Origin of the sequence: Pseudomonas segetis, assembly GCF_900188155.1 — a bacterium.
GTDB lineage: Bacteria > Pseudomonadota > Gammaproteobacteria > Pseudomonadales > Pseudomonadaceae > Aquipseudomonas > Aquipseudomonas segetis.
Genome location: NZ_FZOG01000001.1, coordinates 594,935 through 652,605, shown reverse-complemented (window position 1 = coordinate 652,605; position 57,671 = coordinate 594,935). Strand labels below are relative to the sequence as shown.

At 57.1% G+C, this 57,671-nt stretch carries 44 protein-coding genes and 1 tRNA gene (1 of these 45 cut by a window edge); 21 read left to right on the top strand and 24 right to left on the bottom strand.

What is annotated here, in order from left to right:
- Together CHB79_RS03105 and CHB79_RS03100 are read right to left on the bottom strand one after the other, a co-directional pair.
- Positions 1–473: the 5' portion of a chemotaxis protein CheV gene (locus tag CHB79_RS03105; protein WP_176443119.1), read on the bottom strand. It extends 433 nt beyond the left edge of the window; only the first 473 of its 906 coding nucleotides appear in the window; the start codon lies at positions 471–473; its stop codon lies beyond the left edge, outside the window.
- A gap of 22 nt (positions 474–495) precedes the next feature.
- Positions 496–732 carry a glutaredoxin family protein gene (locus CHB79_RS03100; RefSeq protein ID WP_089358849.1) on the bottom strand — a complete coding sequence of 79 codons (237 nt, stop codon included), beginning with the start codon at positions 730–732 and terminating at the stop codon, positions 496–498.
- Between the two features lie 378 nt (positions 733–1,110).
- Here CHB79_RS03100 and CHB79_RS03095 point away from each other — a divergent pair, with 378 nt between their 5' ends.
- Positions 1,111–2,379 carry an OprD family porin gene (locus CHB79_RS03095; protein ID WP_089358848.1) on the top strand — a complete coding sequence of 423 codons (1,269 nt, stop codon included), beginning with the start codon at positions 1,111–1,113 and terminating at the stop codon, positions 2,377–2,379.
- 58 nt (positions 2,380–2,437) lie between these two features.
- Here CHB79_RS03095 and CHB79_RS03090 read toward each other — a convergent pair whose 3' ends face one another.
- Positions 2,438–3,646 (bottom strand): ammonium transporter, encoded by a 1,209-nt coding sequence (locus CHB79_RS03090; protein ID WP_010483094.1) that lies wholly within the window; start codon positions 3,644–3,646, stop codon positions 2,438–2,440.
- A gap of 371 nt (positions 3,647–4,017) precedes the next feature.
- Here CHB79_RS03090 and CHB79_RS03085 point away from each other — a divergent pair, with 371 nt between their 5' ends.
- From CHB79_RS03085 to CHB79_RS03055, 7 genes are all read left to right on the top strand, one after another.
- The gene (locus CHB79_RS03085) at positions 4,018–4,332 is read left to right on the top strand and encodes an ElaB/YgaM/YqjD family protein (protein ID WP_010483093.1); all 315 of its coding nucleotides are present in this window, start codon (positions 4,018–4,020) and stop codon (positions 4,330–4,332) included.
- Positions 4,333–4,348: 16 nt separating this feature from the next.
- Entirely contained in the window at positions 4,349–4,732 is a 384-nt protein-coding gene (locus tag CHB79_RS03080) for a phage holin family protein (RefSeq protein WP_089358847.1), read from the top strand.
- A complete protein-coding gene (locus tag CHB79_RS03075) occupies positions 4,729–5,055 on the top strand; it encodes a hypothetical protein (RefSeq protein ID WP_089358846.1) in 327 nt (108 codons plus the stop codon). The genes CHB79_RS03080 and CHB79_RS03075 overlap by 4 nt, the downstream gene beginning before the upstream one ends.
- A 95-nt stretch (positions 5,056–5,150) precedes the next feature.
- Positions 5,151–6,311, top strand: a complete 1,161-nt coding sequence (locus tag CHB79_RS03070) for an EAL domain-containing protein (RefSeq protein WP_089358845.1) — start codon at positions 5,151–5,153, stop codon at positions 6,309–6,311.
- 98 nt (positions 6,312–6,409) lie between these two features.
- Entirely contained in the window at positions 6,410–7,741 is a 1,332-nt protein-coding gene (locus tag CHB79_RS03065) for a deoxyguanosinetriphosphate triphosphohydrolase (RefSeq protein WP_089358844.1), read from the top strand.
- Positions 7,742–7,795: 54 nt separating this feature from the next.
- Positions 7,796–8,800 (top strand): FUSC family protein, encoded by a 1,005-nt coding sequence (locus CHB79_RS03060; protein ID WP_010483088.1) that lies wholly within the window; start codon positions 7,796–7,798, stop codon positions 8,798–8,800.
- A gap of 96 nt (positions 8,801–8,896) precedes the next feature.
- The gene (locus tag CHB79_RS03055; protein ID WP_089358843.1) at positions 8,897–11,854 is read left to right on the top strand and encodes an HD domain-containing phosphohydrolase; all 2,958 of its coding nucleotides are present in this window, start codon (positions 8,897–8,899) and stop codon (positions 11,852–11,854) included.
- 79 nt (positions 11,855–11,933) lie between these two features.
- Here CHB79_RS03055 and CHB79_RS03050 read toward each other — a convergent pair whose 3' ends face one another.
- Positions 11,934–12,275 (bottom strand): YggL family protein, encoded by a 342-nt coding sequence (locus CHB79_RS03050; RefSeq protein WP_010483086.1) that lies wholly within the window; start codon positions 12,273–12,275, stop codon positions 11,934–11,936.
- A 241-nt stretch (positions 12,276–12,516) separates the two neighbouring features.
- Between CHB79_RS03050 and dacB the strand changes: the two genes are divergently transcribed.
- Entirely contained in the window at positions 12,517–13,959 is a 1,443-nt protein-coding gene (dacB, locus tag CHB79_RS03045) for a D-alanyl-D-alanine carboxypeptidase/D-alanyl-D-alanine endopeptidase (protein WP_089358842.1), read from the top strand.
- 100 nt (positions 13,960–14,059) lie between these two features.
- Here dacB and rlmKL read toward each other — a convergent pair whose 3' ends face one another.
- Positions 14,060–16,306 (bottom strand): bifunctional 23S rRNA (guanine(2069)-N(7))-methyltransferase RlmK/23S rRNA (guanine(2445)-N(2))-methyltransferase RlmL, encoded by a 2,247-nt coding sequence (gene rlmKL / locus CHB79_RS03040; RefSeq protein ID WP_089358841.1) that lies wholly within the window; start codon positions 16,304–16,306, stop codon positions 14,060–14,062.
- Between the two features lie 426 nt (positions 16,307–16,732).
- Here rlmKL and rmf point away from each other — a divergent pair, with 426 nt between their 5' ends.
- Complete coding sequence (gene rmf / locus CHB79_RS03035; RefSeq protein WP_010483083.1) at positions 16,733–16,948, top strand: ribosome modulation factor; 216 nt, start codon at positions 16,733–16,735, stop codon at positions 16,946–16,948.
- Between the two features lie 84 nt (positions 16,949–17,032).
- Here the strand turns inward: rmf and CHB79_RS03030 are convergent, their stop codons facing one another.
- Complete coding sequence (locus CHB79_RS03030) at positions 17,033–18,058, bottom strand: quinone-dependent dihydroorotate dehydrogenase (RefSeq protein WP_010483081.1); 1,026 nt, start codon at positions 18,056–18,058, stop codon at positions 17,033–17,035.
- A gap of 158 nt (positions 18,059–18,216) precedes the next feature.
- Positions 18,217–18,438, bottom strand: coding sequence for a DUF2835 domain-containing protein (locus CHB79_RS03025; RefSeq protein WP_010483080.1), 222 nt, complete (start codon positions 18,436–18,438; stop codon positions 18,217–18,219).
- A gap of 129 nt (positions 18,439–18,567) precedes the next feature.
- Between CHB79_RS03025 and CHB79_RS03020 the strand changes: the two genes are divergently transcribed.
- Entirely contained in the window at positions 18,568–19,443 is an 876-nt protein-coding gene (locus tag CHB79_RS03020) for a DUF6685 family protein (protein ID WP_089358840.1), read from the top strand.
- Positions 19,444–19,584: 141 nt separating this feature from the next.
- Here CHB79_RS03020 and CHB79_RS03015 read toward each other — a convergent pair whose 3' ends face one another.
- Positions 19,585–24,435, bottom strand: a complete 4,851-nt coding sequence (locus CHB79_RS03015; protein ID WP_089358839.1) for an NAD-glutamate dehydrogenase — start codon at positions 24,433–24,435, stop codon at positions 19,585–19,587.
- Between the two features lie 709 nt (positions 24,436–25,144).
- Here CHB79_RS03015 and CHB79_RS03010 point away from each other — a divergent pair.
- The 7 genes from CHB79_RS03010 to CHB79_RS02980 all read left to right on the top strand — a co-directional run bounded on the left by CHB79_RS03010 (position 25,145) and on the right by CHB79_RS02980 (position 32,720).
- On the top strand, positions 25,145–26,131 hold the full coding sequence (locus CHB79_RS03010; protein ID WP_010483074.1) for an AAA family ATPase: 987 nt from the start codon (positions 25,145–25,147) through the stop codon (positions 26,129–26,131).
- Between the two features lie 4 nt (positions 26,132–26,135).
- Entirely contained in the window at positions 26,136–27,077 is a 942-nt protein-coding gene (locus tag CHB79_RS03005) for a DUF58 domain-containing protein (RefSeq protein WP_089359188.1), read from the top strand.
- Positions 27,074–27,568 (top strand): DUF4381 domain-containing protein, encoded by a 495-nt coding sequence (locus CHB79_RS03000; RefSeq protein ID WP_089358838.1) that lies wholly within the window; start codon positions 27,074–27,076, stop codon positions 27,566–27,568. Before CHB79_RS03005 ends, CHB79_RS03000 begins: the two co-directional genes overlap by 4 nt.
- Complete coding sequence (locus CHB79_RS02995) at positions 27,561–28,586, top strand: vWA domain-containing protein (protein WP_010483069.1); 1,026 nt, start codon at positions 27,561–27,563, stop codon at positions 28,584–28,586. The genes CHB79_RS03000 and CHB79_RS02995 overlap by 8 nt, the downstream gene beginning before the upstream one ends.
- Positions 28,579–30,402, top strand: a complete 1,824-nt coding sequence (locus tag CHB79_RS02990) for a VWA domain-containing protein (RefSeq protein WP_089358837.1) — start codon at positions 28,579–28,581, stop codon at positions 30,400–30,402. The genes CHB79_RS02995 and CHB79_RS02990 overlap by 8 nt, the downstream gene beginning before the upstream one ends.
- Positions 30,399–32,045 (top strand): BatD family protein, encoded by a 1,647-nt coding sequence (locus CHB79_RS02985; RefSeq protein WP_089358836.1) that lies wholly within the window; start codon positions 30,399–30,401, stop codon positions 32,043–32,045. The genes CHB79_RS02990 and CHB79_RS02985 overlap by 4 nt, the downstream gene beginning before the upstream one ends.
- Positions 32,046–32,186: 141 nt before the next feature.
- A complete protein-coding gene (locus CHB79_RS02980; RefSeq protein WP_342744787.1) occupies positions 32,187–32,720 on the top strand; it encodes a DUF2780 domain-containing protein in 534 nt (177 codons plus the stop codon).
- Between the two features lie 126 nt (positions 32,721–32,846).
- Here CHB79_RS02980 and CHB79_RS02975 read toward each other — a convergent pair whose 3' ends face one another.
- The 10 genes from CHB79_RS02975 to CHB79_RS02930 all read right to left on the bottom strand — a co-directional run bounded on the left by CHB79_RS02975 (position 32,847) and on the right by CHB79_RS02930 (position 47,168).
- Entirely contained in the window at positions 32,847–35,207 is a 2,361-nt protein-coding gene (locus CHB79_RS02975) for an efflux RND transporter permease subunit (RefSeq protein WP_089358835.1), read from the bottom strand.
- A gap of 18 nt (positions 35,208–35,225) precedes the next feature.
- Positions 35,226–36,317, bottom strand: a complete 1,092-nt coding sequence (locus CHB79_RS02970) for a WD40/YVTN/BNR-like repeat-containing protein (RefSeq protein WP_425439559.1) — start codon at positions 36,315–36,317, stop codon at positions 35,226–35,228.
- A gap of 195 nt (positions 36,318–36,512) precedes the next feature.
- Positions 36,513–37,883, bottom strand: coding sequence for a DUF1329 domain-containing protein (locus CHB79_RS02965; protein ID WP_089358833.1), 1,371 nt, complete (start codon positions 37,881–37,883; stop codon positions 36,513–36,515).
- 93 nt (positions 37,884–37,976) lie between these two features.
- Positions 37,977–39,938, bottom strand: coding sequence for a DUF1302 domain-containing protein (locus tag CHB79_RS02960; protein WP_010483056.1), 1,962 nt, complete (start codon positions 39,936–39,938; stop codon positions 37,977–37,979).
- A 555-nt stretch (positions 39,939–40,493) separates the two neighbouring features.
- Complete coding sequence (pepN, locus tag CHB79_RS02955) at positions 40,494–43,154, bottom strand: aminopeptidase N (RefSeq protein WP_089358832.1); 2,661 nt, start codon at positions 43,152–43,154, stop codon at positions 40,494–40,496.
- A gap of 131 nt (positions 43,155–43,285) precedes the next feature.
- On the bottom strand, positions 43,286–44,116 hold the full coding sequence (locus tag CHB79_RS02950; protein ID WP_089358831.1) for a DUF2797 domain-containing protein: 831 nt from the start codon (positions 44,114–44,116) through the stop codon (positions 43,286–43,288).
- Positions 44,117–44,137: 21 nt separating this feature from the next.
- Positions 44,138–44,401 carry a YeaC family protein gene (locus tag CHB79_RS02945; protein ID WP_010483048.1) on the bottom strand — a complete coding sequence of 88 codons (264 nt, stop codon included), beginning with the start codon at positions 44,399–44,401 and terminating at the stop codon, positions 44,138–44,140.
- Positions 44,402–44,439: 38 nt separating this feature from the next.
- Complete coding sequence (locus CHB79_RS02940; protein WP_089358830.1) at positions 44,440–45,306, bottom strand: rhomboid family intramembrane serine protease; 867 nt, start codon at positions 45,304–45,306, stop codon at positions 44,440–44,442.
- Complete coding sequence (locus CHB79_RS02935) at positions 45,303–46,277, bottom strand: metallophosphoesterase (RefSeq protein ID WP_089358829.1); 975 nt, start codon at positions 46,275–46,277, stop codon at positions 45,303–45,305. Before CHB79_RS02935 ends, CHB79_RS02940 begins: the two co-directional genes overlap by 4 nt.
- Complete coding sequence (locus tag CHB79_RS02930) at positions 46,278–47,168, bottom strand: NAD(+) kinase (RefSeq protein WP_010483042.1); 891 nt, start codon at positions 47,166–47,168, stop codon at positions 46,278–46,280.
- A 218-nt stretch (positions 47,169–47,386) separates the two neighbouring features.
- Between CHB79_RS02930 and CHB79_RS02925 the strand changes: the two genes are divergently transcribed.
- Positions 47,387–48,346 (top strand): DUF1853 family protein, encoded by a 960-nt coding sequence (locus CHB79_RS02925; protein WP_089358828.1) that lies wholly within the window; start codon positions 47,387–47,389, stop codon positions 48,344–48,346.
- A 98-nt stretch (positions 48,347–48,444) separates the two neighbouring features.
- On the opposite strand, the gene CHB79_RS02920 is transcribed toward CHB79_RS02925, so the two are convergent.
- From CHB79_RS02920 to CHB79_RS02900, 5 genes are all read right to left on the bottom strand, one after another.
- Positions 48,445–49,641 carry a lytic murein transglycosylase gene (locus CHB79_RS02920; RefSeq protein WP_089358827.1) on the bottom strand — a complete coding sequence of 399 codons (1,197 nt, stop codon included), beginning with the start codon at positions 49,639–49,641 and terminating at the stop codon, positions 48,445–48,447.
- A 79-nt stretch (positions 49,642–49,720) separates the two neighbouring features.
- The gene (locus CHB79_RS02915; protein ID WP_089358826.1) at positions 49,721–50,644 is read right to left on the bottom strand and encodes a 1-aminocyclopropane-1-carboxylate deaminase/D-cysteine desulfhydrase; all 924 of its coding nucleotides are present in this window, start codon (positions 50,642–50,644) and stop codon (positions 49,721–49,723) included.
- 6 nt (positions 50,645–50,650) lie between these two features.
- On the bottom strand, positions 50,651–52,021 hold the full coding sequence (locus tag CHB79_RS02910) for a chromosome segregation ATPase (RefSeq protein ID WP_010483033.1): 1,371 nt from the start codon (positions 52,019–52,021) through the stop codon (positions 50,651–50,653).
- Positions 52,022–52,376: 355 nt separating this feature from the next.
- A complete protein-coding gene (locus CHB79_RS02905; RefSeq protein WP_010483031.1) occupies positions 52,377–52,790 on the bottom strand; it encodes a nuclear transport factor 2 family protein in 414 nt (137 codons plus the stop codon).
- A 26-nt stretch (positions 52,791–52,816) separates the two neighbouring features.
- A complete protein-coding gene (locus tag CHB79_RS02900) occupies positions 52,817–54,850 on the bottom strand; it encodes an NADPH-dependent 2,4-dienoyl-CoA reductase (RefSeq protein ID WP_089358825.1) in 2,034 nt (677 codons plus the stop codon).
- A gap of 266 nt (positions 54,851–55,116) precedes the next feature.
- Here CHB79_RS02900 and CHB79_RS02895 point away from each other — a divergent pair, with 266 nt between their 5' ends.
- Positions 55,117–56,250, top strand: coding sequence for a nitrilase-related carbon-nitrogen hydrolase (locus CHB79_RS02895; protein ID WP_089358824.1), 1,134 nt, complete (start codon positions 55,117–55,119; stop codon positions 56,248–56,250).
- On the top strand, positions 56,241–57,284 hold the full coding sequence (locus CHB79_RS02890) for an AraC family transcriptional regulator (protein ID WP_010483027.1): 1,044 nt from the start codon (positions 56,241–56,243) through the stop codon (positions 57,282–57,284). Before CHB79_RS02895 ends, CHB79_RS02890 begins: the two co-directional genes overlap by 10 nt.
- A 238-nt stretch (positions 57,285–57,522) precedes the next feature.
- Here the strand turns inward: CHB79_RS02890 and CHB79_RS02885 are convergent.
- Positions 57,523–57,599: transfer RNA gene (locus tag CHB79_RS02885), tRNA-Asp, on the bottom strand.
- Positions 57,600–57,671: the final 72 nt, after the last annotated feature.

Here is a 57,671-nt window from a genome sequence, read left to right as displayed (position 1 = left end):
TCGGGTTCAGCCGGGGCGATGTCATGCAGGACCTTTTCGATATCGAGTACCTGCACTATTGCACCGTCGATCTGGGTAACCCCGGTGATAAAGGCGCGACTGCCAGACCCGGCCGGTGGCGGCTTAACATCCCGGGTCGAACACTGCACGATACGCTCTACATTCTGTACATGCAGGCCCTGGCGCGAGCGGCTGAGTTCGGTAACGATCAGGCAGCCTTCCTGACTCGCGTTATTGCCACGCTCACCTATCGCTCGGGCCAGATCGATTACAGTCAAAGAAGCGCCACGCAAACTGGCGATGCCCCGTACATGCGGATGCCGGTTAGGCAACTTGGTCAAGGCCGGGCAGGCAATAATTTCATTAACCTTGAGCAGGTTAATCCCCAATAAACGACCACTGTGCAGACGAAACAACAGCAGCGACAAGGAATCTCCCAAAACTGCATTCACCGCGCCACTCCCCTTCGTCATTAAATAATGCTGAGCAAATTAATCAGCTCAGAAATGCGACCACCTGTTCAGCTTCGAATGGCCAATCCAGTTCGGCCCCGGTATCACACCGGCGCAGTACCGGAATACGCAAGCCATAACGCTCGACCCATGCCTCGTCTTCAGCAATATCCACCAATTCGACGAGCAGACCGTGCTCGACAAAGGGCATCAACAATGCTTCGGCCACTTCACACAGGTGACATCCTAGGGTGCCAAAGAGTTGGCATTCGGGCAGCATTTGAGGATCTCCTGTTTCAGTTCAGGCTTTGAAGCCAGCAGTTTAAACACAGCTGCCGCCCAAAACATCCAGGAACCTGCTATCGCTCGCCCAATCAATGCGTCCGGCCAGCCACTGCCAAACCAGGACCTTGAAGGTTCCCCTAGCGATCTAATTAACGTTGACGGCTGCTTCAGGGAAAACTTTAACGGCAAAAGTACAGTACTCGGCGACCAACCCGACGAACTGCCAAATGCCTGCAAATGGCCTGCTGGCAAGCACCGCAAATACCGGCCAGGAACACGCCGACTAAAGTCTAAAAGCAGACCGCCAAATCTCATGCTTTATTCAACAGCGCCGTACCAGATGGTCCCGCACCCACTCGAGGAGAAAACAATAATGATTCGAACTCCCCTTGCCCGTGCCGTGGCTGCAGCCACGCTAGGCGCTTGCTGCGTATTGCCTGCGATTGCCCATGCTGAGTTTTTCAAAGACAGCAAAGCTACCATCGAGGCTCGTAACTTCTACTTCAACCGTGACCTGCGTGACACCACATCCGCCCAGCAGTCAAAACGCGAAGAATGGGCACAGGGATTTATCGTTAAAGCCGAATCGGGCTTTACCGAAGGGACTGTTGGCTTTGGCCTGGATGCCTATGCAGGGCTTGGCCTGAAGCTTGATTCATCGGCCGATCGGACAGGTAGCGGCCTGCTACCCGGAAGTTTCGGCAATGAAGCCCCAGACGACTATTCGGAAGCCACCGCCACCGCCAAAGTGAGGATTTCCAAGACAGTCGGCAAGTTTGGTGGCCTGACGCCAAAACTGCCCACCATCTCGGCAAATGATTCGCGCCTGCTGCCGCAAACTTTCCTCGGCGGGCACATCAATTCACAAGAAATTGCCGGCCTGAACATTGATGGTGGTGTAATCAAGGAACAAAACCAACGCGACTCATCCAACTTTGAAGACCTGAGCATCAACGGCGGCGGCAAGCGCAATATTGTCTTGGGCGGCAGCCAAGCCGACGATTTCAATTTTGCCGGGGTGTCCTACAAATGGACCGACAACCTCACCACTGGCTACAACTACGGTGAGCTGGAAGAAATCTACAAGCAACATATCGTCAACCTGGTCCACGTATTGTCGATTGGCGACAAGCAAAGCCTCAAGACCGACCTGCGCTATGCCCGCTCCACGGACGATGGCAATACCAACGTCGACAACAACGCATTTGGTGCCATGTTCACCTACTCCCTGGGTTCCAGCAGCTTTGGCCTGGGTTATCAGTCAATGAGCGGCGATACCGGTTATGCCTACATCAACAGCACGGACCCGTTCCTGGTCAACTACGTGCAAATCGGCGATTTCGCCAACAAGGACGAGAAATCCTGGCAGGCACGCTTTGACTATAACTTTGCCGGCATGGGCATTCCCGGCCTGACCTTTATGACGCGCTACCTCAGCGGCGACAATATCGACCAGCTGAGCGCGACCACCAATGAAGACGGCAAGGAGTGGGAACGCAACACCGACATTGCCTATGTATTCCAGGACGGCCCATTGAAGGACCTGGGAATCAAATGGCGCAACGCCACGGTACGCAACAACTTTGCCAATGACCTGGATGAAAACCGCCTGATTATCAGCTACACACTGGCCCTGCAGTAAGCTGCAAACAGGCAATAAAAAACCCGGGATAACCGGGTTTTTTATTGCCTGCAAATCATCAATCCTGGCTGACGGCACCAATCTTGTGAACCGACAGATCGGCACCGTTGTATTCCTGCTCCTGGCTCAAGCGAATCCCCATGGTCAGCTTCAGTAGACCATAGACAGCAAAACCACCTATCAACGCCACAACCACGCCAAGGCCGGTACCGAGCAACTGGCTGATCATGCTTACCCCGCCGAGACCGCCCAGGGCCTGCTGACCAAACAGGCCACAGGCAATACCGCCCCAGACGCCGCACAAGCCATGCAGGGGCCACACGCCGAGCACGTCATCGATTTTCCAGTTTGCCTGCGCTGCAGTGAACGCCCAGACAAACAAAGCACCGGCTATGGCGCCCGTAGCCAAAGCCCCAACCGGGTGCATCAGGTCTGAGCCCGCGCACACCGCAACCAAGCCGGCCAGCGGACCGTTGTGCAAAAAACCGGGGTCATTGCGACCAACAAACAACGCAGCAATGGTACCGCCCACCATCGCCATCAAGGTGTTGACCGCGACCAGGCCACTGACACTGCCAAGGGTTTGTGCGCTCATCACGTTGAAACCAAACCAGCCGATAATCAATATCCAGGAGCCCAGCGCCAGGAAAGGAATATTCGACGGCGCGAATGCCACCAGGCGACCGTCACGATAACGCCCGTCTCGACGCCCCAACAAGATCACCGCGCCAAATGCTAGCCAGCCGCCCATTGCATGAACCACCACGGAGCCGGCGAAGTCGTGAAATCCTGCACCGAACTGCGCCTCAAGCCAGGCTTGAAAGCCAAAGTTAGCATTCCAGATCAACCCCTCGAAGAAGGGATAGATGAAAGCAACAATCAACACAGTCGCGCAGAGTTGCGGACCGAATTTTGCGCGCTCGGCAATACCACCGGAGATGATCGCCGGGATTGCCGCTGCGAAGGTCAATAGGAAAAAGAATTTGACCAAGGCATAGCCATTGCCTTCGGTCAGCACCGTGGCGGGCTGAAAAAATGTCACGCCATAGGCAATCCAATAGCCTATAAAGAAATAGGCCAATGCAGAGATTGCAAAGTCGGAAAGAATCTTCGACAAGGCGTTGACCTGATTTTTCTGGCGCACCGTCCCCACCTCAAGGAAGGCAAACCCAGCATGCATCGCTAAAACCATTACAGCACCCAGCAGAATAAACAGGGTGTTGGAACCATGAATCAGCGTCTCTACAGCACTGTTGATGTTTTCCATCGGCAGGTAAAACTCCGTCTACAGACCAAGAGCACCAATTCGGATCTTTTTATCAATGCACGCACCAAAAACAGGCGTACTGAATTGAAAGCGCATCGTGTCGACCGCTCCAGATGCGCCAATTGCGTGCTGTCCGAATTTAGCTAAATTCAACTTAGTCTTTATTTATCAATAGGTTATTTTCGCACCAAGGCCCTAGACCGAGAACTCTGAAAGCCCCAATTAGGCGCGCATGCGCGCCGGCCCGCACCAGGACAATGCAAGCGCTGTACCAAGCAAATAACAGGGGCTCAGGCTGATATCAGATTGAACCCTTCTAATGAATGCCACTCGAAGTACACAGGCGTTCTAAAACATCAAGGAGAGTAGAAATGGCACGTAAAAAAACCGCTTCGAACCAAGATGAACTGCTAAACGAATTCCAAGCACTGGTACGTGACACAGAGTCACTGCTCCAGCAATCCGCCAACCTCGCAGGCGATCAGGGCGAAGCACTGCGCGATCAGATACGCAACAGCCTGGATCGTGCACGCTCAACCCTGCACTCAGCCGAAGAAGCCGTGATGGAGCGAGGCAAAGCTGCCGTCGACGCCACCGAAGGCTATGTGCAAACCCATCCTTGGCAATCTATTAGTATCGCTGCCGGTGTTGGTATGCTACTGGGTATGTTGATAACCAAACGCTAAACGGACATCTCTTTACATGGAAGCCAGATCACAGCCCAGTGCCGGGAACAATCCTTCACCCCGCAGATTTGCAGGAGCCCTGCTGGGGCTCCTGCAGGGCCATGTTGCGCTGTTCGGAGAAGAGCTCAAGGAGCAGCAGGCCCACGCAGTTCACCTTCTGCTGCTCACCAGCTTGAGCCTGGTTTTTGGCTTGCTGCTGGTAATAGGATTGTCGGCAACCCTGTTGATCTGCTTCTGGGATGATTACCGTATCCCTGTGATTATTGGCTTGTGTGTATTTTATTCAGTGGCGCTGATTGCCAGCCTGGTGACACTGATCAATTATCTGCGCAACGCCCCGAGTCCTTTTAGTGCAAGCCTTGAAGAGCTTGCACGCGACCGCGAGCAATTGTTGCCATGAACCAGACGCCTTTGCCGCCACTGCCCGTAAATGCATCACGCCGTGAACTGCGCAAAGCCATGCTACGTATGCGCCTGGAGATGCATCGCCAGGAACTGCGCCACGAAACCCTGGTCATGCTCGAACCACTGCGCAAGGCCAAGAGCTTCGGCGGCCAGTTGGCTGGTGGCGATTCATCATTGTGGATTACCGGCGGCGCAGTGCTGCTTGCAGGCTTGGGCCTGAAGAAAAGCAATTGGCGGCGCTGGATCAAAATCGCCCTGATTGCCCTGCCGCTGCTGCGCCGCTCCCCTCCCCGTCAGCAGCCTCCCGCTAACCACTAGCGGCACGCCATCCAGTCTTTGCACCTCGGCCCTGCAGATTGGCCACGTTCTTGCTTTAGCTCTTGCATGCTGCCCCAACTGCTAAGGACGCCTAAGTGCTCGACGGCCAACCCACTGTTGTGTTTCAACCCTTTATCGACACTGCCACCGGGCAGATTGCAGGTGTTGAAGCGCTTGCACGGTTACGTGACAGCAAGGGGCAACTGCACTCGGCCGGACCGTTGTTCAGCGACCCGAAAACACCTCTGCCCGGCTTGCGCAGGCTTGACCGAACCATTCGCCAGCAAGCCCTGCAGCGCTTTCACCAGGCGCCTGGCGAGTGGTTCCTTAGCCTGAATATCTCCCCACGCTGGGTGAGTCGTTTGCGCATTGGCCAACCCCTGCCCAGCCTCAAACAATTGCAAAGAAGTGGTGTTGCCCCAGAACGGGTGGTATTCGAAATCACCGAACTGGGCGGCGCCAGCCAGCGCTTGCCAGCCGTGGTAGCGGCCTATCGGGCAGCTGGTGCGAGGGTCGCGATTGATGACTTTGGCGCCGGCTATTCGCAACTTGATCGAGTGCTGGCCTTGCAGCCCGATATCCTCAAGCTTGATATGCGCCTGTTCAAGGCCGCAGCGCTTGGCGGTCCCAGTGAGCAAATTGTCAAGGCACTGGCACAGATGGCCGAGCGCACCGGATGCTGGATCATCGCCGAAGGCGTTGAAACCGAAGCAGAGCTCAGCTTTGCCCTGGAGTGCGGCGCTCGCTACGTCCAGGGATACCTGTTTGCCAAACCAGAACTGGAGTTCTTTGCCACCGACGCCTTTGTCCAGCGTTTTGCCCAACTGCGTAACCAGTACGTCAAACACAAACTGCGTGAGCGCGCACAGCTTATGCAATTACGCCAACAACTAAGCCTGCTGATGGCAGAGCTATACCTGTGGGCACACAAGAGTGAGGGTCGTGAACGACTGCCCGCACCGGACGCCTATCCCTGGTTGCGACGCGTCTTTATCTGCGACAGCCAAGGCACTCAGCTGTCCCCCAACCATGAGTGGCGTAACGCAAGCTGGCACACCGATAATCGCTATGTTGGCCACAACTGGTCGTGGCGACCTTACTTCTATCAATTACTGGCTGAAGGTTGGGATGAGCGACGCTTGATCCTGTCAGCGGTCTACCGCGACGCGACCAGCAACCAGTATTGCCTGACCGCCGGGAAATTTATCGATAACAACCGGCTGATACTGGTCGACATAGACGCCGCTGGTTTTTAAATCAGCATCTCGCAAGTATTTCTCCGACTAACCCCTTGCAGGGAGACGCTGCTACCCTGAAGCTAGCGATATTAGCCACGTAACGGCGAGGAGCTGCCTTGGACTGGCAAACACTGTTGAACCGCGAACGACTGGGCAAACCGTCCCATAGTGCCGAAGAGCTTGGCCGCAGTCCGTTCCACAAAGATCACGATCGGATCATTTTCTCAGGCGCATTCCGGCGCCTGGGTCGCAAAACCCAGGTTCATCCTGTTTCCAGCAACGATCATATCCATACGCGCCTGACCCATTCACTTGAAGTCAGCTGCGTGGGTCGGTCACTGGGTATGCGGGTGGCCGAGATGATTCGCGACAAACTGCCCGACTGGTGCGAACCCAGCGACCTGGGCATGGTTGTGCAATCCGCCTGCTTGGCGCACGACATTGGCAACCCACCCTTTGGCCATTCTGGCGAAGACGCCATTCGGCACTGGTTTCAACAAGCGGCCAGGCGTGGCTGGCTTGACTCCATGACCAGCATCGAGCGCAGCGACTTCCTGAGCTTTGAGGGCAACGCCCAGGGTTTTCGTGTGCTGACCCAGCTCGAATACCACCAGTTCGATGGCGGCACCCGCTTGACCTACGCGACCCTGGGCACTTACCTGAAGTACCCCTGGACGGCTCGTCATGCTGAAGCCCAGGGGTACAAGAAACACAAGTTCGGCTGCTACCAGAGCGAGCTGCCATTACTTGAGCAAATTGCCAACAAGCTCGGACTGCCGCAAATCGAGGAACAGCGCTGGGCGCGTCACCCGCTGGTTTATCTGATGGAGGCAGCAGACGATATCTGCTACGGCTTGATTGATCTCGAAGACGGCCTGGAAATGGAGCTGCTCGAATACAGTGAAGTTGAAGCCGTGCTACTGGATCTGGTTGGCGACGACCTGCCGCAAACCTACCGTCAACTGGGGCCCAATGACTCGCGCCGACGCAAGCTTGCAATACTGCGGGGCAAAGCCATCGAACACCTGACCAATGCAGCCGCCCATGCATTTGTCGAGCAGCATGATGCGCTGCTGGCGGGCACCTTGCAGGGAGATCTTGTCGAGCATATGCATGGCCCGGCTAAACGCTGCGTGCAGAGCGCAAAGAATATGGCCCGGCAGAAAATCTTCCAGGACAAGCGCAAAACCCTGCATGAAATCGGCGCCTATACCACCCTGGAAATCCTCCTCAATGCCTTTTGTGGCGCGGCACTGGAACAACATGGCGGTCGAAGACCCTCGTTCAAGCACCGGCGCATCCTGGATTTGCTTGGCAACAATGCGCCTGATCCAAATGGCCCCCTATACACATCCTTTTTACGCATGATCGACTTCATCGGGGGCATGACTGACAGCTATGCTACTGAAATGGCCCGTGAAATGACGGGACGCTCAAGTCCGGTGTAACCCATGGCAAATGAACACAGATCACCACGCCAAAGGCTGACGGGGCCTCCCACCATGGGACCGGCGATAATTGCTGGCATGGGCTGCGCCCTACCATTGCTATTGGGATTGTTCAGCGGCCACCCGGGGTTTCTATGGGCATCGGCCGGCGCCTTTCAAGCGGCGCAGATCAATCCTTTGCATCGCCTTGGCATGTTGCGCATGCTGCTGATCATTTTCCTCGGTGCTGTATGCGCTGGCTGGGGGTTCTGGGCTGCAGCATATCCGGGCCTGAGTTTTGCGGTATTTGCAGCCTTTGGCTTTATCCTGGCATGGCTGCAGCGCTTTGGCGCCGAGGCCGGAAAACTCGGTGCGGGGCTGGCGGTGTGCATGTGCCTTGGCCAGGGTGAAACAGCGGGAAGCCACCTCAATAACCCCTATGCCATCGCCATGCTTTTTATCCTTGGCGGGCTTTGGGTCACCCTCCTGGCTTTTGGCTTGCGTGGTGTGCATGGCTTACGCATGTGGCCACAGGCACCACGTGTGATTAGCATCGTCAAGGTTCTCAAGCGCTATGCCAAACGGCTGCCGGAACAACGCTGGCGCCAGCATGCGTTGCGTTGCACCCTGGCCTTCGGCTTGGCCGGCTTGCTCGTCAGCCTGAAAAACCTGCCACACGGTTATTGGCTGACCATGATAGTGATCGGCACCTTGCAATTTGAGCTATCCAACAGCCTCAAACGCCTGCTGATCCCCCATTTGGTCAGCCTCACGCTTGCGACAATCATGATTGCGGTGGGCTATAGCCTGCAGGACCCGCTAATCATGGTCAGCGCAACCTTGTCGCTGATTGTCTTGTGCCGAACCTTCCAGGCCCATCATTATGGGCTTTACTTACTGCAGCTATTGGTCTGCTTCATGGTGCTGGTCGAAAGCCTTTCACTCGACTGGCAACTGGCACCGCAACGGCTGTTTAACAGCCTGTTTGGAGTGGCGATTTCGCTTGCAGTGGCAATGCTGATTTATGCACTAAACAAGGGCCTTCTAAGGATAAAAAACAGGGCCTCTGCACATCAGTAATAGGCTAGAAAAATAACTATAAGATCTATTAGCGCATAGTTCATTATTCACTATGCTTTCATTCTGCCATCACCGCAGTTTCGGGAGCAATTCTGCATGACAGTTAGTGAACTAACCGGAAATAGGCGTTTTCCGCTTCACGTCCATATTAGTTTTCTATTTACTTTGCTACTGCTTAGTACCGGTATCGTGCTGGGTATTTTTAATTATCAGCAAACCAGCCGAATTATTCTTTCAAGCAGCCTCCAGCTATTCGAACATATCAGCGATCAAGTCGATCGCGATCTGCACGATACCTATATCCCAGTCGACAACCTGCTCAACCTGCTCGCCCTGGATGAGCGCAACATGGGCGAAACCCGCGACGCACGCTTGTCAATGCTGCCCGTGTTTGCCCAGGCCCTCAATGACCACCCGAAACTTGCCTCCTTGTACCTGGGCTATACCGACGGCGACTTCTTCATGGTGCGTCCACTGCGCACCGAAAAGCTGAAGAAAATCTTCGACGCCCCGGACAATGCTGCCTTTCAGGTGTGGAGCATAGAGCGCACCAAAGGTGCTCCAACCAAGGCTACGCATCTCTACTTTGATACCAAGCTCAACTATCTGGGTGAACGCGAGATTAACAACGAGTCCTATGATGCGCGAACCCGGCCCTGGTACCAGGAAGCGATGCATAGCAATGCAATGTTTACCACCGAGCCCTATGTGTTCTTCTCCTCCGGCGATGTCGGAACCACAGTTTCGCGGGTCAGCATGGGCCGCAGCGTTATTGGTGCGGACATCACCCTGGCTGACCTTTCACAAACACTTGCCAAGCACGAGATTACCCCCTCGACCGAAGTCGCCCTGTACAGCCCGGATGGTTTGGCCGTTGCCTATCCAGACATTACGAAACTCATTACGGGGCACGATAAAGCCCACCGCGCCAGGTTTGCGGAACTCAGCCCAGTAACCGCCAGCCTCAGCAAAAAAGATCCAGATGGTTCGCTCCAGGGTTCGATTGAACTTGATAAGCGCGATTGGCTGGTTTCCCAGATGAAGCTGGACATGGGTGGGCCCGAGGGATTGCGCCTGACCATTATGGCGCCTGAGGACGAGCTGCTTGCAGAAGCCCATAGGATGCGCTGGATAAGCGCAGTAATCACCCTGGGCATTTTATTGCTGTGCATTCCGCTGGGCTGGTCCCTGTCCCGGTTGCTGGTCAAGCCGCTGCGTGGACTGGTCAGTGAAGCAGAAGCGATACGTAGCTTCGACTTTAAGCATCCCTCCTGCGCCAGCTCGCCAGTGCTCGAAATAGAACTCCTTGCCGTGGCGATGGCGCGGATGAAGGAAACCATCTCCAGCTTCCTTGAGATCGCAGCCAGCCTCTCGGCTGAAACACGCTTTGAGGCACTGCTCGAGCGCGTACTCGAAGAAACCGCCGGGATCAGCCAGGCGCACGCCGGCTTGATCTACCTGAACGACGCCGATGGCAAACACCTGGAAGCCAAGGGCTTGTACCTCGACGGCCCGCCAATGAGCCTGGAAGACCTGCAAATCAGCAGCTTTGCAATCGACGATGAGCGCATGCCGGATTGGCTGAAAAATCCGGTCAGAGGAGGTGCAAGCAGCATCGCCTCTATCGGTTTTGACCAGGCGGGCGATTACCAGAAACTGCTGCAAGCGATGGACTCACCACGCACTCATATCGTTGCCACAGGCTTGCATAATCGTCAGGGCGATACTGTTGGAGTGCTGGTGCTGCTGCATAAAGACAGCGGTACCGAAGCAGACATCCCGTTCCAGAGCCCGGCGCGGGTCGCATTTGTCGAAGCCGTGTCCGGGGTTGCCGCACTGTGCATTGAAAGCCAACGCCTGCTGGATCGACAAAAACAACTGCTCGACGCCTTTATCCAACTGATTGCCGGCGCAATCGACGCCAAGAGCCCCTACACCGGCGGGCATTGCCAGCGAGTGCCGGAAATCACCATGATGCTGGCCAAGGCTGCGGCCAGGAGCCAGGCCCCGGCCTTTCGCGACTACAGCCCCACCGAAGAAGAGTGGGAAGCACTGCATATTGCGGCGTGGCTGCATGACTGCGGCAAGGTCACCACACCTGAGTACGTGGTCGACAAAGCGACCAAGCTTGAAACCCTGTACGACCGTATCCATGAAATTCGCAGCCGCTTCGAGATCCTCAAGCGCGATGCCTGGATCAGTTATTGGCAAGCGCGCGCGGAAGGCGGCGACGATAGGGTCCTGTTAGCCGAACGCGACCAGTTACTGGCTGAACTCGATGATGAGTTCAGCTTTGTTGCACGCTGTAACCTTGGCGGCGAAGCCATGGCCGAAGCCGATATCCAACGCCTGCAGCGTATCGCAGAACGAAAATGGTGGCGCACCTTGGACGACCGGCTCGGACTGTCATGGGAAGAAAGCCAACGGATGGAAGGCACGCCATCACCCGAGCTTCCCGTATTGGAAAACCTGCTGGCCGATCAGCCCCGGCATTTGGTCGAACGCCCCGCAGGTGAGCTGATTGCCGAAAACAACCCCTGGGGCTTCAAGCTTGAAGTCCCGCAATACAAGTTCAATCGTGGCGAACTCTATAACCTGAGCATAGCGCGAGGCACATTGACCGCCGAAGAGCGCTATATCATCAACCACCACATCGTCCAAACCATACTCATGCTTGATCACCTGCCCTTCCCCAAGCACCTTAAGAACGTAGCTGAAATCGCCGGCGGGCATCATGAAAAAATGGATGGCACCGGTTATCCAAAACGCTTGCTTCGCGAAGAGATGAGCCTACCGGCAAGAATGATGGCAATTGCCGATATCTTCGAAGCCCTGACCGCAGTCGATCGTCCCTACAAGAAAGGCAAGTCACTGTCAGAGGCGATTGCGATCATGGCTGGCATGTGTAAAGGCGCGCACATTGACCCCGACCTGTTTGGCCTGTTTATCCAGGGCAAGATCTATAGGCAGTATGCAGAACGCTTTATGCGGCCGGAACAGATTGATGAGGTGGATGAAGCCCAGGTACTGATCAAGGCGGGACTTGCTGATTAAGGCCTGGGTTCGATGCGTCGAACCCAGGCACAGCACAATCAATGACCGGGCACGCATTGCGCGCGCCCGGATTCAGGCTTCAAGCCTTGTTGATTGGGTTTTCCGGGTACCAAACGTCGAGCAATGGGCTGACATTGAAATCAGCCAGCTCAGAGCGCCCCTTGAGCCAGGCTTCGACATTGGCGCGCTGTTCTTCGCTGACCGAGCCGCGCTTGTCAAGGCAAACCAGGCCGTAGTCATCGCCACCGACATAACCAAGACCGTTGCCTTCCATTGCCTCTTTCAGAAACTGATCAAGGAAAGCGTCAACGACTTCATCGGTCAAATCGTCTTTAAAGTTCAGGTTCAGCTCAAAACCCAGCTCCTGAAATTCATCGACGCAGAGTTTTTTGCGCAGACGGCGGGAACGATTAGTAGCCATGAAACAATCCTCAAAAGTGATATCGCCGCGCACTTTAGCAGTTCCAGCCTATTTATGCCCGAAACTCTGCAACTCATCGACTACCGACCTACCTTAAAACACTAAATTGATGTGCAATCTTGTTCACATATTTCGCACAAACCTATGCTTGCGGCATAATGTGTCATGTATGAAACATAGATCGCAGCAGTATCTCGCAGATTACAAGTCACTTTTCAGCTACGCCCAGGGGGCGTAAATCATGATCAAACAACTGCGCCAGTTAGCCATTGTCAGTTTGTTACTACCTCTTTCTTTACCTCTGTATGCCGCCGTCAACGCCACTATTCCGGCCAAGGTTGAGCAGGCGCTTAAAGCTAACAAGGTCAGTCCGAAATCTTTTTCCCTCGTCACCATCCCGCTTAACGGTCCAGGTAACAGCACCTATTACAACGCTGATGTTTCGGTTAACCCGGCCTCGACCATGAAGTTGATCACCACCTTCGCCGCACTGGAGTTGCTCGGCCCGAATTACCAATGGGCGACCAGCTTTTACACCGACGGTACCCTGAGTAATGGCGTACTCAAGGGCAACCTGTATTTCAAGGGGGGTGGCGACCCCAAGATGAACATGGAGAAGCTGTGGTTGCTGCTGCGTGACCTGCGTGCCAATGGCATCAAGCGCATTACCGGTGACCTGGTGCTTGATCGCAGCTATTTCATCCAGCCGCAACTGCCTCCGTTCAACGATGATTCGGGCGACAGCTACAAGCCCTACCTGGTGGCCCCTGATGCGCTGTTGATCAACTTCAAGGCGCTGCGCTTTATTGCTCACTCCGAAAGCGGCCGGGTGCAAATTACCACCGAGCCGCCAATCGCCAATGTGCGCGTCGATAACCAGGTAACAGCGCTTAAATCCGGCAAGTGCCCGTCATGGCGCGACGGTATTCGCTTTACCCCAACGCCCACCGCGACCGGCTTCACGGTAACCGCGCAAGGCAAGCTGGCTGATGGCTGCACCACGCAGAGCTACATATCCCTGCTCGACCAGCCCAACTATGCCGCAGGTACGGTGCGCGCATTGTGGAAGGAACTGGGCGGCAGTATCGATGGCCAGGACCGCCAGGCGCCGGTACCGAGCAAGGCCCGCTTGCTGAGTCGCGCCTACTCGCCTGACCTGGCGGAGATCATCCGCGACATCAACAAGTACAGCAACAACACCATGGCGCGTCAGTTGTTCCTCAGTATCGGAGCCAAGTTCCGTACCAGCGCCGACGCTGACGACGCCAAGGCCGCACAGCGGGTAATCCGCGCCTGGCTCGCCCGCAAGGGTATTACCGCATCACAACTGGTGATGGAAAACGGTTCTGGCCTGTCACGTGCCGAACGTGTCAGTGCCCGTGAAATGTCGAAGATCCTGCAAGCAGCCTGGAACAGTCCTTACGCCGCAGAGTTCATCAGCTCGATGCCCCTGGCTGGTCGCGACGGTACCATGCGCAAGCGCCTGCGCAACACGCCGATGGCCGGTGAAGCGCATATCAAGACCGGGACCTTGAACAACGTGCGCGCGATTGCAGGCTTCAGCCGCGACAACAAGGGCAAGAGCTGGGCGGTGGTGGCAATCATCAATGATCCAAAACCCTGGGGCGCGTCATCCGTGCTCGACCGGGTACTGCTCGAACTGCAAAAGCAGCCATCACGCTAGGTGTTGGCAATACAGCCAAAGCCTAGCCTCAAGCGCCAGGCAAGACATGCAAAAAGGCCACGCTAAGCGTGGCCTTTTTGCATGTCGTCGATAAACAACCCTAACCGCGAGCTGTGATACGCCAGGCGCGGTGAATCTTGCTATTGCGGGCAAAGTCCGGGTCAAGGGTCGAGGCCGTGATTTCTTCAACCTGGTAACGCGCCGCCAGGGTCTCATCGAGAACAAACTTGCGGAAGTTGTTGGAGAAATACAGCACGCCACCACTGGCCAGGCGCGCCATTGCCAGATCCAGCAAAGCCACATGGTCACGTTGAATATCGAAGATGCCTTCCATGCGCTTGGAGTTGGAGAAGGTCGGCGGATCAATGAAGATCAACTCGTATTCGTTGCGATCCTCGGCCAGCCAGGCCATGACATCGCCCTGCTCGAGTTTGTTCTTGTCAGAAAAGCCGTTGAGCGACAGGTTGCGTCGCGCCCAATCCAGGTAAGTCTTGGACAAATCAACACTTGTGGTGCTCCGAGCACCGCCCTTGGCCGCATGGACCGAAGCTGTCGCTGTGTAGCAATACAGGTTGAGGAAGCGCTTGCCTGCGGCCTCGCGCTGAATGCGCAAGCGCAGTGGCCGGTGATCGAGAAACAAGCCGGTATCGAGGTAGTCGGTCAGGTTGACCAGCAACTTGACCCCGCCCTCGTTGACCTCCATGAACTGGCCCTGGGTACTCTGGCGCTGGTACTGCTTGGTACCGCTCTGGCGCTCGCGGCGCTTGATCACGACCTTGCTCTTGTCAACATTCAACGCCTGCGGTATAGCGGCAAGCGCATCAAACAGCCGCGCCTGGGCCTTCTCTGGCTCGATGGAGCGTGGCGCGGCATATTCCTGCACATGCACCCAGTCGCCATAGAGATCGACAGCCAGCGCGTACTCAGGCATATCGGCATCGTACAGGCGGTAACACTGCACTGCTTCCTTACGTGCCCACTTGCCCAGTTGCTTGAGGTTCTTTTGCAGGCGATTGGCAAACATCTGCCCGCCTTCGCTCAATCGCGCCTGCTCCACCGGCACGGCAGCAGGTGCTGCGGACTTGGCTGCGACGACCGGTGCAGCGCTGGCGACCAACTCGTTTTGTTCACGCTCGCGCTCACGCTGCTCGGGTGTACGCCGCTCGCCGGTAACAAACTGCTCAGGCTGGACCTTGATCAACAACAGCTTGCACGGCAATGCCCCGTTCCAGAATGCGTATTGCTTGTGGCTGCGGATACCCATGCGCTTGCCCAGGTCCGGCGCACCGGTAAATACCGCTGCTTCCCAGCCCATGCAGGCCTGGCGCAGGCGCTCGCCAAGGTTCTGGTAGAGATACAACAGGCTGGCTTCGTCACCCAGGCGTTCGCCGTAGGGCGGGTTACAGATGACCAAGCCTTTCTGGTTCTGATCGGGGCGCGGCTCGAAAGTGGCCACCTCGCCCTGGTAGACCTTGATCCAGTGACTCAGGCCTGCCCGATCGATGTTGTTCTTGGCTGGCTGAATCAAGCGTGGATCGGCCTCGTAGCCGCGTATCCACAATGGTGGTTTGGCCATGCCAATGTCGGCGCGCTCCTGCGCTTCGGCTTGCAATTTCTTCCAAATCGCCGGCACGTGGCCCAGCCATTTGCTAAAGCCCCATTGCTCACGGGTCAGGTTCGGCGCCACATCAGCGGCCATCATTGCCGCTTCGACCAAAAACGTACCAACACCGCACATGGGGTCAGCCAGGGCGCCGCCTTCGGCGGCAATGCGCGGCCAGCCAGCGCGGATCAACACGGCGGCTGCGAGGTTTTCCTTGAGCGGCGCAGCACCTTGCTGCAAACGATAGCCACGCTGGTGCAAGCTATGCCCGGAAAGGTCGAGCGACAAGATTGCCTCACCGCGATCGAGGCGCAGGTGAATACGCAAATCCGGGTTGAGCTTGTCCACCGATGGCCGGGTCCCGTCTTTCTGGCGCAGCTTATCGACAATCGCGTCCTTGACCTTCAGCGCACCGAAATGGGTGTTATCAATGCCCGAGCCATTGCCGCTGAACTCAACGGCCAATGTACCGTTTGGCTCCATGTGCTCGTACCAGTCAACTTCCAGTACGCCTTCATACAGGCTCTGGGCATCTTTGACTGGAAAGCGTTTGAGCACCAATAGCACCCGGTTAGCCAGGCGGGACCAGAGGCACAAGCGATAGGCGGTTTCGATTTGGGCAAAGCCGCGAACGGCTGAAGTGTGTTCGCGCACCTCTTCCAGGCCCAGTGTGCTGGCCTCTTCAAGGAGCAACCCTTCAAGACCTTTTGGGCACGTGAGGAAGAGTTCGTAACGATCCGACATGAGAATTTCCAGTGGCTAACGCCGTTAGTGGCAGGCAAACAGATGTGCACAGCCAAAATAAGTGACAAAAAGTCTCAGCGCGACCCTTCGTCGGAATAAATAACAGTTGCAATCGCGACCAGTTCGCGATGGCAGATTACCAGTAAAGCATCGGCAAAGCCCCGCCCGGCCTGTGCCGTATCAACAAACCAATGATCGGGCCAAGATGCCTTATGGCCATACCATCAAAACTGTTACGCCCTTATGACAAAACGATCATTCACACAGGCCCACGCATTGGTTAGAAATCTACCTAGGTTATCGCCGCAACGGCGACAACACAGGAGGCTCGCGACGCCGGCAGCGGACTCCATCGGCAGACCTTTCTGCCTGATCTCGCCATGAGATCTACAGGACATAACAGTCAACAAGTGAGGGCAACACCCTATGAGAAGACTTAAGCGTGATCCTTTAGAAAAAGCTTTTTTACGCGGCTATCAGTACGGTATTCATGGTAAATCACGAGAGCTCTGTCCATTCACCCTTGCCTCAGTTCGCCAAGCTTGGTTAAACGGCTGGCGAGAGGGCCGCGGAGACAACTGGGACGGTTTAACAGGCACTGCCGGTATCCATAGACTCAACGAACTTCATGCGGTCGGTTAATTCCAGGACATAACCGACACAATAAAGTGCGCCCCAGCCGGGCGTCGGGCTAAGCCCAAGGGGCTCCTATTCAAGGAGCCCTTTTCATTTTTGCGGCAACCCCGCGATGGCATCCACTGCCTCACGAATCAGCGCAGGGCCTTTATAAATAAAGCCTGAATAAATCTGCACCAGGCTTGCACCTGCAGCGATCTTCTCGGCGGCATGCTTGCCCTCGGTGATACCGCCCACGGCGATAATCGGCAAGCGCCCCGCCAGTTCAGTCGCCAACACCTTGACGATATGCGTGCTCTGCTCGCGTACCGGCGCACCAGACAAACCTCCAGCCTGATCGGCATGTTCGAGACCCTTGACCCCTTCGCGCGAGAGTGTGGTGTTGGTTGCGATAACCGCATCCATACCTGTCTCAACCAGCGCCTGGGCCACCTGCACGGTTTCCTCATCGGTCATGTCTGGAGCAATCTTGATCGCCAAGGGCACGCGCTTGCCATGTATCTGGGCCAGGTCTTCCTGGCGCTGACGCAACGCTTCGAGCAACTGCTTGAGCGAGTCGCCGAACTGCAAGCTGCGCAGCCCCGGCGTGTTTGGTGAACTCACATTGACTGTGACATAGCTGGCGTGGCGATAAACCTTGTCCAGGCAGATCAGGTAGTCATCAACAGCCCGCTCGACCGGGGTGTCAAAGTTCTTGCCGATATTGATGCCCAGGACGCCTTTGTATTTTGCCGCCTGTACACGAGCCAGGAGATGATCAACGCCATGGTTGTTGAACCCCATGCGATTGATGATGCCCTCGGCCTCGGGTAGACGAAACAAGCGCGGCTTGGGGTTGCCAGGCTGCGCACGCGGGGTCACGGTGCCAATCTCGACAAAACCAAAGCCCAGTTGCGCGAAACCGTCGATGGCATCTCCATTCTTGTCCAGGCCAGCCGCCAGCCCCACCGGGTTGGCAAACTGCAACCCCATGACATTGACCGGCAAGCTGGCAGGCGCCTTGGTCAGCAAGCCGTTGAGACCCAGGCGGCCACCAGAACCAATCAGGTCAATAGACAGTTCGTGGGAGGTTTCAGCGGAAAGCTTAAACAGCAGCTCGCGGGCCAAGTTATACATGGGCAGGCTCAGCTCGATTTATCAGAGTTGGAAAGGCGGTGATTATACAGACCAGGGGCACAGCGAGGAACCATCAACCAAAGCCAGCCCGTGAAGCGGCTGCACAACCTGGCCAACGGGCCAGGAAAATCCAATTCACAGCCTCTAACTCTGGTGTCTCAGCTCAAACGACGTAAACTGAGCAGCTTGCCGAATTCATTGAATTCGATTTCAAATACACCATTGACGCCCAAGTGGGTGACAAAGGGACGCAAGTGATGGATCGGCATGTTGACCCGCCGCCCCTCGCGACTTGTCAGCACAAGACGACTTGCATCACCTTGGTAATACAGTTGAAGTGTTTGCCTGGAAAGCGCTATATCCAGCAGCAAGCTAGGCATGGAGGCTCCTTTAGTAATGCTATTGATACAAGCGCGGCCCAGCGCCCCCGGACAACACTGCGTTTTGCGTGCAGCAAGCCGGCGAGTCTGCCACACTGGCTCTGGCGCACACAGAGTATGTAACCGGCTATGAGCCCGCACGCCCCAAACAGCAGCATCAGCTCTCGTCTCACTGCCCTCGCCCAGCGCTTGGGCCTGATTGGTCGTGGCCCGCGACAAATTCTGGAGCGCGCCAGTGAATTAAAGCTCGCGTTCAATGATATCCCCAAACGCGAGTCCACCATCAGTTGGGAGCACGGCATCCCCTGGCACTATCTGCTCGACCTGCCGCGAAGTGCGTTATCCGGCCCCGTGCAGGAAGACAAGGCCCATGCGCGATCAATGCTGCTCAAGGTCGTCAAGACTCAACAACACAGCGAGGACAGATTCGACCTGCGCAAGGTTGATGGCCTTGCCCATTGCCCATCGGAGCATTCGCGCCTAATCAGCCTTGAACAGCTTGCTGCCACGGACTTCTGCCGCCAGGCACGAATCATCAGCTACAAGGACTTCGTCAAAACCATCAGCCTTGCACTGCCGCGCTTTCTCGCTGCGGAGACAGTCCAGCTGCAGCAAGCCAGCTGGCATGGCACACGCCTGTTCTGGGGCGGTGACAGCAACGGCGATGCGTTTGCCAGCGCCATTGTCTATGCCAGGCGACGCGAACTGGAAGTCAGCATGCCCATCCTGATGACCAGCTATCAACTAGACAGCGAAGGCTTGCAGCAATTAAACCTGCACTACCATGTGCTGGCCATGCCTGCCGCGGCCTGGAGTGATGCCGGTTTCATGGCGCTGCTACTTGAAGTGCCCTACTCGCGACTGGCCTTCAATGGCCGCTCTGGCGCGACTGAAATACTCCTGCTGCCCAAGCAATCGGCGCAGGCTTGCGCCCTGGGTGAAGGCTTGTTGATCGCCGGCGCCACTGACGTGGCAGCACACCTGCAAAAAATTGCCACGGGTTGACACCGCCACCCGCCAAGCCCTGTTGACCGGCGCCTGTTACTAGCGCCCTCGCGCCCGGAATACAGCCAGCAGCGCCTGCAATTGTGCAGCCAATAAAAAGCCCCGCACTTGGCGGGGCTCATAAGTCACAATGACTTGGGCTTAGCTTGCACTTCCGGTTTGCGCCAGGTCCATCAACTCCCGGTTAGCCACTGCATACATGGCGTAATCGGTGGTTGTCGCGGCACGCAGTTCCGCCAGCATGAACTTCCAGCGCTCGACCATGCGCCGATGCTCTTCTATCCAGACCTGAACACGCGCCTCGATATCCTCTGGTGCATCGGTCATTTGCAGAACCGAGACAGTGATTCCGCGCTGCTGGTAATCCAGGTCGTCACGGAAGGCTTCGCGGGCCAGTCCCTGCCAATTATTTTCAACCGGCAAGCCGTTGATCTGCTGCAAGTACCACGACAGCTCCAGGCTATCGCCAATCGCGAAGTAAGCCTCGGCAACACGCGCCGGATCCTGTCCGGTGACATCCGAAGCCTCGATGATAGGCAACAAGGTATAGAGCTGGCTGGTGCCTGCAACCACTTGGGCCAGTTCTTCCGGCACACCAGCTTCGACATAAGCCTGGAAGCGCGCCAGCCACTGCTCACGCGCCGGGCCTTCAAGCAAGTCCTTGAGGCTCAGCGCCAGGGCCTCAACCCGCGGCCCAAAGTGCGCGACATCACGTGCGGCATCCAGGTCATTGCGACGACTGCGCAAGAACCAACGGGTTGCACGACGACCCAGGCGCATCAGCTCGTCCATCATCTGCAATTGCAGCTCGGCAGGAACCTTGTGATCAAGCGCCTCGATCTGCTTCCACCAGCGCGGCAGGTGGAACACATCACGCACTACCACATAGGCGCCAGCCACATTGGCCGAACTCATGCCGGTGGAATCCTTCAGCCGCTGGACGAAGGTGATGCCCATGTGGTTGACCAGATCGTTGGCAAGCTGGGTGCTGACGATCTCGCGCTTGAGGCGGTGCTGACGCATCGACTCGCCAAACTTGTCGACCAAAAGCGCCGGGAATGCGCTCTCCATTTCGCGCGCCAGATACTCATCATCAGGCACTCGCGAAAGCAGCAACGACTCTTTCAAGTCGATCTTGCTGTAGGAGATCAATACCGACAGCTCCGGACGGGTCAGCCCAAGGCCGTTGGCGGTACGTTCGTTGAGTTCATCATCCGTGGGCAAGAACTCCAGCGCACGGTCCAGTTTGCCTGCGGCCTCAAGCACCAGCATCAAGCGCTTGTACTCACCTACGCGCTCACGGGCGCGGCGCGTAGCCACCGACAATGCCTGTGTTTGCTTGTAGTTGTTACCCAGCACCAGCGCACCCACGGCATCGGTCATTTCTGCCAACAGCTTGTTACGCTGCTTGCCGGTCATGTCGCCTGCGGTCACGGTTTCGTTGAGCAGGATCTTGATGTTCACTTCATGGTCGGAGCAGTCCACACCACCGGCGTTATCGATGAAGTCGGTGTTGCTGGAGCCGCCATGCAGGCCAAACTCGACACGACCTAGCTGGGTCATGCCGAGGTTACCGCCCTCGCCCACAACCTTGGCTCGCAGCTCGCGTCCATCGACCCGCAATACGTCGTTGGCCTTATCGCCCACATCGGCATGGCTTTCCTTGCTCGACTTGACGTAAGTGCCGATCCCGCCGTTCCAGATCAGGTCAACTGGCGCCTTGAGCAATGCATTGAGCAGCTCGGTCGGGGCCAGCTTGTCTTCACTGATATCGAAACGTTCCTTCATCTCCGGGCTGATGTCGATGCTCTTGGCGCTGCGCATGAAGATGCCGCCACCTGGAGAGATCAGCGAGGTGTCGTAATCCGTCCAGCTTGAGCGGGGCAGATCGAACATGCGCCGACGTTCGACAAAGCTTTTTGCGGAGTCCGGGTTCGGGTCGATAAAGATATGCAAGTGGTTGAATGCCGCCACGACCTGCAATTTATCCGAGAGCAACATACCGTTGCCGAAGACGTCACCGGCCATGTCGCCAATACCGATCACGGTGATCTCATCGGTCTGTACGTCGATACCGCGCTCACTGAAGTGACGCTGCACCGACACCCATGCGCCCTTGGCGGTGATGCCCATGCCTTTGTGGTCATAACCGGCCGAGCCACCCGAGGCAAAGGCATCGCCCAGCCAGAAGTCGTATTCGGCGGCAATACCGTTGGCGATGTCGGAGAACGTTGCGGTGCCCTTGTCAGCCGCCACCACCAGGTAAGGATCATCCGGGTCATGACGCACAACATTGGCCGGCGGAACGACTTCGCCTTCCTTGAGGTTGTCGGTGATATCCAGCAAGCCGCTGATAAAGATGCGGTAGCAGGCAATACCCTCGGCCTGGATCTCATCGCGCGTACCATTGAGCGGCAACCGACGGGGCACAAAGCCGCCCTTGGCGCCGACTGGAACTATGACCGCGTTCTTGACCTGCTGCGCCTTGACCAGGCCCAGCACTTCGGTACGGTAGTCTTCCTCGCGGTCGGACCAGCGCAAGCCTCCCCGTGCGACCTTGCCGCCGCGCAGATGCACGCCTTCGACACGTGGCGAATAGACGAACACTTCGAACATGGGTACCGGCTTCGGAATTTCCGGAACGGCCCGAGGGTTCAACTTGAAGCTGAAGTACGACTTGCTCTGGCCGTTGGCATCAGTCTGGTAGAAGTTGGTGCGCAATGTCGCCTTGATCAGGTCAAGGTAACGCCGCAGGATGCGATCCTCGTTAAGCACTGCAACATTGTCCAGCGCGCCAATGATGGCCTGCTCGAGCTTCTGTTGTTTATCCTCAAGGTCATCGGCTGTCAGCTTGCGCGCCAGGTAAAAGCGCGTGCGGAACAAACGCACCAGTTCCTTGGCAATATCGGCATGATTAAGCAGGGTTGCCGCCACATAGCTCAACGAAAAGCCCAGGCGAATCTGCTTTTGGTAACGTGCATAGGCCCGCAGCAACGCGACTTCGCGCCAAGGCATGGCCGCTGTCAGCACCAGGCGGTTGAACGCATCGTTCTCGGCATTGCCGCTGACGATATTGACGAAGGCGTCTTGCAGCGTGTCGTTGAGTTGCTGGATATCGACATCAAGACCTTCGGCATAGGTGAAAGCGAAGTCGTGGATCCAGTATTCCTTGCCATCGCTTTGGAACAAGCGGTACGGAAACTCGCCCAGCACTCGCAGGCCCAGGTTTTCCAGGATGGGCAATACATCGGACAATGGCAGCGGCGTATCGGCGTGATAGAGCTTGCAGTGCAGCAAGTTATCGCCTTGCGCCAGTGGCTGATAAAAACTCATGACCAGCGGGCGCTCGGCGCTGAGGCTGAGCAGGTGCTGCATGTCGACCACCGCCGAATGCGGTGCAAAGCGCTCGCGATAACCGGCCGGGAAGCCTTTCGGGAACTCAGCCAGCACGTTGGTGCCCTGGGCCTCGCCGAGACTTTCAATCATCAAGCTGGCGTAATCGTCCTTCCACGAACGGCAGGCTTGAATCACCTCTTGTTCAAGGCGTGCAGGATCAATGGTCGATTTGTTCTTCGGGTCTACCCGCAAGATAAATTGAACCCGTGCCAGCACGGACTCGGAGAAGAAAGTCCAGAATTCGCAGTCTGTCGCGTTGAGGCGCTCCATCAGCACTTGCTGGATCTTGACCCGCGTTTCAGTCGAATAGACATCGCGCGGCACATAGGCCAGGCAATAGCAGAAGCGGCCATAAGGGTCACGGCGCAGGAATACGCGGATCTTGTTGCGTTCCTGGATCTGCACGATCGACATTGCCGTGTTGAACAACTCGTCGACTGGAGTCTGGAACAGGTCATCGCGGGGCAATACTTCCAGGACTTGCGCCAGTTCCTTGCCCAGGTGGGCCTTGCTGTCGAAGCCGGAACGTTGCTCGATCTCGGTAATTTTGCGGCGGATGTAAGGGATCTTCCACACACTTTCGGAGTAGACCGCAGAGGTGTACAAGCCCATGAAACGGTACTCTTTGACCACCTTGCCCTTGCTGTCCAGCTCACGGATGGAGACAAAGTCCGGGTACGCCGGTCGGTGAACACGGCTTGGCACTGCGGCCTTGGCAAAGGAAAGCAGCTTGGGCTCGCGCAGGTAGCTTACGGCCTCTTCTTCAATGTGCAACTCTTGGCTGCTGAGGCCGGTACGCAACCCCTTGGACAATCCCAGCAGTGATTTTTCGTCATACACCAACTGGCCGCCACCAGGCGCGTCGACAACGGTAAACTCCTCGTAGCCGAGGAAGGTGAAGTTGTTGTCGAGCAGCCAACTCATGAAGACCTTGATTTCTTCCAGCTCGGCAGAATCAACCTTGAGCTTGGTCTTGCTCAGCCAGACCAGCAGCTCTTGTGCCTTGGCTTTCATTGGCAGGAAGTCTTCGACACTGGCCCGTACTTCAGCGAAAACTTCATGGAGTGACTTGGCCAGGGCCTGCATTTCCGCGTTGTTGGCGCAGCGATCGATCTCCAGGAACATCAGCGCTTCCTGGGTAACATCCTTACCGGTCGTGCCCTTGGGCAGAATTTCCTGCAGCTCGCCTTTCTTATTGCGGCGAACATTGAACACGCTGTTCTGCAAGGTATGGATATTGTAGCCACGGCGGTTGAACTCCATGCGTACCGAGTCAACCAAAAACGGTGTATCCGCATGCAGGATCTCGACAGCCGTGTGGGTGGACTGCCAGCCATGCTTCTCGTAATCAGGATTGAATACACGAACCTGTGGTTCGCTCGGATCAAAACGTTCAAGCAATCGCCAGGAGGACAATGTGCAGCCAATCAGGTCGGACAATCGACGCTGGATCAGCTCCTCAAGTGCAATAATTCCAAAAAATTGCTCAGCGAAAAGGCTTATTTGTGGTAGCCCTTGTTCGCTAACGTGCTGAGCCAACGCCGCTTGCAGTTGATGCTGAAAGTCGGCTTTGCTGGCCGCCGTAAAGAACGCCATGGCTTGTATGCTCCGTTTGGCTTGTAAAGAAACTAAGGCAGTGTCGATAAGGTTTAGTGCCCCAACGTAGTAACGTTAGTCTACGAGGCGCCTATTGCATTACAGTGGCACCTCTTTGTATCTGGCGACTTTCGAGACTGGCGGGTCACATTTGCCAGCCCAGCTTACCGATGGAGCACGGCCAAGCGCTTGTCAGGCTGCGACATTTTCTTTCACTAAGCATGCGTGCTTCCCATACAGCGGACATCAACGCCAGCTGTCCAGCAGCTGCATACCCTGGACCCAAAGTTCACAAGCGCCTGCCCCGGATCGGCCAGGCCTGTGTTTTTGCTCAGAACCCTGGGCGATCACAGGCAGTTCCGAATCAGCAATGCGGCGAAATGTCACTACACCCACGCCTGAGCAGAGCGTAAAACATTGGCGTCCAACATGGGCCAAGCCACCACGCCTGATGGAGAGCATGTTTTTTTTGCAACGACCCCTAGTTTTTTCGCCCGGCGACGCCATATGCACTGCATAGGCAAAACTTACTTCCGGTAAGCGCTCGAATCGCTCAAAATCAGCCGTTATCGCCCGGCCCTGTTGTGCGATTATGTGGCTATTGCTGCGGGCTCGCAGAGACGTGTACCGGTAGCGGCCTAAACCCAATAGTTTTACGTGCGGTGCGTTGAACAAGCTGTCACACCTTAATTGGTACAGGATTGGTATTTTGGAAAACACAGAAACCGCGAAAGGCCCGGATCACCGGGCTGCATTGAATGAACTACGCCACTTTCTTTCAAGCCAGATCCTCGGCCAGGAAAAACTCGTCGAACGACTGCTGATTGCCCTGCTCGCTGATGGCCACATGCTGGTCGAGGGTGCGCCCGGCCTGGCCAAGACCAAGGCGATCAAGGAACTTGCCGAAGGCATCGAAGCGGAATTTCACCGGATACAGTTCACCCCGGATCTACTCCCGGCCGATATTACCGGCACCGAAATCTACCGCCCGGAAACCGGCAGCTTTGTGTTCCAGCAAGGGCCAATCTTCCACAACCTGGTACTGGCCGACGAAATCAACCGTGCGCCAGCCAAGGTCCAGTCGGCCTTGCTCGAGGCCATGGCTGAGCGCCAGGTCAGCGTTGGTCGCAGCACCTATGACTTATCACCACTGTTCCTGGTAATGGCCACGCAGAACCCAATCGAACAGGAAGGTACATATCCGCTGCCCGAAGCCCAGCTTGATCGCTTCTTGATGCACGTGAAAATTGGCTTCCCGGATGCAGTGGTTGAGCGCAAGATTCTCCAGCAAGCCCGTGGCGAAGCACTTAACGGCGAAGCCAAGCCTGAACACAGGGTAAGTCAGCAAGCCATTTTTGCCGCACGCACCGAAATTCTCGGCCTGTATATGGCTGAAGCGGTAGAGGAATACCTTGTACAACTGGTCATGGCCTCACGCACCCCGGCCAAGTTCGACGCGGAACTGGCCGAATGGATTGCCTATGGCGCCAGCCCCCGGGGCACCATCTCGCTGGATCGCTGTGCCCGTGCCCATGCCTGGCTTGCCGGTCGTGACTTTGTCAGCCCGGAAGATGTGCAAGCCGTGCTTTTTGACGTGTTGCGTCACCGCATTATCCTGTCGTTCGAGGCAGAGGCAGCGGGCATCGACCAGGACCGTGTTATCCAGCGCATTCTCGACGTAGTGGCAGTTGCCTGACACCATGCACCTATCTCCTAGCCAGCCTGGCGTTCGCGTTAATCTCGCGGAATTGATCGACATGCGCCATCGCGTGCGTGAAGTACAGCTGTTCTCTTCACCCTCCAGGCGCAGCCCGCTGATTGGCCTGCATCACTCCAAGTTGCGCGGGCGCGGTGTCGATTTCGATCAAGTACGTATTTACCAGGCTGGCGATGATGTACGCACCATTGACTGGCGAGTAACGGCCCGCACCCAGGAACCGCACACCAAGCTCTTCCATGAAGAACGTGAGCGCCCCATCTATATCCTGGTCGAGCAGAGTCAGCGCTTGTTCTTCAGCTCCAGGCTGATGTTCAAGTCGGTACTGGCCGCGCAGGTAGCCAGTTTGATTGGCTGGGCAGCGCTGGATCACAACGATCGCGTTGGGGGCCTGGTGTTTGGCAACAACGAGCATCACGAAGTCAAGCCACGGCGCAGCAAGCAAAGCCTGCTGCAATTACTCAGTCGCCTGGCAAAGGCAAACCAAGCCTTGCCTGGCAACTTACAAAACAACCGCGACGCCTTTGGCCTCGCCTTGCGCCGCGCACGCGAAGTACTGCGCCCAGGAAGCCTGGTCGTGGTGGTTTGTGATGAACGCACCTTGAATGACGCCAGCGAACAGCAACTTAGCCTGCTTGCCCGCCACTGCGAAATCCTGTTGCTGCCGATCTCCGACCCACTCGACCAACAGTTACCGGATGCCGGCCGGTTGCGCTTTGCCCAACAGGGTGCCCAGCTGGAGCTGGACAGCCACAACAGGGATCTGCGCAAGGCCTACCAAACCCAGGGGGAATCCCGTACGGCACGCTGGCAGCGGCTTTCGCAAAAGCTCGGTGTGCCCTTGCTACCACTCACTACCGAGCGCGAAATGGTTGACCAACTACGTGACCACCTCAATGGCCAGCGTAGCAGGAAGCAGTCATGAACCCACTCGACCAACTCGAACCCTTGATCGCACCGCAAGCCGTCGGCTGGTGGCCGCCAGCACCTGGTTGGTGGCTGCTGCTACTGCTCGCCCTGGCGGCAACGATCTGGGCCATACGCATCTATAGACGCCGTGCGCCCAGACTTAAAAAGACGCGTACGGATTCATCCATGGACCCCGCTCGCCTCGCCGCGCTAGCTGAACTCAACCAACTGCAAAAGCCCTACTACGGCGCCGCTGCCGGACCTTGGTTACAACAGCTCAACGCCCTGCTCAAGCGCTTGTGCCGACAACGCTATCCCGACAGCAACAGCCATGTGCTTAGCGGTCGTGAGTGGCTGGCATTTCTCGACAACCGCTGCCCTGCCGCTGGACTGACGCGCTGGATGGTGCTGGTCGAGGGCAACTACAAGCCCAACTGCATACTCGACGACAAGGCGATTGAAGGCCTCAACAGCGCCGTCGATATCTGGATTCGCAAACATGTTTGAATTCACCTGGGCATGGATTTTCCTGCTGGCGCCCTTGCCCTGGCTGCTACGCATGGTATTACCGGTTGCCGATAGCGGCGAAGCGGCGCTGAACGTCAGCTACCTGAGTGAACTCGAAGGACTTAGTGGCCGCAAGGCGCGGGCCAACTTGTCCAAGTGGCGGCGCCAAGCACCCTTCGCCCTGCTCTGGATTTGCCTGCTCTGCGCAGCAGCACGTCCGGAATGGGTCGGCGAACCACTGCCATTACCCGCCAGTGGTCGTGATCTGATGGTAGCCGTGGATATTTCCGGCTCCATGGAATACGCCGACATGCAGATGGACGGCCACGACGTCAGCCGCCTGACGCTGGTCAAACATTTGATGGGCGAGTTTATTCAAGGCCGAGTCGGAGACCGTGTTGGCTTGATCCTGTTTGGTAGCCAGGCATACCTGCAAGCACCGCTCACCTTCGACCGAAAAACCGTGCATACCTGGCTTGATGAAGCCGTCATTGGCATCGCTGGCAAAAACACCGCCATCGGCGATGCCATTGGCCTGGCAGTCAAGCGCCTGCGCGAACGACCGGCAACCAGCCGTGTACTGGTGCTGGTCACCGATGGTGCAAACACCGGTGGTGAAATCGAACCAATGCAGGCTGCGCGCCTGGCTGCGGACTCGGGCGTAACCATCTACACCATTGGCATAGGCGCGGACCCACAACAAGGCGGAATCATGGGCATGCTTGGCCTGAACCCTGGCCTGGACCTTGATGAGCCCACGCTGCAGGGCATCGCCGATCTTACCGGCGGTGAATACTTCCGTGCCCGCGACAGCGACGAGTTGCAAGCCATTGAAGCCACGCTCGACAAACTGGAGCCGGTGGAGCAAAAACCAACCCTGGCCCGTCCCGCCAAGGCGCTTTACGTCTGGCCGCTCGGCATTGCCATGCTTTTGAGCCTGTTGCTGGTGATCCGCGAGGTCTGGCCACAAATCCAGCAAGCCATGAGTCGCCTGCTTCTGCGAGGCCGCAATGATTGAGTTATTGAATCAAGCCTGGCCGCACTGGCTGCGTCCCTACTGGCTAGCACTATTACCACTGCTGTGTGCATTACTGTGGCTGCTGTGGCGCCGGGAAAAACGCGCTGGAAGCTGGCAACAAATCCTACCTCCGGCCTTCCACGCAGCCTTGCTCAGCGGTGGCGATGGTCGTCGCAGTCGACTGCCCTGGTTATTGCTCACCTGCGCATGGCTGCTGGCCTTGGTCGCCTTGGTCGGACCAAGCTGGCAACAGATCGAACAAAAAACCCTCAAGCCTGCTGACCCGCTGGTCGTGATGCTAGAACTGTCACCCCAGATGCTTGCCGCCGACCTGTCGCCGGACCGGCTCGAGCATGCCAAACGCAAGATCATCGACCTGCTCGAAGCGCGCCGTGATGCCCAATCGGCAATTGTGGTCTATGCCGGCAGCGCCCATACGGTGGTACCACTGTCTGATGACCTGGCCACCTCACGCAACCTGCTCGAAGCACTCAAACCCTCGATCATGCCGGAACCTGGCCACCGCGCCGACCTGGCACTGGCCAAGGCGCTCGACCTGCTCAAGCAAGGCGGCCAGGGCCATGGCCGCCTACTGCTGATCACCAGCGGCTTGAGCAGCCAGGAACAAGACGGCATCGCCAGCGCCATGGCAGGTTCTACCAGCCACCTGAGCATACTGGCCGTTGGCACCAAGCAAGGTGCGCCTATTACCCAGGAAGACGGCAGCTTCCTCAAGGATGCCAAGGGCTCAATTCTGATTCCGCGGCTGGATAGCCAGGGCCTCAGCCAGTTTGCCCAACGGCTTGGCGCAGGTTACCAACGCAGCACCATCAGCGATAACGACATTGAGCGCCTTGGTTTGCTCGATGGGCCCAGCCAGATGCGCGACAACGGCCAACAAAGCCGCTTGCAAGCCTGGGCAGACCAGGGACACTGGCTGTTATTGCCCCTGCTACTGCTGGCTGCATTTGCCGGGCGACGCGGTTGGCTGATGTGCCTGCCATTGTTGCTGCTGAGCATGCCGCAACCTGGCTACGCCTTTACTTTCGACGACCTATGGCTTCGTCCGGATCAACAGGGCCAGCAACTGCTGCAACAGAACCGACCTGAAGAGGCTGCCAAGCACTTCACTGACCCCCAGTGGCAGGCCCAGGCGCTCTACCAGGCAGGCAACTATCCTGGTGCAGCCGAACGCTTTGCCACCAGTGACAGCGCTGCCGCCCACTACAACCGGGGCAATGCGCTAGCCCGGAGCAATGAGCTGGAAGCCGCAATCGAAGCCTATGACCAGGCCCTTGAATTGCAGCCCGACCTGACCCAGGCGCAGAAGAACAAAGCACTGATCGAACAAATGCTCAAGCAAAAGCAGCAAGAGCAAAACGACAAGAAAAACCAACAGGACCAACAGAACCAACAGAACCAGGATAAACAGCAACAGCAGGGCCAGAGCCAGGACCAGCAGGCAGGTGACTCGCAGAATCCCAGCCAGCAAGCCAAGGACTCATCGCAGCAGGACGCTAAGTCCAAGCCTGATCAGCCTTCCGACCCAGCCAAACAGCAAGGCGCCGACAAAGCCCAGTCCAAAGACCCCGGCGAGCAAGACAAAAAACGTCAAGGCACACAGGCCAATGCGCCAGACAAAGCGGCGGACAAGCAAGCCAAAGCCAAGCTCGCGGATGACTCAACCAGCCCAATGGACGCCGAGCGACGCCAGGCTATGGAACAATGGTTGCGACAGATCCCCGATGACCCGGGCGAATTGCTGCGCCGCAAATTTTGGTACGAACAGCAACAGCGTCAGGAAACCAAACGATGAAACGCCTGTTTTGCACTTTTCTCCTCTGCCTGCTCGCCTTCACGGCGCAAGCAGGCGAGAACTTTACTGCCAGCGTGGATCGAAGCCAGATCGACAGTGGAGAAATGGTCGAGCTGACACTGGAGTCCGATGACACCACCTTGTTTGGCAAGCCAGACTTGAGCCCGCTGACCAAGTTGTTCGATGTATACAGCACCCGCCAGGTCAACCGCCTGACCAGCGTCGACGGCGCATCACGCGCCACCACGCGCTGGATAGTGACCATCTCCCCCAAACACGACGGCTATGTGGTTATCCCGCCCATCAGCCTTGGCGATAAGACCACAGAGCCAATCACCCTGCATGTGTTGAAAGCCTCCGAGCGTAACGACAAAGATAAAATGGCGCCGGTATTCATTGACGCCAGCATCGATAAACAAAGCGTCTACGTACAGGCCCAGGCGATTCTCACCCTGCGTATCTATCACTCGGTTTCGCTTTACGATGACAGCAGCCTGACGCCACTGGAAATTGACGACGCACGGGTCGAACCATTGGGCAAACCGCATACCTACGAGAAACAGATCAATGGTGTGCGCCATGGTGTAATTGAACTGCGCTACGCCATTTTTCCGCAAAAAAGCGGCACTCTGACTATTCCTGCCCAAACCTTCACCGCCACTACCGTTGGTCGTGCAAACCCCAATGACTTCAACCCATTTGGCCCTCGTCCAGGCAAGGTTGCCCGGGTCAAGTCATCGGCCATCCCGCTAACGGTCAAAGCCAAGCCGGCCAGCTACCCAAGCGATGCCCCCTGGTTGCCCGCCAGCGCACTGAGTTTGGCTGAGTCCTGGTCACCGGAACCGGACAAGGCCAAGGTCGGAGACTCGTTGACCCGTACTTTGCTACTCAAAGCCGAAGGCCTGTCCAGTGCTCAACTTCCGGCCCTGCCGCAAACCCAATCCAGCGGCTTGAAACGCTACCCGGATAAACCCCAGCTAAGCAATGAAGCCAGCGAGCAGGGAATAATCGGCAGTCGCGAGGAGCGTGAAGCCCTGGTCGCCAATCAGGCTGGCAAGGTTGAACTGGCTCCGGTTGAAGTGGTGTGGTGGAACACTGACAAGGATCAACTCGAACGCACCAGCGTGCCTGGACGCACACTTGAGATTGCCGCCAATAGCGAAATCACCACCGACCCGATACCAGCTCCCGCCCTACCCGTCACGTCCCAGGCTGGGCAAGCCGTCTGGCCCTGGCAACTGGCATGCTTCATATTGAGCCTGACCAGCCTGATCGGCTTTGCCCTGTGGTGGTACGCACGTCATCAGCCTGCAATCACCCGTGTCGCCCCGACCGGGCCGAGCCCGCGCTCACTACTTGATGACATCAAGCGTGGCTGCCTGGCCAACGATACACAGGCCAGCCGTGCCGCGCTCGATGCCTGGGCGCGCCAGCAGCCGGAAACACTGGCAGAAATGGCTGCGCGATACGAACCCCTGTCTGCAGAGCTGCACAACCTCAATGGTGCGCTTTACAGCGAAACAGCCCAACATTGGCAGGGTGAGGCCTTGTGGCAGGCGGTGCGTTCGTTGCCGCCTCTGGCCCCGAACGAGACAGCCAGCAACGCCGATAGCAGTGCCTTGCCTGCACTTTACCCGCGCTAAAACAACCGCTCTTGAAAGGTAGGCCAGGAACCTGCCTGGGCAACAAGAGTCTATTCATGGCAACAGATGTACAGCACAAAATCCCCCTGGCCTGTCCGCAGTCCAAACCATGGCATGTCAATCATTAGAGGAACGATCCCCATGTTGAAACCTTCCAAACTATTACTGCTCAGCCTCACCCTTGCAGCCACTCCGGTGTTTGCATTCAACCTCGGTGACGCTGTCAACAGCGTTTCCAGCATGACTGGAAACTCTCAAGCCACAGGCGAGACAGGACAACTGCTAAAGACCCTGTCCAGCCAACTTGGGGTGACCCAGCCGCAAGCCACGGGCGGTACCGCGGCACTGCTGGGCCTGGCGAAAAACAACCTTGAGCCCAGCCAGTTCTCAGAACTGACCAAGTCTGTACCAGGCCTGGAGCAACTGACCCAAAACAGCGAACTGCTTGATCAGGCCAGCTCACTGCTGGGCAAGGGTTCAGGCTCTGAGTCCACCAGCACCACTTCGCTGCTGAACAATACCAAGGACATGGGTGATGTCACCAGCGCCTTCAACAACCTGGGCATGAATGCTGAAACCCTGAACAAGTTCGCCCCTACACTGCTTGACTACATGGGTAAGCAAGGCCTGAGCGAACCCTTGATGAAATCGCTGACCAGCCTTTGGGGCGTCTAAGCCCGCTGCTCCTGCCTGCAGGAGCAAGCTGACACCAATCAGCGACAATAAAAAAACCGCAACCATTCAGGTCGCGGTTTTTTTATTGCTGCAACGCTGCTTATCCAGCAGCGAGCATAGGCTGTATCAGGCGCTAGCCTTGTTACGCAGCTTCTCCGGATTGATCAGGAAGCGAGCCAGGGCTGGCAACAGCCAGATTGCACCGAACATATTCCACAGGAACATAAAGGTCAGCATCAGGCCCATATCCGCCTGGAACTTGATCGCCGAGAAGATCCAGGTGGCTACACCAATGGCCAGGCACACGCCGGTGAAGAGCACCGCTTTACCGGTCGACTTGAGCGTCTCGAAATACGCCTCTTGCAGGGACAGACCTTGGCGCAGGTAAGTCTCCAATCGACTGTAAATATAGATGCCGTAGTCGACACCGATGCCAACGCCCAGGGCAATTACCGGCAAGGTCGCAACTTTCACCCCGATGCCCATGTAAGCCATCAGCGCATTACCCAATACCGAGGTCAACACCAGCGGCAGCATTACGCACAGTGTCGCGGCAATCGACCGGAAGGTGATCAGGCACATCAGGCCAACTGCGGCGTAAACGGCAAGCAGCATGGTGGTTTCGGACTGGTCGATAACCTCGTTGGTTGCCGCTTCAATACCGGCGTTACCTGCAGCGAGGATAAACTCGAGGCCTTCCTTGTTGTTTTCCTTGATGAAGCTTTCAGCTTCGGCAACCACACGACTGAGCGTTTCAGCCTTGTGGTCATTGAGGAACACCAGCAATGGAGCCACGGAGCAGTCCGCGTTGTACAGGCCATCGGCACGGGCGATCGAGTTATTCAGTACATCCTGGTTACGCGACAGGGTTTCCCATTTCAGGCTCCCTTCGTTCATGCCCTTGATGACTTGACGCGAGACAGTGACCATCGAGATCGCCGACTGCACGCCCGGTGTGTTCTCCAGGGTCCAGGACAACTGATCCATCGCCGAAAGCGTCTGGTAGGTCGAGCAGCCCTCGGCCGCGGTCTTGACCATGATCACCAGTACATCGGAGCTGGTCGAGTAGTTGCGGATAACGAAATCGTTGTCCAGGTTGTAGCGTGAGTCAGGACGCAACTCCGGCGCACCCTGGTCAAGGTCACCGATCTTCAGGTTCTGGCCATACCAGACACCACCCACCAGCGCGACAATGGCAATCACCACCGAAACAGGCGCCACCACCGGGTGAGCGAAATTGGAAATCAAGCGCCAGAACGGATGGTCGCGTACTGCATCTTCGCGACTGATCTTCACTGCCTTCTTGCTGATACCGATGTACGAGATCATCACCGGCAGCAGGATCAGGTTGGTCAGGATAATGACCGCAACGCCCATGGATGCGCCGATGGCCAGCTCGCGAATAACCCCGATATCAATCAGCAGCAAGGTGACGAAACCCACCGCATCAGACAGCAAGGCCACCAGGCCCGGAATAAACAGTTGGCGGAAAGCCATGCGTGCAGCCGACAGCGAGTCAGTGGCTTCGCCAGAAGCAATCGCGATACCGTTGATCTTCTGCACGCCATGGGAAATACCAATGGCGAAGACCAGGAACGGCACCAGCATGGAATACGGATCAAGCCCGAACCCGAGGGTTTTCAGCAAACCGAGCTGCCAGATCACCGCGATCAGCGTGGTGCAGACCACTGCCAGGGCGCTTTTGAAGCAACGCGTGAACCACAGCAACAAGACAAAGGTGATGCCGATCGCCACGGCAAAGAACAACGCGACCCCCAAAAGGCCATCGATCAAGTCACCGACTTTCTTGGCGAAACCGATGATGTGGATTTTCACATTGGGGTTTTGCGCCTGGTACTTGTCGCGGATCTTCTCTTCAAGCTCGTGGGAGAACTTCTGGTAATCCAGCGGCACCAATTTGCCTTGGTCTTTGGGATCTGGATACGACTCCAGCAATGGAACATCGATGATGCTCGACTTGAAGTTGTTACCCACCAGGCGGCCAATCTGGCCCGACTTGAGCACGTTATCGCGCAATTCCTCAAGACTGGCAGGCGAGCCGTCATAGGTCTGCGGAATCACTTCACCGCCACTAAAGCCTTGCTCGGTCACTTCGGTCCAGCGAACGCTTGGACTCCACAGCGACTTAAGGCCCGAGCGGTCAACGCCGGGGATGTAGAACACCTCGTCGTTAATCTGGCGCAGGGTCTCCATGTACTCTTTGCTGAAGATGTCGCCATCAACCGCTTCAACCGAGATCCGCACAGTGTTGCCCAAGTTGGCAAGGTCGTTACGGTGCTCGAGCATTTTCTGGATGTAGGGATGACCCAGTGGAATCATTTTTTCAAAGCTGGTTTGCGGGCGAACCTGCGCAGCTTGGTAAAACAAAAAGGCACTGATCAAAACGCACAGCACGATAACGGCTGGGCGGTTGTTAAAAATCAAGCGCTCGAGAAAAGACGCAGGTTTTTGTTGATGCTTACTCATGCAAACGCTCCCGGCTTATTATTGTTGGCCCAGATCGGCGCCTGTTGGCGAAGCGACGTGTACACCGCCTTGCCCGACCAGAATCAGCTTGCCGTTATCCGTAGTTGCAGCACTGCTCAGGGAAACCCGGTCAGCGCGATTTACTAAACTGAAATTGCGGCCATCATCCGTGCTTTTCAGTACGGTGCCGCCATGCCCAACCACCACGATCGAGCCATCGGCCAGTAGCTCACCATCGGCCAGACCGAACTCCAGGGGACCGTTATTGGGGGTATTGATCTCGATTTGTTGCCAAGTGTCGCCAAAGTCGCTGGAGCGGAACAAGTGACCGCGCAGACCGTAGACCAACAAGGTGGCTGGTTCTTTGGTCGCCACGGCACCGAACAGCGAACCGTCGTAGGGACTTTCTACGGTTTCCCAGGTCTGGCCCCAGTCAGCCGAGCGAAACATAACGCCCAACTCACCGACCACGAACAAACCGGAGTCTTTTACCGCGATGATCGAGTTCAGGTGATAGCCATCCTCGTTGTTCATCCGGTCGCTGACATCTTCCCAATTGGCACCGCCATCGGTTGTCTCCAGCAAAGCACCATAGGCGCCGACCGCAAACCCCGTCTTGGCATCGTCCTTGAACCAGATATCCAGCAGTGGGGCCTCGCGTGACAGGTCCTCGAACTGCTTGACCCAGGTCTGGCCACCATCGGTCGTTGCCAGGATTTGCGCGTCATGGCCAACAGCCCAACCGTGCTTGTCATCGACAAAATAGACAGCGGTGAGCAATTGACGCGTGGGAACCTTGCCCTGGGTCCAGGTGGAACCATTGTCGTCGGAATACAGGATATGGCCGCGATCACCAACGGCTACCAAGCGCTTGCCGGCGGCCGTGATATCGAGCAGCAACGAACTTTGCGCTCGCTCGGACATGATGGAATAGAGGCTGGCGGGCTCGGCGGCCTGCACAGTAAGTGGCGCAACAGTAAACGCTAGGATTGACAGCACACTGCACAGCGAGAGCGCTTTGCCCAGCGGCGAATAGATGCGCGACACCGGTATGCGACTGGATCTCGCTAGACCACCGGACAAGGTGCGCCGCATTACGGGCTCACTCATAAACCTTCCCCCTTTTATTTTTATAGTTCCTGCATATAGCAGTTTGCCTATGCTACTTAGCTTTAGAAGGCCCTGACAATCGGCATGACGTTATGTTTTGTTAAAGCAAACCCGCGTGATTGACGCTCTATAGGTTTCACTAATACACAAAAGCCGCTACGACTGTAGCGGCTTTTGAGCAAGACTACACGAGAATCAACGTGTGCCACGACGGCGCAGGGCCGCGGGTTTGAAATAACCATCGTCTGGAACTGGCTGGCTGAAGTCGATAGTGGTCGACTCTTCGTTGTCCAGGTTCTGCACGTAGTAACGACGCGCCTGCAGGTCGTGGAACACATCCAGCGCAGACCAGGTGGTCGGCAACTCGTAATAGTTCTTCAGGTAGGCAATCGACACGCGCCACAGCTCGCCACGGCCGTCGTATTGATCAACCACTGCTGCCTGCCAGCTATCTTCATCAAGGTACAGGGTACGCTTGGAGTAGATATGCCGCGCACTGCTCTTCAGCGTGCCCTCGACCACCCATACACGGTGCAATTCGTTGCGTGTGTAAGCCGGGTTGAGATGCCCTTCTTTGAGCAGATCATCGTATTTCACGTCTGGACTGGTGACTTTATAGTTGTTGTAAGGAATATAGATTTCCTTTTTACCCAGCAACTTCCAGTCATAGCGATCAGGCGCACCGTTGAACATGTCGGTGTCATCGGCGGTTCGCAGGCCGTCAGCCGCCGCGATGGGAGTGTCATAGGCAAGGTTCGGTGCACGACGCACGCGACGCTGCCCGGCGTTGTAGCCCCAGGCCTGACGCTGTTCCTTGACCTGGTCGAGAGTCTCGTGGACCAATACCGCACCACCGGCCAGGCGCGCCGGGCTTTTGGTGAAGGACAGGTAATAGAACATGATGTTGTTCAGGTCAGCGAACGAACCTTTAGGGTCGTAGTACTTGAACAGGGCTTCCTGCTGCGAGGTCACCAGGGAATAGCTGCCGTTGCGCTGTACCGCGACTTCCGAGGCGCGACGCACGATATAGGTGCCGCGATAGCGGGCGATGTGGTTCCACAAGGCCTCGACACCGTTCTGCGGGATCGGAAACGGAATGCCGCCATAAGCATCGGCAAAGCCATTACCACCATCGAGCAGCTTGGCCGTGGTTGCGTTCTTGCGCGTATTGTCATACACCCACTGCGGCGCAGAACCCGAACGACGCGTCTGGTAAACCGGCATCTGGTAGGTGTCTGGATAGGTGTTGAACAAGGCAATCTGGCCTGGGGTCAGGTTAGCCTTGTACTGGTCCAGGTTGGCCTTGGTAATAGTGAACAGCGGTTTGTCTGCCGCAAATGGGTCCGGGTGGTGCTGGCCCGGCCCCTTGTAGTCAGCCGGTACCTTGGTGATACCACCGGTCCAGGCTGGAATAGTGCCGGCCGCATTGCCGGCTTTCTCAGCACCAAAGGGGGTCAGAGTAGTGCCCAGCTTTGCTGCTTCTTCGGCTGAAACGGCCGCCAGCGCGTTGCCGGTGAATAACACCAGTGCAATCGCGGTACCGATCAATTTGTGCTTGTTCAGCATCCTATTTCTCCTCCGGGCGCCGATTGACGCCCAGTTCAGTTGTCTTTGGAACCACAGTTGCCCTGCTGCTGGGCACGGCAACTGGCTCGGCTATCAGAACGAGTACTTGACGTTGAGACCAATGTTGTCGCGGTCGCGCGAGGAGTTGTTGCCGCCGGCACCGTAGAACTCGGTGTAGGCAAGCTCCGCTTCCAAGCTGTTCAGGTAATTGGCCTTGACGCCCAGCGTGTAAGCCTTGCGACCTTCGATAAAGTTGCCGGTCTGGTAGGAGTTACCTTCGAAGTCTTCGCGGTAAACCACGTAGGGCGACAGGTTCACACCCGCATAGACATCGTTCCAGGTGCCAGAGAGGACCATGGTGTAGCCATAGGCATTCTTGTTGACCTGGTCGTTACGATCATTGTCATCGATATAGGCGCTATTACCGCGTCCGGAGTAGTAGCGGGTCGAACCGTCACGGGCGGTGTATTGCAGGTCACTCCCACGCAGGTGCTCGGACGCAAGCTCGGCCACGCCAAACAGCGAGTCGAAACCCAGTGAAGGGCCGAAGTTATAGATGGTCCCAAGCGAGGCGTTGAAGGCTTCAACGCGCTCATAGTTGTGGATCTCGTCTTCCAGTCCAACCTGCTGCCCGGCGATGTTAATCTTGTCGCCGCCGGCCAAAGGCGCCGCTTGCGTCAGCAAGTCACCGAGCAGGTCGTTGGTGGTCGAGATACCGATCGGCAGGTTCGGACGATAGGACAGCTCACCGAACACCGAAGCCAGACCCACAGTGGTGTTGAAGCTCATGCCGTACATGCGGATATCTTCAACATACTCACGACGGGCATTGACCTGGTTGGCCACATCCACCGCCGCTGCGCCATTGACCAGGCCCAGGATTTGCCCTGCCCCGGCATTACCGCTGGCAGCCGCTGCCTGCAGGTCGTCATAGCTGGCAAAACCGCCCAGGCCCGCCAACTGATCGATGTTCAGGCCTGCGTAGCTGCTGTTCAGGTCAGCATTGATCAGCGGTTCCTTCGAGTGATAGTTGACGAAGTAGAAACCGAACTCGGTGCTGTTGAAATCTTCAGCGATGTAGCGCAGTGCAGCACCAAACTGACCATCGTTCCTGGCATTGATGTCGGAGCCAATGTTGGCCACCTTGATCACGCCGTTTTGATCGAAGTAGTCATTGCCCTGCAAACCGGCAAAGTTACCCGCGCTCAACTGCTGATAAAGGCCGCGTACGGGCGCCAGGGCAGACTGCGTGCTGTAGGCAGTATTGCCGCCATCGGCAAAGAGGTCTGTCTCGGAGTAGAAGGTGCCGACTGGATCAATCGCGGTTTCCTTCCAGTTGAACTGGTAGAAGGACTCAAGCGACAGGTTGTCAGTCAGGCCAACGCTGAAGTTAAGCGCCTCGACCGGCACCAGCACTTCCTTCAACTCCGCGCCTGGCAAGCGGAACTTAGCCGCATCGACCGGGTTGGTGGTGTTGATACCACCGCGATAGAACAGGGCCTCACCCCAGTTGAATACCTGCTTGCCCAGGCGCGCAGTCACCGGCATATCGGCGACGTCCCAATCACCATAGACGTAGGCATCGAGGATCTGCGCGTCACGACCGGCCTTGTGCCGCGTCTCGTAGGTAAAGCTATTGTCGCGTGGGAAGCTCTGGCTTGGCTGCGCCGGACCGCTGGCATCGTAGAAGTCGTTGCGCTTATCCATGATCTGGGTGTCGTAGAAGGCACTGCCACGGACAAACATGCCGTAGTTCTTGTAGGTCGCGCCGAGATCCGAGGTGACTTTATAGACCTCCGAAACCAGACCGGTATCGAAGTTACGGTTACCGTCGTTGCCGTTGATATCGTCGTTGCTCCTGTCCTGGCCCTGGACACGCCACAACTGGCCGTAGGACACGGTGGTGTCGATGGAACCATTGATTTCGTTATCGGCAAAACTGAATTCGACAGCCTGGGCTTGAGCAGCCACAAGCAGCGGTAGAATTCCGGCAAACGCAAAACCAGCCTTCACTGGTGCAAAACACACCCGTGGATGGCGAGACTTGATACCCATCGAAAATTACTCCTGGCAGATCATTCTTTTTATTGCGCCTATCTAGGACGCGGTTCAGCCGTACTGATGACGACTTTTGGTAAAACCGAAAAACATAATCCCCCGTGGTTTCACGCCCACGATCGAGGAAAGCTCCCTTGCGAGGCTCAATCTTCAGAAGCAGTGCAACCATGATGCCAATTCAAACAGTCGTATTATTTAAAAGCACTTTGCACAGCTGTTTCGATTCGTGACTCTATAACCACGCTTAAAAACGTCAGATTTAAGGCGGTACTTTTCAGCCATGTCCTACAATCTGGCCCGAATAGTCACTAAAGCACCGATCTAGACGCACCGGACAAAAAAGACAGATCCTCTGGAAAAATCCATAAAAAGCCTTTTTATTAGCCTTCAGATCTAAAAGGTGGGATTTTCATTCCTTTGAGTAACAAAAAAGTGTTACCAGCCTGCGCCGGTAACACTTCAGGGTTGACTCATCCAATACCCTGCAAGCAGGGTATTTTCCCGGTCAGAATTGCTCTAGACCGGGCTTGCTGGAAGGTGCTGATTCAAGGTTTATGCAAGGCTCTTGCTAACCACCTCGAACACATCGCTCGACAGCTCGCCAGAGGCCACAATCCGCTCCAACTCGGACTTCATCTGCGCCTGGCGCGCAGGCGCATATTTGCGCCAGCGGGTCAGCGGGGCCAGCAGCCGTGAAGCAATCTGTGGATTTAGCGCATTGAGGGTAATGACCTGGTCAGCCAGGAAGCGATAACCGCTGCCATCGGCCTTGTGGAAATTGATCAGGTTCTGGCCAGCAAACGCACCGATCAGGGCCCGGACCTTGTTCGGGTTCTTCAGGGTAAATGCAGGGTGCTCCATAAGCGCTTTAACCCGCTCCAGGCCACCGGGCAAACCACAGGCTGCCTGTACACTGAACCACTGATCCATGACCAGTGCATTATCCTTGAAGTGCTCGGCAAAGCTTGCCAGCACCTTGGCCCGCTCATCGGCAAACGGCGAATTGACCAGCACCGCCAGCGCGGTCAGTTGCTCGGTCATATTGTCGCTGTTCTCGAACTGATCCATGCAAGCGCCCAGAACCTCGGGTGTTGCATTGAGCATCAAGTACGACAGGGCTATGTTTTGCAAGCTACGGCGGGCAAAGTGCTCGGCCTCGGCAACATACTCGCTGTTGCGCGAAACCTCGCGATTGGCCTGGTAGCGCGCCCAAAGTGCATCCCGCAGCGCCTCGGCCAACTGCAGGCGAGCAAATTCACGGGCCTGGTGAATGGCTTCCACATCCGCCACCTCACTGATTTCGGTGAGATAGGCCTCCCCTGGCAGCGAAAGCATTTCCGCAACCATTGCTTGATCCAGTTGTGTATCTTCAAGCACGGTTCGCAGGGCGCTGACCAAGCGCTGATCCATCACCATCGCTTCGCCCGCTTGCTGCTGGGCGATCAGCTCCTGAAGCACCTGTACCGACAATTGCTGGCCAGCTTCCCAGCGATTGAAGCCGTCGCCATCGTGCTGCATCAGGAACATCAGTTGGTCGCGGCTGTAGGGGAAACTCAACTTCACGGGCGCCGAGAAGCCACGCAGCAACGATGGCAACGGCTGCTCGGCAATATTGATGAATGTCAGCGTCTGCTCGGCTTGATCGATGGCAAATACCCGGCTGTGCGCAACAGCACCGCCCTGCTCGCCCTCAAGCTGCAATGCCAAAGGCTGGCCCTGGGCATCCAGCAACCCCAACTCGACAGGAATCACAAAGGGCAGCTTTTCGCTTTGGCCTGGCGTTGCCGGGCAGCTTTGCCTGAAGCACAGGCTGTAGCGCTTATTGGCTGCATCGTAGCTCTCGCTGACCGCCAGACGCGGTGTGCCCGCTTGGCTGTACCAGCGCTTGAACTGGGTCAGGTCGACACCGCTGGCATCTTCCATGGCCTTGATAAAGTCATCACAGGTAACAGCCTGTCCATCATGACGCTCGAAATACAGGTCACTGCCCTTGCGGAAGTTATCAGCACCAAGCAGCGTGCGAATCATGCGCACCACTTCTGAACCTTTCTCATAAACGGTCAGGGTGTAGAAGTTGGAGATTTCGATAAAGGCGTCCGGGCGCACCGAATGCGCCAGCGGACCGGCATCTTCGGCAAACTGATGGGTGCGCAGGTAGGCCACGTCCTCGATGCGCTTGACCGTGGCCGAGTTCATATCGGCACTGAACTGCGAATCACGAAATACCGTGAAGCCTTCCTTCAACGACAACTGAAACCAGTCACGGCAAGTGACGCGATTGCCCGACCAGTTGTGGAAGTACTCGTGGGCGACAATCGCCTCAACCCGCTGGTGCGCGGCGTCGGTGGCGGTTTCAGCTCGTGCCAGCACGGCGCTGGAGTTGAAGATATTGAGCCCTTTGTTTTCCATGGCGCCCATGTTGAAGTCGTTGACCGCCACTATCATAAAGATGTCGAGGTCGTACTCACGGCCATAGGTTTGTTCATCCCAGCGCATCGACTTCTTCAAGCTGTCCATCGCGTGCTGGCACTTGTCGACATTCTCTGGCTCGACATAAATGCGCAGCGCTACTTCACGCTGGCTCATGGTGGTGAAGGTATCTTCGATGCACCACAGGTCACCCGCGACCAAGGCAAAGAGGTATGCGGGCTTCATAAATGGATCTTCCCAGGTCGCCCAGTGACGCCCGTCCTCCTCGCTGCCACTGGCAATAGGATTGCCGTTGGACAGCAGCACCGGATAATCATGCTGCTGCGCGCTCAGGGTGGTGGTGAACTTGCTCATCACATCCGGGCGGTCGAGGTAATAGGTGATCTTGCGGAAACCTTCGGCCTCGCACTGGGTACAGAACATGCCACTGGACTTGTACAAGCCCTCCAGCGCGGTGTTGCTTTCCGGGTGGATCTTGACCGTGGTATCGATCACGAAACTGGCGCTGTCAGGCTGCAAGGTCAGCGACACATCCGTCAGCTGATAGTCCGCAGCCGTAAGCTGGCGGTCATTGAGCGCAATCGAGATCAACTCAAGCTCTTGCCCATCGAACTCCAGCGCTGGCAGATCGGGACTCAATGCCGGATTACGACGCATAACCAGTTGAGCATGGACCAGGCTGTGGTCTTCAAACAGCTCGAAAGTCAGGTGCGTTTCATCGATCAGGTAATCCGGCGCCTTGTAGTCCTTGAGGTAGATCATCTTCGGTTGTTCGGTGCGCATGGTCGCCTCTCTTGATTGAGCTGCTTGGGAATCGCTGAAAAACTACTGCGAGACGATTCCTTGCAAAAATTAATTGTGTCAGGCCGTGGGTTGATACAACCAGCCTCGCACGGTTTGAATCGACTGCAGTCTCAGTTGCTGCTCACCGCCAACTGATAGGCGGTGTACTTGCGAATATTGATAACACCGGTATCAAACAACAGATACTGGCCCTTGATACCGGTCAAGGTGCCTTCGGCGATGGGGTTCTTATCCAGATTAAAGCTGGTGATCTTTGGCGGATAGGCTTCAATCGGATAGCCGATTTCCAGCGTTTGCGCGTCACTCACCGGCTGGATCGCCTGTATACCAAAGCGTTGTTGCAACTGTTGCATGCCCTCGGCGCAGGCGCTGAGAATTTCATTGCGCACGCTCAGCAGGTCGACTGGCGCGGCATCGCCCTTGAGCAGCGCACGCCAGTTGGTTTTATCCGCTACCTGGCTACGCAGCAGGTCTTCGACAAACCCGGACTGCTGACGCGTTGCCACCCGCATGATGGGCAACGCCTGGGTTGCGCCCTGGTCGATCCAGCGGGTCGGCACTTGCGTGGCCCGGGTAATACCCACTTTTACCCCGGACGAATTGGCCAGATAGACCACATGGTCAGTCATGCAGAACTGCTCACCCCAACTCGGTTCACGACAAGTGCCCGCGTCATAGTGGCAGCGCTCCGGACTCATGATGCAAATATCGCACTGGGCAAGCTTCTGCATGCACGGATAACAATAGCCCTGGCTAAAGCTGGTCTTGGTCTTGCGGCCGCAGTGGCTGCAGTGAATCGCACCCAAAAACTCCAGGCGCACGGTCTTGCCGATCAACGGATTGACTGCAATCAGCTGGTCATCCAGGCGAAACGAATACTGCACCGGGCTTTCCAACCGCGCCGACATTTTGCTCAGCGCACCGCGCCCCAATTCATTCATTAACAACTGCCACTCTCAAATTCAGTGCAAGGTATCGGAAGACTTGAACAACAGGTTCGGTACAGGCTCGGACTTGGAGCTGCATTCCTGTGGCCCCATGTAGCCGATGCGCTGGTCTTCCGGCAGGTTTTTGATTTCCCAGGCAATCAGGGCCTGCAAGCTCAACTCTTTTTGCTCTTGAGTCAGCTTGCGACCATCTGGCCATTTGCCAATTTCTACCGCCAACTTAAGGCTCTGGTAGATTTCGGGGGTGATGTTTTCAATAGTTTGCAAAAACGACGACATAACCCGCCTCCAGATAAAACCAGTATTTTAACAGGCCGCTAACGGCGGGCGCGCTGCCACAACCCACCACACAACCCAGTCAGGCAACCCGCCACCAGCCCGCCGACATGCGCGGCATTGGCGATGGAGCCAAATTGCAGTAGTTCAAAGACGCCGGTCATGCATATCAGCAACCAGGCCAGCATCATCACCAGCACGCCAGGCGGCAGGCGATATGCAGGGTTAGGCGCAAGTCGCTGGTAAATCCAGCAGTGGCCCAATAACCCGTAGAGCACGCCGGACAGCCCACCAAAGAGCGACGGCCCGGAGAAGCTGTATTGCGCCACGCTCGATGCCAGGCTGAATACCAGGGTCAACCCGAGTAACGCCAGGGCTCCTTGGTAAGACTCAATGCGCCGCCCCAATTCCCAATACCACAGGCTGTTCATGGCCAGATGCAGAAAGCCGAAGTGAATCAGCATGGGCGTGATCAATCGCCACCACTGCCCTGCCTGCAAGCCTTGCTCGGCCGAGGCGAAATAGATGTACTCGCCCTGGATCTTGAAGTCGACAAAACTCAACCAGCGAATCGCCGAGAAGTTGTCGCCCAGCAGAGTAATGGCCGCGACGATAAAGGTCAGCAGCAACACCGCGCAGGTCAAGGGATTGCTTTTAGCTTGCTGGATGAACCCGGGGCGAGTCGCGCCCGGCACAACCGAGGCCTCAAGCGGCGCGTCATCATTGCCCTCGGGGTAACGGCTGTAGAGCTCGCGCACCTGTTCGGCCAATGACTCTCCCGGCACCCACAGCACTTGCTCGCCGGCCTCCTCGCTCACCCTGTGCGGCACCTTGAGGCGCTGCAACAATGCGATAAAGCCGCTCAGATTGGTTTGTGTTGGCAAACGTAGAACCGCCACGGGACTCATTTCGGCGCCTCCGGCTTTTCAACCTCGACCCAGACAAATTTACTCGAATCCAAACGATGCTCCTGATCCAGGCGATAAGCGACCAAGCGTCCATACATCACGGCGCTGTAGTCCAGGCACGCCAGGTTGGCGCGAATAGGTGAAGGCTTGCCGCTGCGCCAATAGTGGCCGACAAATAATAGGGGCTGGTCGGCGCCATATCTGAGCAGCTCGTTCTTCTGCATTTCCGTCAATGGTGTTTGCGCGGCCAACTCGGGAAGCGCATCGGGCTGGAACACGATATCGCCATATGTTTGCGGGTTCTCTTCCCAAAACTTGGTGCGGAAGAAAGAGCGGGTGAAACCGTCGTCGCTGGTCAGCGTCATGCCGTGCGGCAGGCGCATGTCTGTCCCGCGCAGCAAGCGGTTGAAGGCGGTATTGGCAAAGCTGCCGTGCTCGGCCGCCGCCTTGACGAAAGCCTGGTTGATTCGCCCATCCGGGAACTGCGCGCGCAAGGGATTGATCAACTCGTCATCCCAGCAGGCATGCACGGCGCGAAAGCGCCCGGCATCGATAAACAAGGGGAGCTGGTAGAACCACTCAAGGGTTTCCCGCCACTCGGCTGGGTAGGCTGCGTATTGATCCAGGGTTTCCGCGATCATGCGCGCATGGCGGGCGTTGTGCTCACGAACAAACTGGCGACCGCTGCCCGGCTTTGCCGGTGTCGTCCACGCCAGGGCATTAAACTCATGGTTGCCCATGATGCACACGGCAGAACCGCCGTCGACCATGGTGCGCACCAGGTTGACGGCTTCGCGAATTCGCGGGCCACGGTCAACCAGGTCACCCAGGAAGATGGCCGTGCGAGTCGGGTGACGCCAGACGCCAGCCTCTTGCCGGTACCCCAGCTTATCCAGCAAGCGTGCCAGGGTCCGCGCACAGCCATGGATATCGCCGATCAGGTCGTAACTTCGCTCAGGGTCCAGGCGCATTTACTCGCCTCCACCACCAAGGCGGCTGCCCCACCCTAGCTTGGTGCGACAGACCTCGTAATAGTTATGGTCAAGCGGATGAATCAGGCATAGCTTTTGCGGTTTCTTGCGGATGGTGACGGTATCACCAGGCGCGCAGGTAAAGTGATTCTGCCCGTCACAGGACACCTGCGGGTAAATCTGCAGGTCCTTGGACACAACAATTTTCAGCTCGCTGTTGCCATCGACCACTATGGGGCGACTCGACAGGGTATGCGGGTACATGGGCACTATTACTATTGCATCGAGCTTGGGATGCATGATCGGGCCGCCCGCAGACAAGGCATAGGCCGTGGAGCCGGTCGGGGTCGAGACGATCAGGCCGTCAGCTTTCTGGCTGCAAACAAACTGGCCGTCGATAAACAACTCGAACTCGATCATCCGCGTCGACTTGCCCGGATGCAAAACCACATCGTTAAGCGCATCGCCCTGGCCGATGGCTTCAGCATTACGCCGCACTTCGGTTTCGAGCAAAAACCTGTTTTCGGTCAGGTAATTGCCGTCCAGCACCTCGGCGACCTTGACTTCAAGCTCGTCGGGGCGGATATCGGTCAAAAAGCCCAGGCTGCCACGGTTGACCCCAAGTACCGGAATCTTGTGGCGCGCCAATGCCCGCGCAGCGCCCAACAAGCTACCGTCGCCACCGACCACAATCACCAAGTCACAGATTTCCCCGAGGTTCTTGCGCGAAGAGGTCTGCAAGCCATGGCCCGGCAGGACTTCAGCAATCGAATCTTCCAGAATCACATGGGTGTGGCGGTCGAGCAGAAACTTCTTCAGTCGACGAATAGTGTCGAGCACCTGCGTGCTGCCGAGGCGACCAATGATGCCGATATTCCGAAATTGCTCCATGGTGCTCCCGCAGGCTGAATCTCTAAAGAGTTAGATTATGGTCGAAAGCCTGCAAGCGCAGCAAACTTGCGCTGCTAACCATGGGTTTCCAGGCAACGGAAAGCTGAGGCACTACAACGACCACTTGCTGGTTAATTGGGGGCATTTGCCTCGATTGCAACCTCGGCCAAGGATACAGCGCTTGCTTGCAATCGGGTAAATAACGCTATGCTCGTGGCATGAATCCGTTTCGATCTCTGACTGATCTGCCTCAGCGCTTGCGCCAGCCCGCAGTGCGCGACCTGGCGTGGGTCATACTTGCCCCGCCGCTGCTGAGCCAGCCCCCGACACGCCAGCGTCATCCTTTGGCGGCCAGCCGCTGGAGCCGTGAGCCGCAACAACTGGCGCACTGGCTACTGACACTGGACGATGATTGCTCAAGCCTCAGCCATTGGCTTGCCGAGCGTTCGGTACGCAGGCTTGGACTGTATTACGAACGACTCTGGCAATTTGCCCTGAACTCGGCACCTGATGTCGAGATTCTTGCCGCCAACCTGCCTATTCGTCGCGAAGGGCACACCCTGGGTGAACTGGATTTGATTCTGCGTGACGACGACGGCCTGCACCATCTCGAGCTGGCGATAAAACTCTATCTGGGCGAGCAAAACACCAGCGGCACTGCCAATCACCACTGGCTCGGCCCGGGAAGCCGTGACCGGCTGGACCTGAAACTCAGCCACATCGCCGAGCACCAGTTGCCGCTGTCGAAAACCGAACAGGCGCTGAGCACCCTGGCCCAGGAGGGGATAAACAGCCAGGCGGTACAAGCCTCGATGTGGGTCGCCGGTTACTTGTTCTATCCCTGGCCTGCGGGATGCCTGCCGCCTGCCGGTGCTCACCCCGAGCATTTGCGTGGCAATTGGGTGCATCAGCGCGACTGGCCAGCACTGCTTGCCCAATATCCAGGCGCCAGCTGGCAAATACTGCCGCGTCATGACTGGCTGGCTCCAGCTCGAATCAGCCCCGCCGACCATTGGCCCAACGACCAACTGCAAATCTGGTTCGCGACGCTCGAAGCCAATACCAATGCGCAATTGCTGGTACGCCTTGAACAGAGCCCGGATGGCTATTGGCTGGAGCAACAGCGGGTATTCCTGGTCAGCGACAGCTGGCCAGAAACACTCAGGCCCTACCGCTAACAGGCCATAGGGTGCGACAACGCGAAGCTTGTCCACCACAGCCTGCTCCAAATCAGCCGCCAGCCCCAGTCAGGCGAATCAGTATTAACCGGCTCGCCTTATTGCGCCTGCATCGCCTTGAGGATCTTCTTGCCCGCGCGGCCATCATAGGGCTGCAATCCCAGGCGCTTTTGCTCCTCGACAATGGCTTTGCGGGTATTGGTGCCGATCAAGCCGTCCGCCTCGCCAATGTCGTAGCCACGGGCAAGCAATAACTCCTGCAACTGCTTGCGCTCGATACGACTGAGGCCCGGGTCATCGGTTGGCCATGGCGTCACGATCTCGTCACCACCGCGCAAACGGTCGGACAAATGCGCGATTGCCAATGCATAGCTTTCAGCCGCGTTATAGGAATAGATCGCATCGAAGTTGCGCATCACAATAAATGCTGGCCCCTTGGCACCTGCGGGCAGCAAGATACCAGCCGGCGTATCGCTTGGCGTGATCGCCGAGCCATCGACCTTGACCACGCCACGGGCGACCCAGTCTTTGAGCGGACGTTTGTTTTTGCGCCCCGCTGCCGAGGTATCGAAGCCTGCGGGCAGCTTGACCTCATACCCCCAAGGCTGGCCGGTGCGCCAGCCTGAACGCTTGAGGTAGTTGGCGGTTGAGGCCAGCGCATCAGGGATGCTTGCCACCAGGTCGCGGCGACCGTCACCGTCGCCATCCACGGCGATACGTTGATAGGTCGAAGGCATGAATTGGGTATGACCAAAGGCGCCTGCCCATGAACCTTTCAGTTCCTGAGCCTGAATATCCCCGGATTGCAGCAGTTTCAGGGTGGCAAAGAACTCACCTTGAAAGAACGCCTGGCGCCGACCGTAACATGACAGGGTGCCGAGCGAAGTGAGCAATGGCCGCTTGCCAAAGGTTTTCCCGTAGTCACTCTCAACACCCCATACAGCGACCACAGTAGCCGGATCAACGCCATAGCTGCGCGATACCTTGGCCAGGGTGTCGGCGTGCAACTTCAGCATCTGGCGACCTTCATCGACGCGCTGCTGATCGACCAGCGCAGCCAGGTAATCCCAAATGGGAGTGCTGAATTCAGGTTGTGAGTTGAGCAGTTCCAGCACGCTCATATCGGGCTCAAGGCCTTGTGTATAACGGTCGAAGGTCGCGCCTGAAACCCCCTTTGCCGCAGCCTTGGGGCGCAAGTCGCCGAGGCATTGCTGAAAAGATGCTGCCTGCGCCTGGGTTGCCAGGGCCCCCGCACTGAACAGAACCGCAGCTAAACGGGTGATCATTTTATTCATCGCATATTCCCTGATACTGAAACAGTCCACATATAGGGACAGTGTAATGATCAGAGACAGCTTAGTCGCGGCAGTTCCGTTACAAGCCTTTAGCCAAGGCGGCAGCGCGCCCCTGCAAACCGCCAGTATGGACGAATATCAGCCGCGTTCCACGAGGAAACGCGCCCTGCTCGACCTGCTCACGCAAGGCCAGTAGCGCCTTGGCGGTGTAGAGCGGTTCGAACAGCATCTCAGACTCGGCTTCACATGCCTGCATGAAATCCAGCAACAGCGTATCGACTTTGGCAAAGCCGCCGCGCGCGGCATCAAGCAAGCGATACCCCTGGTCGGCCTGCTGCGCCTGGGTCAAGACACTGGAAATCTGCAGCTGCGCGCCATGCCTTGCCGGAACAGCTAGAGCGCCGTAGACCGGGTGCGCCCCGGCTTCAGCCAGAACCAGTCCGGCCAGCGTGGTACCAGTCCCCACCGCCAACCACCAAGCGTGGTAATCGGGCCAATCTAGCTGGTCCAACTGGCTGCGTACCATTTCGACCAGAAGCTGGCAGCCTTGGGCGCCAAGCAAGCCACCACCGCCTTCCGGAACCGGCAGCAGTTGCGGGTAACGTGAACGCCAGGGCTGCCAAAAACCCGGCAAATTACGCCCACGGTAACCGCCGTAGCCAAGCCAGTGTAACTCCATGCTCAACTGTTCGAGCTCAGCGCTGGTAGGCGTTAGCTGAGGATTGCCACGCAGCAGGCCAACGGTTTGAAAGCCAAAGCGATTGCCCGCAGCAGCCAGGGCATGCAAGTGATTGGAGTGAGCGCCACCCAGGCTGATGAGGCCCTGGGCGCCCTGCCTGGCTGCGGCCTCGATATAGGGCGCCAGCTTGAACCATTTATTGCCGCTGACCTGCTGATCAATCAGGTCAAGGCGCAGCACCGCCACTTCGACCCCGGCGTTTGCCAGCCAATACAGGTTTAAGCGCTGTACGGGCGCTGTCGGCCTCCACTCGGGGAGTTTCAACGCCGATCACCCCAGGGTGCGCATGCGCTCGGCATCCTTGTGACGGGCGCAACAATTGGAGTCACCGAGCTTGAAGCGGCTTGGTGCATCGACTCGATCAATACGGATGGCGCAACGCTGCCCATTGGCCAGCAACGCTTCGCAGGCGGGCTGTTGATAATGTGCCAGCCACTGCCTGTACTGTTCTTCGGAGACAAAACATTTGGATGCGGCATAGGCAAGCGGGTTTTCCTGGTAGCGAGCAATATCTTGCAAGGCAACGGTCAAGTGCCCGGCTCCAGGATGATAAACCACAAATACCATGCCCAGGTTCGACAAGCGCTCAAGAATCTGGTCGCCACTTTGTCCGGTCAGTTGTTCGCGTTCGCTGTTGAGACGCTCGATCTCCTGCTGGAGCTTGCCGTCGAGCTCCTGACGATAGGCAAGCTCGACATCACGAATGGCAATTTGCTCTTTGTACTCAACCACTGCCGAGGCAATCTTTGCCTGCATCTCAGTGTCGAACTGCGCGCGCATCAGGTCGATCTCACTGCGTCCATTGGTTTGCAGTGTACGCAGTTGCTCGGTCATCTTCTCCCGTGATGACTGAAAACTGGCTGCTTGTTCCGCCAACTGCCGTTTCAGATCAGCATTGAGTTCCTTCTGCTGCGCCAGGGCTTTTTGCACCAGGGCCATTTTGGCCTCGATGACTTCTCGGTGTTTCTCGCTGGCCAACTTGAGTTTGGCCAGCTCTTCTTCGTGCTGAAGACTCAGGCTACCGATACGCAAGCGCTGCTGCTTGATCAGCTGTGCAGCTTTCAGGCGCTGCTCCTGATTCAACTTCTCTGCGACCTTTTGCGCCTCTTCCAGCGCCGGATCAGGCGAGTACCATTTGTCATCCGAGACCATCTGCAAGCGCTCGGCAACAACCGACTGGCCGCTGTCATCCTCAATCAACAGCCCCAACTGATTGGCCTTGACCGTATCGCGCAAAGTCACCAGGTCATTCTGCCCAGGCGCCAGGCTTGGGTCCCAAAGGTGCATCTGGTGCCATGACACCGGGCACTGGCTGCGACACGCCAAGCGAATCGGGCCAGCCCCCATGTCGGGGCCTCGCCCGGACTTTTCAGCCAAATGCTGCAAGGGGATATTCCAACCGTTATCGGGAGCCCCCTTTTCATCGAAATCGAGGTAGAAGAACACCACTGAACGGATCAATAACCTTGGATTGATCATCAAGTAAGCCGCCCGCACTTGCTGGTCGGCGAACTCGGGCATATTGACCATGCCATCGAGCAGGGCTTCAAACTCGGTGAAGAACATTTGCTTGCAGACACCACCGTGTTCACTGAAGAACATCACTGCATCAACCATCTGCGGCTTGTTCTGCATGCTCATCCGATTCCCTCAAAGCTAGATTGACAACACTCATCTGACGTCGCGCGTGGCTATGTATCCAACCCAGAGGAGCAGAACATCCTCGGGCGATAATAACGCCTAAGATCACAGGCCAGTAACTGACGCGCACAAGCAGTCAGGCACATCACAGCCGTTTGAGCGAGTCTAGGGGAAAAACCGTGGGCAGCAATGTGACTGGGTTGGCAGTCGTCTTGCGATAGGAACAATCCTACTCAACTGCACAACAAAACTGTGATGGGCTTGGTACAAACTGTCAGCATGAGACATTTTTCGTCAGTTGCCAGCCAGGCCTGGATGACATGCACAATGCCATCCAGGTAACAGGGGTTGCAGGCTACAGCGCGCCGCGCAGGCGCTTGCCCATTTCCTCGCCCAGAGCCTGCAGGCCACTCATGGGCCGGACCATGACCTCGAACTCGACAATCTGGCCCTGCTCATTAAAGCGCACCATGTCGATGCCCTTGAGCTCGCGATCAGCCACTGTGGCGCTGAACTCCAGCACCACATTCAAGCCATCAGCCGAAACCAGTTCGCGGTGGTAGCGAAAGTCTTCAAATACCTTGATCACGGTATTGAGGATCATCGCCACCTTGTCCGCGCCTGCGTATGGCTTGAACGCCATGGGCGAACGAAAAACCGCGTCCGGGTGCAATAATGCCGGCAGGCCACCGAGGTCCTGGCTGGCAATCATCGCATGCCATTGCTGCATGGCTGGGGCAATATTGGGCTTAACCGCTAATGCTGTCATCTCTACACCTCGGTTGGGCTTATGGATTAAATTTCAGCAGCCAGTCGCGAGCCCTGATTGATTGCACGCTTGGCATCCAGCTCGGCAGCCACGTCCGCGCCACCGATCAAGTGCACGCTTTGGCCTGCCGCCTGCAACCCTTCATGCAGCTCACGCAGCGGATCCTGGCCAGCGCAGACAATAATGGTGTCGACCGGCAATACCTGCGGCTCGGCATCGGCAATGCTGATATGCAGGCCGGCATCATCAACCTTGAGGTACTGCACCTTATTGAGCATCTGCACCTGCTTGTTCTTCAGGCCTGCCCGGTGAATCCAGCCGGTGGTTTTACCCAGGCCATCGCCCACCTTGGTCTTCTTGCGCTGTAACAGGAAAACCTGGCGCGCCGGCGCATGTGGCTCGGCGGTGATACCTGCGACACCGCCGCGCGCCTGCAACTGATCATCGATACCCCACTCTTTCCAGAAGGCATCGCGATCCAGGCTGGTTGCCGTGCCGGCATGGGTAATGAACTCGGATACGTCAAAGCCAATGCCGCCCGCACCTATCACCGCAACCTTCTGGCCCACTGGCTTGCGCTGCAAGATTGCATCGAGATAGCTGATGACCTTGGGGTGATCAATGCCAGGGATATCTGGCGTACGCGGGGCAATACCGGTTGCCAGTATCACTTCATCAAAGCCACCGGCCACCAGCTCATCAACATTGACCCGGGTGTTCAGCCGGAGGTCGACCCCGGTGGTTTCCAGCTTGCGCTTGAAATAACGCAGGGTTTCAAAGAACTCCTCTTTACCCGGCACACGCTTGGCAACATTGAACTGGCCACCGATCTGGGCAGCGCTGTCAAACAGCGTGACCTGGTGCCCGCGCTCGGCGGCAACGGTCGCTGCCGCAAGGCCTGCCGGCCCCGCACCGACCACGGCAATTCTTTTAACCGCGCGGGTAGCAATGTAATTCAACTCGGTTTCGTGACAGGCGCGCGGATTGACCAGGCAACTGGTCAGCTTGCCGCCAAAAGTGTGGTCCAGGCAGGCCTGGTTACAGCCGATGCAGGTATTGATTTCATCCGCACGGCCTTCTGCAGCCTTGTTTACAAAGTCCGGGTCAGCCAGGAATGGACGGGCCATGGAAACCATATCGGCATCGCCCTCGGCCAGGACTTGCTCGGCGACCTCCGGCGTATTGATGCGGTTGGTGGTGATCAATGGAATCGATACCGAACCCCGCAGCTTGGCCGTGACCTTGGTGAAGGCCGCGCGCGGAACCTTGGTCGCGATGGTGGGGATACGTGCTTCGTGCCAGCCGATACCGGTGTTGATCAAGGTTGCACCAGCCTGCTCAATGGCCTGGGCCAGTTGCACGATCTCTTCCCAGGTGCTGCCGCCTTCGACCAGGTCAAGCATCGACAAGCGATAGATGATGATGAAGTTGGGGCCAACAGCCTGGCGCACCCGGCTGACGATTTCTACCGGCAAGCGCATGCGATTTTCGTAGCTACCGCCCCAACGATCGGTACGATGATTGGTGTGCGCAGCCAGGAACTGGTTAATGAAATAACCTTCCGAACCCATGATTTCCACACCGTCATACTCGGCCTGTTGCGCCAGCATTGAGCAGGTGACGAAATCCTGAATTTGTTTTTCGATGCCCTCTTCATCCAGCTCAGTGGGCTTGAATGGGTTGATCGGCGCCTGAATGGCACTGGGCGCCACTGACTTGGGGCTATAGGCGTAGCGGCCAGCGTGAAGAATCTGCATGCAGATCTTGCCATCGGCCTCGTGCACGGCGCGGGTCACAATCTTGTGCTGCTCGGCTTCTTCAACAGTGGTCAACTTGGCTGCGCCGGAGTAAACCCCGCCCTCGACATTAGGGCCGATGCCGCCGGTAACCATCAGGCCAACCCCTCCGCGCGCACGCTCGGCGAAATAGGCCGCCATGCGTTCAAACCCACCCGGCTTCTCCTCCAGGCCAGTATGCATCGAGCCCATCAGGGTACGGTTTTTCAGGGTGGTGAAACCAAGATCAAGCGGGGCCAGCAAATTGGGGTACAGAGCACTCATGGAAGTCTCCACATCAGGCATTGAGATTCACGGTATGCCGCGATTTCTATTGATGCAGGAGGCAGCCAGCACATAGCAAATTGACAGTGCGGTGATTCTGCCGCCCGCGGATGAATCGCGATCAGTATGCAGAGCACGATAAATAGCCCCAGCGCACAGCTCAATGACTCTAACTAACAACTTATTGATCCAAATGCGCAGCAACCCCTTGGCAACCGCGACGCGCTCCCCTACCCTGAGAATCGAACCCTCAACGCTGAACGACCATGCGCCTATTTATTACTATCAGCATTCTCATCCTCTTGCTCGGCAGCGCCGGTGGCTATGTCTACTGGGCACAGCAGCGTCCAGACGTTGGCATCATCCTTACCGACCTGAGCAGCGAAATCAGCGTCAACCAAGGCCAGCCGGCTGATCGTGGCAACCTGCTCGGCATACAACCCCTGCTGTTTGCCAGTGATTACCAAAGCCGTGAAAGCCTGCACCTGAAGCTTGCGGCCTATCTCGAGAAGGCCCGCGACGAAGGGCTGCTCAACGCCAAGACCATTGCCATCCTGCCCGAGCACATTGGCACCTGGCTGGTCGCCGCCGGCGAAAAACCCGAGTTCTACAAAAGCGACAGCCTGCAAGAAGCCGTCAAATGGCTAGCCGCCAGCCATCCACTCGGTGTGCCGCAAGCCCTGCTTGAAACGCCGAGCAATAAAGACTTCAGCGACGCCCTGTTTCGCCTCAAGTCCGAACAGATGGCCGCCGATTACCAGAGCCTGTTCAGTGGCCTGGCCAAGGACTTTGGCATCACCCTGGTTGCGGGCTCGATTGTCTTGCCTGAGCCGCGTAATGAAGACGGTATCCTGCGCATCGGCACAGGTCCGCTGTACAACATCAGCGTGGTCTATGGCGCCGACGGCAAAGCCATTGGCCAACCGCAACGCAAGGTCTATCCATCAAGCCGCGAACGCAGCATCATCGCGGCGGCGCCTATTGAGCAATTGCACACATTCGCCACACCAGCCGGTCAGTTGGCAGTACTGATCGGCACCGACAGCTGGTACCCCGCCAGCTATGCAGCGCTCGCCAAGCTCAACACAGAGCTTCTGGCAGTACCTGGGTTCGTCAAAGGCAAGACGCAGTGGAACAAGCCCTGGAAAGGCTACAAGCATGCCGCCAAACCGCAGACGCCTACCCTGGCCGACAACAGTGTCAGCGAGGGCCAGGCCTGGCAACAACTGGCGATACCCAACCAGTTGCACGCCAGCGGTGCACGGGCCGGCGCCATGGTGTTTATGCGCGGCCAATTGTGGCGCATGGGCATCGATGGACGCAGCGTTGTCAGTGATGGCCAGCAACATGCAATTGCCGGTGACAAGCGCGGCGCCCACTTCGTCAACCTATGGCTGTAACGAGTCCGCGTATCCGCCTTGGCGACCTTTCGGTGGGCTTTGTCGACAGCCTGGCCGAGGCCATGCGCAGCTGCGGGCAGGATCCGCTCGCGCTTCTCGACAGTTACGGCCTGGATCCTGCTCGCCTGGCCACCCCCCGGGCACGCCTGTCGATCCCGCGCTATATGCGCCTGGGCCACGCCGCCATCGAACAAACCGGCCAGCCGGACCTGGGCCTGATCATGGGCAAGCTCAGCCGCCTGGGCCAGCTGGGGCTCGCAGGTGTAACCGCCGCCCAAGCCCCGACCGTACGCCAGGCAGCGCGCAGCCTGATTCGCTTTGAGCCTTTGTATGCCTCCAACTATCGCGGCCACGCCAGCTTTGCCGAGGACCATCAAGGTGGCTGGCTGCGGTTTTACTCGATCAGTCCGTACAACGCCTACAACCGCTTTGTCATTGACTCGGTGCTTGCCGGCTGGACCCGACAACTGGAACAAGTCGCCCAGCAGCCCATCACCCCGGAGCGGGCGCATATCGAATTTCCCGCCCCCCATTACAGTGACGCCTACGAGCCCGCGCTGGCCTGCCCTGTCGAGTTTGCAGCCGAGCATAATCAGCTGCGCCTGAGCCAGGCCACGCTCAACCTGCGCAACCCACAGCATTGCCCAAGCACTTGGCTGCACCTGCAAGAGTTGTGTGAACACGAACTGGAACAGCTGACCCGTACCCGCAGCCTGCGTGAGCGCATCATTCAATTATTAGGGCCACTGCTGCATGGGCGCGAACCTGACTTGCAGGAAGTGGCTGCACGCCTGCAAATGCCAACCTGGACCTTGCGCCGCAAGCTGGCGGAGGAAGGCACCCAGTTTCGCGCCATCCTCAACGAGACGCGCCATGACCTGGCGGTGGCCTATATTCGCGATACCGAACTGGCCTTCGGCGAGATAGCCTACCTGCTCGGTTTTGCCTCGGCAGAGGCGTTTCAACGCGCATTCAAGCGCTGGAACCAGCAGACGCCAGGCGAATTTCGCCGGGCACAGCGCCTGGGTAGCTGAAGCTACAAGCCAGGGTTACAACTCGGTAGCATCCTCAGCCAACTCAGGCGCATCCAGTTCAACAGCCTGCGCTTCCAGCAGTTCGTCTTGATAGTCTTCCATAGCATCTCTCCCCTGCACTGTCGACGCGAGCCAACCCCGCGTGGAGGCAGTTTAAAAAGTCGAGATGACGCCTGGATGACAGCAAACGACAGGCAATAAAAAACCCTCAGATATTGCTATCTGAGGGTTTCGTATTTGGCGCAGCGGACGGGACTCGAACCCGCGACCCCCGGCGTGACAGGCCGGTATTCTAACCAACTGAACTACCGCTGCATGTTATTCGGGCTTGCACCCTAAAACAGGTCACTTCATCTGGCAGTACAACCGCGTTGGCTTGTGCTTACC

Excerpts from the sequence above, each read along its gene's own strand:
- CHB79_RS03000 (WP_089358838.1), top strand. The coding sequence starts at position 27,074 with ATGAACCCACTCGACCAACTCGAACCCTTGATCGCACCGCAAGCCGTC.
- pepN (WP_089358832.1), bottom strand. The coding sequence starts at position 43,154 with ATGCGCACCGAACAACCGAAGATGATCTACCTCAAGGACTACAAGGCG.
- CHB79_RS03015 (WP_089358839.1), bottom strand. The coding sequence starts at position 24,435 with ATGGCGTTCTTTACGGCGGCCAGCAAAGCCGACTTTCAGCATCAACTG.
- CHB79_RS02900 (WP_089358825.1), bottom strand. The coding sequence starts at position 54,850 with ATGAGTGCTCTGTACCCCAATTTGCTGGCCCCGCTTGATCTTGGTTTC.
- CHB79_RS02930 (WP_010483042.1), bottom strand. The coding sequence starts at position 47,168 with ATGGAGCAATTTCGGAATATCGGCATCATTGGTCGCCTCGGCAGCACG.
- rmf (WP_010483083.1), top strand. The coding sequence starts at position 16,733 with ATGAGAAGACTTAAGCGTGATCCTTTAGAAAAAGCTTTTTTACGCGGC.
- CHB79_RS02920 (WP_089358827.1), bottom strand. The coding sequence starts at position 49,641 with ATGAATAAAATGATCACCCGTTTAGCTGCGGTTCTGTTCAGTGCGGGG.
- CHB79_RS03090 (WP_010483094.1), bottom strand. The coding sequence starts at position 3,646 with ATGGAAAACATCAACAGTGCTGTAGAGACGCTGATTCATGGTTCCAAC.
- rlmKL (WP_089358841.1), bottom strand. The coding sequence starts at position 16,306 with ATGTCGGATCGTTACGAACTCTTCCTCACGTGCCCAAAAGGTCTTGAA.
- CHB79_RS02935 (WP_089358829.1), bottom strand. The coding sequence starts at position 46,277 with ATGCGCCTGGACCCTGAGCGAAGTTACGACCTGATCGGCGATATCCAT.
- CHB79_RS03030 (WP_010483081.1), bottom strand. The coding sequence starts at position 18,058 with ATGTATAACTTGGCCCGCGAGCTGCTGTTTAAGCTTTCCGCTGAAACC.
- CHB79_RS02905 (WP_010483031.1), bottom strand. The coding sequence starts at position 52,790 with ATGACAGCATTAGCGGTTAAGCCCAATATTGCCCCAGCCATGCAGCAA.
- CHB79_RS03075 (WP_089358846.1), top strand. The coding sequence starts at position 4,729 with ATGAACCAGACGCCTTTGCCGCCACTGCCCGTAAATGCATCACGCCGT.
- CHB79_RS03100 (WP_089358849.1), bottom strand. The coding sequence starts at position 732 with ATGCTGCCCGAATGCCAACTCTTTGGCACCCTAGGATGTCACCTGTGT.
- CHB79_RS03055 (WP_089358843.1), top strand. The coding sequence starts at position 8,897 with ATGACAGTTAGTGAACTAACCGGAAATAGGCGTTTTCCGCTTCACGTC.
- CHB79_RS02995 (WP_010483069.1), top strand. The coding sequence starts at position 27,561 with ATGTTTGAATTCACCTGGGCATGGATTTTCCTGCTGGCGCCCTTGCCC.
- CHB79_RS02970 (WP_425439559.1), bottom strand. The coding sequence starts at position 36,317 with ATGAGTGAGCCCGTAATGCGGCGCACCTTGTCCGGTGGTCTAGCGAGA.
- CHB79_RS02975 (WP_089358835.1), bottom strand. The coding sequence starts at position 35,207 with ATGAGTAAGCATCAACAAAAACCTGCGTCTTTTCTCGAGCGCTTGATT.
- CHB79_RS02940 (WP_089358830.1), bottom strand. The coding sequence starts at position 45,306 with ATGAGTCCCGTGGCGGTTCTACGTTTGCCAACACAAACCAATCTGAGC.
- dacB (WP_089358842.1), top strand. The coding sequence starts at position 12,517 with ATGATCAAACAACTGCGCCAGTTAGCCATTGTCAGTTTGTTACTACCT.
- CHB79_RS02925 (WP_089358828.1), top strand. The coding sequence starts at position 47,387 with ATGAATCCGTTTCGATCTCTGACTGATCTGCCTCAGCGCTTGCGCCAG.
- CHB79_RS02945 (WP_010483048.1), bottom strand. The coding sequence starts at position 44,401 with ATGTCGTCGTTTTTGCAAACTATTGAAAACATCACCCCCGAAATCTAC.
- CHB79_RS02890 (WP_010483027.1), top strand. The coding sequence starts at position 56,241 with ATGGCTGTAACGAGTCCGCGTATCCGCCTTGGCGACCTTTCGGTGGGC.
- CHB79_RS03060 (WP_010483088.1), top strand. The coding sequence starts at position 7,796 with ATGGGACCGGCGATAATTGCTGGCATGGGCTGCGCCCTACCATTGCTA.
- CHB79_RS03050 (WP_010483086.1), bottom strand. The coding sequence starts at position 12,275 with ATGGCTACTAATCGTTCCCGCCGTCTGCGCAAAAAACTCTGCGTCGAT.
- CHB79_RS03020 (WP_089358840.1), top strand. The coding sequence starts at position 18,568 with ATGAGCCCGCACGCCCCAAACAGCAGCATCAGCTCTCGTCTCACTGCC.
- CHB79_RS03095 (WP_089358848.1), top strand. The coding sequence starts at position 1,111 with ATGATTCGAACTCCCCTTGCCCGTGCCGTGGCTGCAGCCACGCTAGGC.
- CHB79_RS02965 (WP_089358833.1), bottom strand. The coding sequence starts at position 37,883 with ATGCTGAACAAGCACAAATTGATCGGTACCGCGATTGCACTGGTGTTA.
- CHB79_RS02910 (WP_010483033.1), bottom strand. The coding sequence starts at position 52,021 with ATGAGCATGCAGAACAAGCCGCAGATGGTTGATGCAGTGATGTTCTTC.
- CHB79_RS02895 (WP_089358824.1), top strand. The coding sequence starts at position 55,117 with ATGCGCCTATTTATTACTATCAGCATTCTCATCCTCTTGCTCGGCAGC.
- CHB79_RS03005 (WP_089359188.1), top strand. The coding sequence starts at position 26,136 with ATGCACCTATCTCCTAGCCAGCCTGGCGTTCGCGTTAATCTCGCGGAA.
- CHB79_RS02980 (WP_342744787.1), top strand. The coding sequence starts at position 32,187 with ATGTTGAAACCTTCCAAACTATTACTGCTCAGCCTCACCCTTGCAGCC.
- CHB79_RS02950 (WP_089358831.1), bottom strand. The coding sequence starts at position 44,116 with ATGAATGAATTGGGGCGCGGTGCGCTGAGCAAAATGTCGGCGCGGTTG.
- CHB79_RS03080 (WP_089358847.1), top strand. The coding sequence starts at position 4,349 with ATGGAAGCCAGATCACAGCCCAGTGCCGGGAACAATCCTTCACCCCGC.
- CHB79_RS02990 (WP_089358837.1), top strand. The coding sequence starts at position 28,579 with ATGATTGAGTTATTGAATCAAGCCTGGCCGCACTGGCTGCGTCCCTAC.
- CHB79_RS03085 (WP_010483093.1), top strand. The coding sequence starts at position 4,018 with ATGGCACGTAAAAAAACCGCTTCGAACCAAGATGAACTGCTAAACGAA.
- CHB79_RS02985 (WP_089358836.1), top strand. The coding sequence starts at position 30,399 with ATGAAACGCCTGTTTTGCACTTTTCTCCTCTGCCTGCTCGCCTTCACG.
- CHB79_RS02960 (WP_010483056.1), bottom strand. The coding sequence starts at position 39,938 with ATGGGTATCAAGTCTCGCCATCCACGGGTGTGTTTTGCACCAGTGAAG.
- CHB79_RS03025 (WP_010483080.1), bottom strand. The coding sequence starts at position 18,438 with ATGCCTAGCTTGCTGCTGGATATAGCGCTTTCCAGGCAAACACTTCAA.